This is a genomic window from Photobacterium sp. 53610, assembly GCF_036409375.1.
Classification (GTDB): domain Bacteria; phylum Pseudomonadota; class Gammaproteobacteria; order Enterobacterales; family Vibrionaceae; genus Photobacterium.
Map to the genome: position 1 here is coordinate 1,206,581 of NZ_JAXOFS010000001.1, position 57,671 is coordinate 1,264,251.

The window sequence follows — 57,671 nt, forward strand, 5'->3', positions numbered from 1 at the left end:
GAGCGTCTGTTTAAACTCAGCGCTCACGGCACCAGCGTGAGAAATGAGATCGTCGGTGGGATTACAACCTTTGCCACCATGGCTTACATCATTTTCGTTAACCCACAAATCATGTCGGCCTCAGGCATGGATGCTGAAGCTGTCTTCGTCGCCACCTGTATTGGTGCTGCCATCGGTACACTGCTGATGGGCCTGTTCGCCAACTGGCCTGTTGGTCTGGCACCGGGTATGGGTCTGAACGCTTTTTTCTCTTTCACCGTGGTGGGAGAAATGGGCTACAGCTGGCAGGTCGCCCTGGGGGCCGTGTTTATTTCCGGTGTACTCTTCGTCGCGATGAGTTTCTATAAAGTCCGCGAATGGATCATCGACAGTATTCCCGAAAGCCTTCGTTTCGCCATGACGGCCGGTGTCGGTCTGTTTCTGGGCCTGATTGGTCTGAAAACCGCAGGGATCATCGTCGACAATCCGGCCACACTGGTCAGCCTGGGAGACTTTACCCAGCCACAGGCATTACTGGCTGCGATCTGCTTTCTGATTATCGCGGTTCTGAGTGAACGCAATATCTTTGGTGCCGTGCTCATCGGGATGTTCAGTGTCACTCTGGTTGGTTTCATGCTGGGACTGGTTCAGTACAACGGTGTGATTGCTATGCCGCCAAGTCTTGCACCAACCCTGTTTGCAATGGACATCACCGGTGCCCTGAACATTTCAATGATCAGCGTGATCCTGGCCTTCCTGTTCGTCAACATGTTTGATACTGCGGGAACCCTGATGGGTGTGGCTGAACGCGCTCATCTGAGAAACAAGGAAACCGGCAGAATCGAAGGTCTGAGCAAGGCGCTGAAAGCTGACAGTATCGCCAGTGTGGCCGGTGCCTGTGTCGGTTGTCCGCCGGTCACCAGTTACGTCGAGAGTGCCGCAGGTGTTGCTGCTGGCGGCCGCACGGGCCTGTCCGCTATAGTGATCGGACTGCTGTTTGTTGCCGCAATTTTCTTCTCACCTCTGGCGGGTATGATCCCTTCTTATGCCACCGCCGGTGCGCTGATTTACGTGGCCTTTGTCATGATGGGAAGTATGCAGCATGTGAAATGGAATGACTTCACCGATGCAGCACCCGCAGCAATCACCGCACTGATGATGCCGCTGACATTTTCTATCGCAAATGGTATCGCGCTGGGCTTTATCACTTTCACTGTGCTGAAAGTTGCAACCGGCAGAACCAAAGATGTCTCCATCAGCATGTACATCCTGACTGCAATCTTTGTGGCCAAGCTGGTGTATCTCTGATTCTAAAAACATAAATAAACAATGATTTTGGTGCACACCACTTCTGTAACGCTACAGGAGCAGGTCCCTGCACCCTTTAAAAACCAAAAGACGTAAACACGACATTAACCCTACGCAGCCAATTCATCGGATGAATTGTGGAGAAATAACGATGAAACTTCTCTATACGCTCAACCAGAGACCACCACACAGCATTACCCTGCTCCTCGCGATTCAGCACATGCTTGCCTCCATCGGCGGGATTGTTGCTGTTCCCCTGATTGTCGGCAGTTCCATCGGCCTGCCCATTGATGAAATCGTTACCCTGATCAACGCAGCCTTGCTGGCATCCGGCGTTGTGACCATTGTGCAATGTCTCGGGGTCGGCCCGGTCGGCATCCGTCTCCCTGTCGTGATGGGCTCCAGCTTCGGTTTCCTGGGCGTCGCCATCAACATCGGGAATAACGGCGGCGTGGGCGCGATCATGGGTGCCGCACTGGTTGGCTCATTCGTCGTCGTCGCCGCCAGCTTCTTCATGGATAAAATTCGCAAGCTGTTCCCGAATGTGGTCAGTGGCGTCGTCGTGACCCTGATTGGCCTGACCATTCTGCCGGTTGCCATGAACTGGGTCGGTGATGCCCCAACCTCCAGCGAACAGTTCGCCACCATGCCAAAACTGTTTCTGGCCTTCATTTCATTAGCCATCGTTATTGTTGTCTCCATTTATTGCCGTGGCGCCGTCGCTGCTTCTGCCATTGTCATCGGTCTGGCAGGCGGTTATCTGGTTGCACTGTCAATGGGCATGGTTGATCTGAACCAGATTGCGCGCGCAGAGTGGATTGGCCGCCCGGCTATCATGGAATACGGCATGAGCTTCAGCCTGTCTGCGATTGTCAGTATGAGTCTGGTTTATATCGTGGTGATTGCAGAAGCGACCGGCGACTTCATGGCACTGGCGAACAACTGTAAAGTCAAACTGTCGGGTAACGACCTGAAACGCGGCCTGCTGGGCGATGGTCTGGGCAGTACACTGGCGTCATTCCTGACGGCCATGCCACTGGCATCTTTCAGCCAGAACGTCGGTATTGTCGGCATCACAGGGGTTGCCAGTCGTTATGTTGTCGCAGCGACAGGCGCTTTACTGATTCTCGGCGGTCTGTTCCCGAAACTGGCTGCTGTGGCGGTGACCATTCCTAAACCTGTCCTGGGCGGTGTTGGCTTCATCATGTTCGGCATGATTGCCTATGCCGGTATCCGTATGCTGATCAAAGCTGCAGATACCAAACGCAATGCCCTGGTGATTTGTGTCGGTCTGGCATCTGGCCTTGCTGTCACCATTGAGCCTCGTCTGATCCAGCATCTTCCGCATGATTTGCAGAGCCTGTTCCACTCCGGTATCACCACAGGCACCATCATTACCGTACTGCTGAACCAAATCCTGCCTGAATCTGCACTGAGCGATAAAATCGAGGAAGAGGCAGAAGAGGACGCCCTGGCCGATTCACATATTCAGCATGCAGAGTCCGCTGAAAAGAAGCAGGCCATAGAAACCGTCAAACAATCCTGAACAGAGAGTAAATCCCAATACTTTCATCAACCCCGGACCTGGCTGACACCAGGTCCACCCCATCAGACCTTCTCCTCGGAAACGGCAGAGAAGGCTAAGGAAATCAAAATGGAAACCATTTGGCTGAAAAACCCTTTAGCCATTTACACAGGCTCAGAGACTGAAACGGATGCCCGCGGTGGCGTGGTCATTCGGGGCAGTCAGGTTATTGAGCTGGTTCCCCTCGGTGCACAACCCAGCCAGACTCCGGATCAGGTCATTGATGCCAGCGAGCATGTGATCACACCGGGTCTGGTCAATGCGCACCATCATTTCTACCAGACCCTGACCCGGGCCTATCCGGATGCACTGAACAAAGAGCTGTTCCACTGGCTCAAAACCCTGTATCCGGTCTGGGCTGGATTAGATGAAGAAATGATGCAAGTTGCCACAGAGCTGGCACTGGTTGAGCTCATGATGTCCGGCTGCACCACTGCATCCGATCATCACTATCTGATCCCGCGCGGGCTCGAACACGCCATTGATATTCAGGTCGAAACGGCACGCACACTCGGCATCCGTTCGATTTTTACCCGCGGCTCCATGAGTCTGGGGGAAGACGAAGGCGGCCTGCCGCCGCGTCATACCATTCAGACCGAAGAGACCATTCTGGACGACAGTCTGCGTCTGATTCGTCAGTACCACCAGCGTGGTGACGGTGCCATGACGCAGATTGCGCTGGCCCCGTGTTCGCCTTTCTCGGTCACCACAGATCTGATGAAAGAGACGGCTAGGCTGGCTGAACGGGAAAATGTCATGGTGCACACCCATTTGTGTGAAACCATTGATGAAGAAAACTTCTGTCTGGAGCGTTTTGGCCTTCGCCCGGTCGATTATCTCGAAGAGACCGGCTGGCTGAATCACCGTACCTGGCTGGCGCACGGTATTCATTTCAATGAAGAAGAAATCCGTCGTCTGGGTCAGGCCAAAGTCGGGATCTGCCATTGCCCGTCGTCGAACATGATGCTGGCCTCCGGGATTTGCCGGAACAAAGAACTGGAAGCAGCCGGTGTGAAAGTCGGTCTGGGTGTCGACGGTTCAGCATCAAACGATGGCTCGAATCTGGTGAACGAAATCCGGATGGGACTTTACATTCAGCGGCTGCGCTACGGTTCAGCCGATGTCACCCATTTTGATGCGTTGCGCTGGGCAACCTCGGGCTCGGCTCGTGCGATGGGACGGGAGGATTTCGGAACTCTGGCTGTCGGCAAGCAGGCGGATATTGCGATGTTCCGTCTGGACGAGATTCGTTTCTCGGGTGCCCATGACCCGCTGGCCGCACTGATCTTATGTGGTGCGCATCAGGCCGACAGAGTCATGGTTGCAGGTCAATGGCGAGTCCATGACGGCATGGTTATTGGCCTCGATTTACCTGCACTGCTGAACCGGCATCAGGCAGCAGCCAAACGACTGGTGGCTCGATTCCAGCAACATCATTAATGAATTAATGAGCAACTGAAACACAACATTCTGTTCAGGATTGAAACCCAAGCGCTTTCGCTCTTACCTCGTTGGGCGGAAGCGCTTTTTTATTCAACCGGCTCAGCCTTCCTCAGGCGGATTTGATCTGACAGCCCTGAATCACCAACTGAGTCAGAAACGCTGCAGCGTCTGCAAAATCCTGATCGTCCAGCGCTTCCTTCTCAAGCACATTACAAATCTGCCAGCTGAAATCCGCATAGGTCTGCGTGGAAGCCCAGATGGTGAACATCAGGTGCTGTGGAGAAACCCGGGCCATCACACCCTTTTCAATCCAGCGTTCCAGTTTGGCAATAATCATTCTGGACTGTGCCAGCAGCTCATCACGGATATCCTCAGGCAAAAACGGCGCGCCCGACATCACTTCGTTGGCAAACACTTTCGATGCAAACGGATGGTCACGGGAAATCCGGAGTTTGGTATGAATGTAAGATGTCAGCGCCTGCGCCGGATCATCCAGGTCCTCGATCGGCTTCGAGGCTTCCAGTAAAGGTTGGGTCACACTTTCCAGGACCGCGCGATATAAGTTTTCTTTGGTCTTGAAGTAGTAATACACATTGGGCTTCGGTACTTCAGCCAGTTTGGCGATATCCGCAACCTTGGTTGCCGCAAAGCCCTGCTCAGCGAACAGGCGTCCGGCAAACTTGATAATAACTTCCTGATTTTTTTCTCGAATACGTGACATAACCTTGTTTCGTCCCTCCGACCGATGCACCGCCTCATACTAGTCGAACTGACCCGCGAATCAAAGTCTGCCTTTGGTATTTACCTGATTTCATCCATATTTCAGATGCAGAAAAAGACAGAATTTCCCACACCGATTAGTGACAGCGTCACAATGAGAGGTTGTCCTCAAACTGAATATTTACCTTGCATTGTTTTTCAACGAAAGCATCATCTCAACGGAAACATCATGACCCACTACCAGCCTGCAGCATCAGGGGTGAACCCGTAAGCCGGTGAGCAGCACATCCAGTGTCTCTGATGCCTCTGCCAGAGCACTGGCCGTATCTTTGCTTCTTGCGATCGATAAAGCTGCATCCGTCAGTGCGCCATTGAGCATCCGGGCAAGCATTACCGGTGAGGTTTCCGACACCATTTGTGCTTCCATCAGCTTTTTCAGTAAAGTCGCCAGTGCAGTCACACAGTTCAGCTGGACAGCCTGAATGACTTCGCTGTCGAGCACAGACGTCGCATCACGCAGGATGATCCGCTGAATGTCCGGTTCAGTGGCCATTTTCAGATAAGCCTGACAGCGACCTGTCAGTGCCGACCAGTCATCCGGCGCACTCAATGCAACGGCTCTCAGCCGCTCATCCATATCCCGATCAACCTGCTGATAGACAGCCAGAAACAGCCCTTTCTTGCTGCCAAAATGATGATAGAGCGCTCCCCGTGTCAGCCCGGCTTCCCCTGTCAGTTCATCCATCACCGTATCGGCAAATCCCGCACTGCCAAACTGCTTCCGGGCCACCTCAATCAGGCTGAGCCGGGTTTGTTCCATCATTTCGTTTCTCGATTGCCGTGCCATGGCTTACCTCAAATATCAAACTGATTGCATTTTATAATTGACATACATCATGTATGTCAATTAGATTCACATACGCCCTGTATGCGAGATGGCATATTCGTTTCAGCAATCGTAATTTCTTTCGATGGAGATCTTCATGGCGAACCCCTATCAATCATTATTCAGTACGCCCGGCACACTGGCGTTTACATTGCCCGGGCTGATCGCCCGGATGCCGACCTCTATGGCCGGGATTGGCATCATCACGATGCTGTCTCAACTTTCCGGTTCTTACTGGCTGGCGGGTGCGGTTGCTGCCACATTTACTCTCACAATGGCCATTGTCGCGCCTCAGATCTCCCGGGCCGTAGACCGATACGGACAACGTAAAATACTGCCCTATGCGGCAGGACTGAGTGTGATCGCCATGATCCTGCTGCTTGTCTGCATTCGGTATGAGGGACCAATCTGGAGCTATTTCCTGTTTTCGGCACTGGCGGGATTTATGCCCAGCATGCCTGCCATGATTCGTGCACGCTGGACGGCAATTTACAAAGGGGACGAAAGACTTCATACGGCGTACTCATTTGAATCTGTCATGGATGAAGTCTGTTTTATCATCGGCCCGCCTCTCGCCGTCGGACTGTGCGTTTCCGTGGCTCCCGAAGCCGGACCGTTCACTGCCGCAGTATTGTTGGGGATCGGAGTGACACTCTTCGTACGACAAACCCAGACAGAACCGCCCGTTCAGGTCATGACAGATGACCGCCGTGATTCCGCGCTGAAACCGCTCCCCATGAAAATGCTGATGCTGACACTGCTGGCCCTGGGAACCATTGTCGGTACGGTTGACGTCATCAGTGTGGCATTTGCCGAACAACAGGGTGAACCTGTCGCCGCCAGCTACGTCCTGTCAGCCTATGCTGCTGGTTCGTGCCTTTCCGGTCTGCTCTTTGGCACCCTGAAACTCCAGATCGAATTAAGGAAGCAACTGCTGCTTGCCGCTCTGGCCACTGCACTGACGACCCTTCCGCTGATGCTGGTGACCGGCACCACCACCCTAGCGATGTCTGTCTTTATTGCTGGTGTTTTCTTTGCGCCTACCATGATCATCACCATGGGGCTCGTGGAGAGAATTGTCCCTGAAAATCAGCTGACAGAAGGATTTACCTGGATGATTACCGGACTGGGAATTGGCATTGCTGCCGGCGCTGCCGTGGTTGGCTGGATGATCGATGCATACGGCATTCATGCCGGATTTGCAGTCACCATCAGTGCCGGACTGGCCGTCTTTCTGATTGCCCTGTTGTGTTCCCGCTTCCTTCGCCCTGAAGTCAAATCACAGTCCGTTACGGCATAATTTCCTGAGGCTCTCTGGCAGAGAGCCTCTGTCTGTTCATGCCCGGTCTATGTTCAGTCCATGCTCAGATAATTTCAAAGTACCGGCTCAGTTCCCAGTCGGTGACCTGCTTTCTGAACTCACGTTCTTCCCACTCACGGCTGGCAGCAAAGTGCTCCACAAAGGCATCCCCAAACAGCGTACGTGCGGCATCTGAAGCTTTGAATCGCTGCGCCGCTTCCCAAAGCGTCGCGGGTAATGCCAGTTCAGCAGGCTGAACTTGGTCGTAAGCATTCCCCGTGACCGCTTCGAGCGGTTCCCATTCATTGATAATGCCGCACAGACCGGAACCAATCGCGGCTGCCAGGGCCAGATAGGGATTGGCATCTGCTGCGCCCAAACGATACTCGATCCGTTGTGTCTTTTCCGATCCCGGAATCACCCGTAAAGCCGTGGTCCTGTTCTCAATTCCCCAGGTGGCATGGGTCGGCGCCCAGAAGCCGGGCACCATTCGGGTATAGCTGTTGATGGTTGGCGCAATCATGCAGAGAAATTCCGGCATCAACCGCTGCTGACCGGCCAGAAACTGGCGCTGGATTTTGCTCATCCCATGCCTGGCTTTGGTGTCGTAAAACGCTGAATTCCCGCCTTTATGATGAAGAGAAATATGCATGTGCCCGCTCTGACCGGGATAGTCCATCGACCATTTGGCCATAAAGGTCGCCAGCAGATCCCGCCGCTGAGCCAGTACCTTCATATAGGTTTTGAACAGTGCCGCTTTATCCGCCGCGGCTTCTGCCTGGTCCACAGCGATGGCGGCCTCAATCACACCGGGGCCGGTTTCGGAATGAATACCTTCGATGGGGAAATCCATGGTCTGTCCCATGCCCAGAATGTCGTGGTACAGCTCGCTGTAAACTGAATTGCGGATCATCGAGTACCCGAACCAGTCCGGTGTGACGGTTTGAAGATTGCGGAAGCCTTTTCCCCGGGCCGAATGGGGCGTTTCACGAAACAGAAAAAACTCATACTCCAGGGCAGCCTGCACATCATAACCAAGCGCATCGGCTTTGGTCAGCACTTTGCGTAACACCCCTCGCGGGCAGACGGCTTCTGCCTTGTCGGCAAACTCAGCAATAAATAACAGCATGCCGGCTTCATCCACCACATCGCGGCAGGTATGAGGCAAAATGCGGACCGGGGCATCCGGGTATCCTGTATGCCATCCGGTAAAACGGGTGTTGTCGTAAAGCTGATCTTTAACATCCCAGCCCAATACCACGTCGCAGAATGAAAACCCTTTTTCAAGGGACGAGAAAAATTTGGCTTTGGACATGTACTTGCCACGCATGATGCCATCGATATCAAACAGTCCGACTTTCACGTGACTCAAACCGCGCTCTTCGACAATCGCCATGGCATCTGCCACAGTCTTTACTGCTCGTGCTTCCATCATCAACCTCACTCACCGGGCCCATCCTGAGGGCAACAAAGGCTTTGAACCGCCCCAAACTCATCCCCTGCTTTTATTAAGCTTAGATGTCAATTTGCAACGTACTGAGATTGATGTGATTTTCAGCAGCCCTCTAAATCAGAAGTATATCGGGCGCTCAGGAATCCAAACCGCCCATGCAGAGATACTTTATATCCATATACTCCTCAATCCCCTGACGACCCCCTTCGCGGCCAAAACCTGACTGTTTCACACCGCCGAAAGGGGCCACTTCGGTGGAAATTATCCCTTCGTTGATCCCCACCATGCCATATTCCAATGCCTCGGCCACACGCCAGATCCGGCCGATGTCACGGCTGTAAAAATACGCCGCCAGCCCGAAAATCGTGTCATTGGCCTGAGTGAGCAAGGCTGCTTCATCATCAAAAGCAATCACGGGGGCTATCGGTCCAAATACCTCTTCCTGCGCAATCGCCATCTCCGGACGGACATCGGCCAGTACCGCAGGGGAAACAAACAATCCTTCTCTGTCCTCACCGCCGGTCACCAATCTCGCGCCATGACTGATTGCATCGTGCATCAGACGGTTGATTTTGGCTTTGGCGCTGTCGTCAATCACGGGGCCAATTGCAACGTCGTCGTCCAGCCCGTTTCCGACGTTCAGCTTTTGCACCGCTTTTGCCAGCTTGGTGACGAATTCCTCATAAATACCGCGCTGTGCAAAGAGCCGATTGGCACAGACACAGGTTTGTCCGGCATTGCGGTATTTTGATGCAACAGCCCCCTGAACCGCTTTATCGATATCTGCATCATCAAAAACTATGAAAGGCGCGTTGCCGCCAAGTTCGAGTGAAAGACGTTTGACCGAATCAGCGCATTGCGCCATCAGTTGGCGTCCCACCTGAGTCGAACCCGTGAATGAAATTTTGCGCACCAACGGGCTGGCACAGAATAAATCCCCTACCGTCCGTGCTGATGAATGCGTCACCAGTTGTAAGACGTCACGAGGGATCCCCGCTTCATAAGCCAGCTCCGCCACTGCGTAGGCACACAGAGGGGTCTGACTGGCAGGTTTGGCAACCACTGTGCATCCGGCTGCCAATGCCGGACCCGCTTTTCGGGTCAGCATGGCGATGGGGAAATTCCAGGGTGTGATCACACAGGCCACGCCGACGGGCTGACGAATCGTGAGAATGCGCCGGTCAGCAAAAGGAGACGGAACGGTTTCTCCATAAGTTCGTTTGGCTTCTTCCGCGAACCATTCGATGAAAGACGCACCATAAGCCACCTCCCCTGCGGCTTCTTTGCGGGGTTTCCCCTGTTCCAGAGTCATCAGTGTCGCCAGATCATCCTGGTTATCCATGATCAGCGTGAACCAGCGATGCAGCAGAACGGCCCGTTCTTTCGCCGTTTTCTGTCGCCATTGCTGTTGTGCGAGGTGACTCTTTGCAATCGCCTGTTGGATCTCAGCTTCACTTTGCGTGGGAATATGGCCCAGTAACTGTCCTGTCGCCGGATTATGAACCGCTAAAGTGCCTTCACCCGGTTCACAAAGCACAGTGATGAGCTGTTTGTTTTTGATCGATTCCATCATTGCCCCCGATAATCGCCTGTGATTGCTTTTCAGCTTAGACGATAGCGGCAATGTCGCAGCGTACGAGGACAACGGGTCACCCCGTTATCCCAGCCCCACCCCGCGCGCCATCAGCACAGCAAGGAACGGGATAATCAGCAGCAGAAGTATCTCCAGCCGAATCGCGATCAAAATGATGGGAGGCACAGGCACACTTTCGCGGGTGGTCCGGCGGTGTTTCAGAAAAAAGACGGTCGGGAAAACAGACAGCCCAGCCACAATCACAAACAACGTCAGCTTGGCATGAAAGACCGGATTGGCACTGTAGAACGATGCAGGCTTACCTACCAGAAACCACAGTCCCAGACCAGCCAGCAGCACCACCACGGCAGACACGCCATAAAGCGCATCCAATCTGGCGAGCCGATGCATCTCTTCGGCTGTCATCCGGCGTTTGATCAGCAGGTGCTCAGCCACCAGCACGGCAAACAACACAAAAATGCCAAGAAAATGGCAATAGCGGATTACAATTTCGAGCATAGTCTGTCCTTCATTCGCCTGAATTACTGATCGTCCCGGCTATTGAGGAAAGCTGCAATCTGACGATAGGTTGCAGCACATTGTTCAGGCACCATATTTTCCAGATTAAGATAAGCGTGAATCATGTCATCTAAATGAAAGTGTTGCGCCTCAACACCAGCGGATGACAGTTTTTGCACATAAGCAATGCCTTCATCACGCAACGGGCAATACTGCGCCGTAATGACCAGCGTCCGGGGCATGCCCGGGGTTACCGGCATCCATAACGGAGAAGCCGTCTGTCTGTTTTCCTGATGCTGGAAATAATGGTCAAAGTACCAGTGCATTTTCTCCTGCTGCAAAAACAGTCCCTGACCATTTTCAGCCACAGACGGCAGGCTCATGGTGTAATCCAGACTGGGATAAATCAGCACCTGATTCGTGACAACAATATCGCTGTTTTGAAAGTCGGCACTGAGCGTCGCGGCCATAGCGCCTCCGGCGGAATCCCCGACCAATGACAACATCGGGAAATATTGCTGATGATGTTTATCCAGCAATCGCCACACCTGAGTGAGCGCTTTCCGGGCATCAGTCAGTCCGGCTGGGTAAGGATGTTCGGGAGCCAGCCGGTAATCCACGGCAATCACAAGATGCTGCGTCACGGCTGCCAGTTTCCGGCATATCCGGTCATACACGGCGACACTGCCGGCCATATGGCCGCCGCCATGCAGAAAAAGAATCACCGGCAACGCTGATTGAGGGGCCGGATGATAAATTCTGACCGGAATATCCCCGGCCTCCCCATCAACACTTGTATTCAGCACCTCAGCAACATCTGGTGCTTGCGTGACAAACGTTGATGTCAGTGTCGCCAGCCCTTCTCTGACAGCCTCAGCAGAGGGTACAAAGCCCGATTCCGTCAACTGTGTCAACGCCTGGTGGTAGGTGTTTAGCCACAGCCGCAATGTCTGATTCAAATCCATCTTCACTTCTGCGTCCTGTTCCCTGACTCAAACTCATTCTGAGTCCCTTTCTCAACCTATTTTGAATTTCTTTCTGAAACTCATGTCAGCTGAGTGTGTCCTGATAAACCGGTTCATCCGAATAAAACTCATACCTGGCTCTTCCGTTTGCCTTGGCACGACACAGCGCCTGATCCGCCTGCGAAATCATCACATCGATAATTTGCTCCGGCTCAATAAACTCTGCCATATCGCCCATACCAAATGGACGGGTTTTCAGATGACAAACCCCGATACTGATTGAGATTTTTTCGTCGATCAGCTTTAACTGCGCCATCCCTGACATCAGCCGATCGCACACCACCCGGATCCCCTCCCGGTCCGTTTCGCCAAGCCAGATGATAAATTCATCGCCGCCATACCGGGCCACAGCATCATAACTCCTTAGCCCACGGCTCAACACTTCGGCAAATGCGGTCAGTACCTGATCCCCCAGCTGGTGACCATAACTGTCATTCAGGGAACGAAAATTATCGATATCAATCAGTAACATGGCCGATTCTGTTTCGGTCTGATACCGTCGTAACTGACTCATTGAGCGGGAAACCAGATCCATAAATACAGCGCGGTTCATAAGCTGCGTCTGAGGATCCACTGAAGCCATTTCTTTCAGCTTGAGATTGAGCTCCCGCAGCTGCTTTTCTTGCTTCAGGCGAACCAGCTCGACTTCTATCCAGCTTGCCATTAGCTGCAGCGCATCAATGTCTTTGTCCTGAAACTGCCGCGGGTAAGGTCCGGGACTGGAAAAATTCAGTGTTCCCCAGGTCATTTTTCCCATATGAATTGGAATCGCGATGTAGGATTCAAGACCAAACTGACGATATGCCGGGTGGCTGCCCAGAATGTCGCTCTGACCCACATGCTCGATGGCAACCACCCCTTCCGCTTCGCAGGTGACCGCACAGTAAGTCATTCCGAATTCAAAGGTGTCTCCCCGCTTGAGCGGCATATGATCAGGGCAGACACAGCTTTCGATGTAATACGTATCTCCTTCAATTCTTGCCAGGATGCCGATATCCAGGTTAAAACGCTCCAGACCCAGCCTGAGTAACATTTCAATCTGATAATCGAAGCCTTTGTCGTATGCCTGAGTGATTTCATGCAAGCGACGAATGACATTTTCACTTTCAGAATAATCAGTATGCATACATTCCCTTGTCTGTATTCCAGCGCAAATGGCTCATCGGCCCTGAAAAGGAATTGACTTAATTTCAGTGCAACTCCCGCTTGTCAATTTTAAAAGATAGCCTATGTAACCCCTTGCACAAAAAGAAATAACCTATGATTTCCCGGAATATCTAAAGCGATCACGCTCCTGAGGCCGGATATAAAAAACAGGCGTCCCGTCTGAGCGCTTCACGTTTTTGACGGCTTTACCTTTGACTCACGGACTGAACTTTGTCTCGAATGTCAGACCAGAACGCAGGATTGACCCTGCCGAATCAGCCTGCTGCCTATACTGAGGACAGCATGGAGCACATTGATTGAAAAGGACAAATCGATTCAACGCTTTTTGATATGGAGTACCCGACCATGTCTCAACTCTTATTTTGCAGGCGCCCGGGCTCGCTATCCGTACTAAGGCCTGCCGTCCTATGGCCTGTTTTGCTGCTCACCATTGCAGCAGACAGCCAGGCGAACAGCGTTCTCCCTGTGTCCAGCAGCAAACTGGCACTTCTGAGTACACAACAGCCCATTTACAATCCGCAGGTCCCCGTTGAGAAAAAGACCGGCCGCATTGACCGGGAAGAACTGCGCTCAGGAATCATGGACAGCCGTCGCACAATGAATGTGGATGCGTACCTTGCCCGTAAGAATCAGAAACAGATTGTGATTCCTGCCAATCGCTACCGGGTGGTCAGCAACATTCGGGTCACCCGCCCGTACGGCAACTGGTACCCGGGCTACGGTCAGTACAGAACCGACCAGGAAGCCACGAAATGGCTCGCCTTCACTGCCATTCATTTTGCGCTGCTGGATCAGCTCAGTGAAACGCAGCAGAGACGGCTCGAACAGGCACAGATTCAGGCCACGACCGTATCTGTTGGCAACTCAGTTCAGTGGCAGGATGGCAACGCTTCCGGCGCCGTGACGGTGACCCGGGAAGGCACCAGCACCAGCGGTCGTTATTGCCGGGAGTTTGTACAGGAAGTCACGGTAAGTCACGGGGCCGGACCTGCCGCCACCGGACAAGCCCGTACCATCTACAACACTCCCGCCCAGGTCAAAACGAAGCAGAATGAAACCATGCAGGCCATGGGGACGGCTTGCAGACTTCAAAATGGGAACTGGGAAATTGTCACCACAGGTTAAGAACCACAAGCAAATGGCTCCGGAGGTTTCCGGAGCCTGAATCATCATGGCAGGTTTACGCCTGTAATATCAGCAGCCCAAAATACACTACACAAGCCAGCACACTCATAGCTGCCCGCATGCCATGCAGTTTTCCCCAATGGTCCAGCAAGACGTAGGTTGACGCGGCGTCTTTGTTCAGCGCTGAAGAACGGAGTTGCCTGTTGATGGGCATCATCATCAGAAAGGTAAATGGAATGACCGCAAAAATGAATGCACCACCCAACAGCCACAACAATGAAGCCCCTGCTGCTGCGGCCGTGACGGCCGCCAGCGTTGAACACAATGCAAGACTGACCTGCATCTTCGCCGCACGCCGGTAACTGGACGGAAATTCGGTCGCGGCCAGTGCCGTACCGCATTCCATTCGGGCCAGATGTTCCACAAGGCTGATATAGCAAGCCGCGCCACAAAACAGACTGCCGCTGAACGCAGCTAAGGCGCCCGACAGTTCAGCCAATGTCATTCCCACTTCTGTCGACATCAGTGTTCAGTCCTTCAGCTGAAATGCCAGAACAAAATCGCCAAGCTTGGTGCCAATCGAACCATGGCCACCAGCGACAATCAGCACCATTTGTTCCCCCTGACTGTTCAGATAAGTCATTGGTGTCGCCTGTCCGCCGGCAGGAAGACGTGCTTTCCAGAGTTCCTCTCCGTCACTGAGGTCGTATGCCCGCAGGTAGTTATCGACCGCGGCCGCCATAAAGACAACCCCGCCTTTAGTAATCACCGGGCCGCCGATACCCGGTACCCCCATTTTCACAGGCAACGGCAAAGGGGTCAGATCCTGAATCGTTCCGTTCTTATGCTGATAAATCACTTTCCCCTGAGTTAAATCCGCACCGGCGACATAGCCCCAGGGCGGTTGCTGGCAGGGGACACCCAACGGCGACAGGAACGGCTTCAGTTCAACCGCATATTCCGCACCTTCATTCGCATTCACCCCATGTTCCCCGACATTCACTTCTCCCAGGTTCCCGGTACTTTTCGGAATGAGCGTCGAAGTAAATGCCAGATACAATGGCATACCGAACATCACCTGCCGTTCCGGATCCACGGCAATTCCCCCCCAGTTGAATACGCCAAAATTACCGGGAAAAACTATGGTGCCCTGTTCCGACGGCGGTGTATAACGGCCTTCATAGCGCAAGCTTCGGAACTGAATCCGGCAATACAGCTGATCGAGTACAGTCGCACCCCACATCTCTTTTTCTTCCAGCGGCGGCGGATTGAACGTCAGCGCTGATGCAGGCTGTGTCGGCGAGGCAAAGTCACCCGCAATGGTTCCCTGGGGCGCCGGGACTTCAGTGATTGGATAGATTGGCTCGCCCGTCGCCCGGTTCAGCACATAAACATCCCCTTGCTTTGTTGGGACAACCAGCCCCGGGAGCAATCCCTGACTGGTCTGAATATCCACCAGGCTGGGTTGTGCCGGTGTATCCATGTCCCACAAATCATGATGGACGAACTGCTGAACCCACACCGGCTTACCTGTCTCCAGGTTCAGCGCAACCACAGAAGTCGCGTATTTTTCTTCATCCGGAGTCCGGTACATCCCCAATTGATCCGGGGTACGGTTCCCCATCGGAAGGTAAATCAGCCCCAGGCTTTCATCAGCACTGGCAATCGACCAGCTGTTCGGAGAACTGGTGGCATACAGCTTGTCTTTGGCGATCGGTTTGGTGTCGGCCGGATTTGCCGCGTCCCAGTTCCACTTCAGCGCTCCGGATTTAACGTCATAGGCCCGGATCACCCCTGACGGTGAATTGATGTCATAGTTATCATTTACTGCACCTGCGACCACCACAACCCCTTTCGCAACCACCGGCGGAGACGTCGCGTAGTAATAGCCAGATTTCGGAAACGGCATATTGTGAAGGAGGTCAAGCACACCATCTTCCGCAAAACCTTTGCAGCGAGCGCCGGTTGCCGGATCCAGCGCAATTAATTTGGCATCGGATGTCGGCAGAAACAGCTGCGCATCACAATCCATACTGGCCAGCGTCTCTGCCTTTTTCGAGCCTGACGCCGTGATGATAGCCGGCTCTCCCTGTGCCGGCGGCAAATAGGAAACACCCCGGCAAGTCTGATGCTGTCTCTGGCTCTCGGTACCGACTTTAGCGTTATACACCCAGCGTCTTTCGCCGGTATCTGCATCCAGTGCCACCAGCCAGTTATGGGGCGTACAGAAATACAAGGCATTGCCAATCTTCAATGGTGTGGCTTCATAGGTGAACTCGCCGATATCGCCTTTCCCCTTGGTATCTCCGGTCTCATACTGCCAGGCCAGCTCCAGCCGGTTCACATTTTTCGGGGTGATCTGGTCCAGCGGTGAATAACGCTGACCAAAGTTACTGCGGCCATAACTGAACCAGTCCGCTTCAGGGGAAGTCCCGAGTGCCGGGTTTTGTACCAGCGGCGCCGTATTCAGCTTTCCTTCCAGCTGATGCGCATCATTGAAAAGACTGCCCAGGGTGACCAGTGCAACCAGCCACCAGTATCCGGTCAGCCGGCTGATCCGGGAGCGCCCCATCAGCCTGAAAGAAAACAGCAACGGGATCCCCAGAATCAGGAGCAGACCCAACCGGCTGGCAAGGGGCCACCAGTCGTACCCGGACTCCCATAACGCCCAGATGAGCGAGCCCAGCAAAAAGAGGCCATACAGTATCTGGGCATTTGCCCGTTTCGTTCTGATCTTTGCCGCCACAAGCAGCAGAACAACACCGGCGAGGGCAAAATACCAGCTGCCGCCCAGCGAGATTAACCATAATCCGCCTCCCAGCAGCACAAGCCCTATCAGTGAATAAAGGATTGCAACGAGCCCCATGCGCCAATTCCTTCTTCGGGTGATTCAGCAAAAACGGGGCGGATGCACTGAGCGCTCCGCGGCGTCAGCACAACGGCCCCTCTGGCTGCTTTGCTCTCAGATTCTGAGAGGACAACAACCTTTTAAAGCGTAGTCTATCCGCAAAGATGCACTGAAATTCAACCAGATGTGACGACAGAACGATACATCGTCTTACGGCTGTGACAAGGTGCCTGCCAGCGTATTAATCCAGCCCGCCCTGACCGGCTCATGAAAACAGAGCCAGATCCGCTGAAGACACTGATACGGACATCCTGTCGTCCTGATCGTCTGAAACCCGTTCTGCTCGGCAACGTAATCTGGCATGTAAGCCAGAAATGCCTGAGTCTTCATTAATGCCAGCAAGGCCGAAACGGAATCCACTCTGGCGCCGGTCCGCCGGGCAAAGGCTTCTTCGTGCCAGCCATCCGTACTCAGCTGACTGCCGGTTTCCCCATAAATTTTGCGCGTCGGAATCACAAAGGGATACGCAATCACTTCAGTGATAGGGATTGCCTGACCTGCTTTTTCGGCCAGCGGATGTGCTGTCCCCGCAGCAATCACAAACTGGCTGTCAGCCAGATGAATCGCCTGGATCCCCGCTACCATCGGCTGTTCATCCGACGTACTCACCAGCGCCACATCCACCTGATGACGGCGTAAACGCTCACAACCTTCATCCATGAACGCTTCGACCGTCACGTCTCCAAACCGGGAGAGCAAAGGCTGCGTGATCATGCCCAGAAAACGGGATTGCAACACTTCTGAGCCACTGCACCTCAGGTGCAGCCGCTGAGGTTGTCCCATTTCGGTTTCTATGGTGTCGTTGACAGCCAGCAGTTCCACCGCACGCTGGTGGAGCTGTCTGCCTGCCGACGTTAACCCCCACTGGCTGCCTGTCCGGTGGAACAGCTCCTGTTTGTAATAGCCTTCAATCCGCCGGATAACTTTAGACACTGTGCCCGGCTGCATCGACAGGACATGCGCCGCTTCCCGGAGGCTGGTCTGGCTGGCGACCGCCACAAATATTTTCAGATCGTCGATTTTCATGCTTGCTACCGTTTCCCAGACGGAAACACTTGTTGAAATCATGTTTCTTTATTCTACATGAGCATTCCATACACTGGACGCTGTTTCTTCAACACTTTGGCCGCGACAGGAGTTGCCATGGCATTCAAACGTTTTCAGCCGTTATCCGTTTCCCGGAACCTGACCCTCAAAAACAGACTGGTTTTACCGCCGATGGCTTCCCAGACAGCGAATACGGATGGCAAAGTCACCGAACAGACGCTGGCCCACTATGCACGTTTGTCCCGCTCTGGCGCCGGACTGCTGATGGTCGAATACAGCTTTGTTACTGAAGATGGCCGAAGTGAACCGCATCAGTTGGGTGCGCACGATGACAATTGTCTTCACGGCCTGACACAGCTCGCTTCCCTGCTGAAAGAAACCGGTGCTGTCGCCGGTTTACAACTCACACATTGCGGCGGTAAAACCACACCGGACGTCACCCCGGATATGATGGGTCCTTCCGGCATCACCGTTCCGGCTTACGACAGAGAGCTCACGGCACCGCGCGCCATGGAGAAAGCAGACATTGACCACTGGCAGCGCGCATTCATTGAAGCAGCCATACGCGCAGAAACCGCCGGTTTTGATCTGGTCGAGCTGCACTGCGCCCATGGTTATGGTCTGAATCAATGGTTATCACCGCTAACGAACCAGCGGCATGATGAATATGGCGGCTCACTGCGTAACCGTGCCCGGATGCTGCTCGAGATCGTTGCCAGTATCCGGCTGTTCAGCCCGGATCTGACCTTAATGGTCCGCGTCCCGGGACAGGACGGCTACCCGGATGGTCTGTCCCGGGAGGATATGGCTCAGGTGTGCGAATGGCTGGTTGAAGCCGGTGTCGCCTTGATCAATGTTTCTTCAGGCATCGGAGGCTGGAAACGCCCGAAAGACAAACGGGGCGAAGGGTATCTCGTTGATGATGCCGCGTACCTGAAACAGCAGTTAACCGTCCCTGTGATTGGTGTCGGCGGCATCGAAACGCCGGAGTATATTGAACAAGCACTGGCAAACCAGTGGCTCGATCTGGCAGCCGTCGGACGCTTTCTTCTGGCTGATCCGGATCATTTCCGGACCACGCTGCTGAGCGAACCAACAGTTCAGACCGCCTAAACGAAAAGCCCTCCTCGGAGGGCTTTCTTCGGTGAGAGAGATGGCATCCGGTTGATTGCTTCCTGATGACTGGCCTTACAGGGTTTTGACCAGCTCAGCCAGTTGCAGCGCACATTGCGACCAGCCTTCATGGAACCCCATTTCTTCGTGTTCTGCCCGGCTTTGTTCACTCCAGTGCTGAACCCTCGCGGTATAACGGGTTCCGCCCTCACAGGGTTCAAAGGTCAGCGTTACCGTCATAAAAGGCTTTTCAGAAACTTCCCAACCTGACACAAAGGCATCGGTAAAGACTAAACGTTTCCCCGGCACCACCTCCAGATAAACGCCTTGTGCCGGAAATTCCTGCCCGTCCGGACTGCGCATGACAATCAGGCTGAGTCCTCCGGGCCTGACATCCAGCGTTGCAGATGCCACCGACCAAGGCGCCGGGACGTACCAGACTTTCACCAGTTCCGGATCTGTCCAGGCCCGGAACACTTTCTCCGGTGTGGCCGGAATCACACAACTCAGTCCAAGTTCCTTTGCTGTACTAGTGGTCGAAATATCATCAAGCGTCATGGCAATATCCTTTTGATTGATTCAGCTGATGAACCATAGTCCAATTTTCGATGACCGGTGCCACAGATATTTCAGACACGCCTGACTTCATGACTGGGCTCACTGGCTTCTGACCAGCCATTCAGAGCGCGAAATCCGGTAAAGACAATGCTCCGCCAATTGATGATCGGCAGGCAACTTCGGGTGCAGAAAGTTCTGCAGGCAATCCGTCATCCCCAGTTTTTTCATGACACGCTGAGAAGGCAGATTCGAAAGCGCCGTAAACGCGTAGACATCCGGGGCATTTAAATCATCAAAGGCAAACTGCAGAGCCCGTTCCGCCGCTTCAGGGGCCAGGCCCTGGCCCCAGTATTCAGACGCAAGCCGCCAGCCAATCTCAACAAAAGGCGCATTGGGAATCTCCGAGTCCTGATAATGCAGTCCGACAAACCCAATAAAGGTCCCGGTTTCTTTCAGCTCGACAGCCCAGAACCCCCAGCCTTTTTCTTCAATCAGTGCTCGCGCACGATGAGCGGCCTGCTGACTTTCTTCCTCCGACAAAGTCGACGGGAAATAACGCATCACAGCCGGATCTGCCGACATCGCAGCAAAAGGAACCAGATCTTCATCTTTCCATGGCCGGATGATCAGCCGGGGTGTTTGTAACTCAATCATTCTTGACTCCATTGAATTCCCTGATTGTTATTGTTTCGTCCTGACAAAATTACCTTTACGCATTCAGGAGTTTGGCCATATAGATTTCATCGAAGAACGCACCTTCAACCCGCATCGAATCCCGCTTCACGCCTTCTTCCTGAAACCCTGCTGACACATACAGTTGCCGTGCCACTGTGTTATGTGCCATCACCGTCAGTTCGAGACGATGAAATGCATGGCTTTCAGCCCAGGTTTCCAGTGCACAGAGTAATTTTCGCCCGAGCCCCTTCCCTTGGTATGTCTGACGCACACCAATCACACAGTACATCGCATGCCGGTTCCGGTTTGCATGACCACCAATCCCCACCACAAACCCAGCTATCTGATTGTCCTCAGCTTCTGCCACAAACATCACCTGCTGGCGGCTTCCGGTAAACGCCTTGATGTGATCCGACTGCTGCGCGACAGTCAGCTGACGCTCACCCGGCTCGAATAACATAAAGGCTGTTTCTTCATCCAGTGTATAAAACAGCGCAACCAATGCCTCGGCATCTGACGTGGAAACCGGTCTGATATTCATACTTTCCCTGACTGCTGATAATTTTCATTTTCGGAACCAAACGGCCACAATATTAAACAGAAGGCATAAAAACAAGTGTAAAATCAGTCACTCGGGATGAAATTGCTTCAGCGCAGGTAATGGTGTGGAAGTCGGCGTGTATCATTTGTGGCTGAAAGATAAGCCAGAAAAAATAGGAATCAGCCCCGCAGCACTCACTGCAGGGCTGCAGGACTAGTCACTTTAAGTTAGTCACTTTGAATCAGTCACACTGAGAGACCATGACTTGCTCGGGCTGGCCCTGAGCATCAAACTGAAGGCTCCAGACATACCGGCCGGCTGCAGGCAACAGCGCAGAGGTATCTTTCCCGTAACTGCCTGTTGTCAGGACTGCTGCCTGCCCCGGCGTCAGTTCCAGTCCCTCTGCGGTATATTGCGGCGACCAGTCTTTGCTGGCGTACTGCATCCGGAAACTGCCCGCCTGTTCGCTGGTGATCACCTGATACAGATTCAGCCCTTTGTAGCTCAGCTGACGCCGGACCACATGTTTCCAGCCCGAATCCGTGAAATCCCCGACAACGAACAACGTTTCATTCACCGGCCCGGTTTCTGCTGCATCCGGCAGATCACACCGGGCCATGCGGCCGCTTCCTTTCAGCGCTGTTCCTGCTTCCACTTTTGCCAGAACAGGAGAAACCGGTAATTCTACGGCCAGGAAACGTGCCTCAAAACCGTTCAGCGGGATCTCATATTTTCCCGCTGACGGTGTAAAACGCTCGCCCGTCATCAGATCCGTTAATTCGCCTGCCGACCCCAATTCACCCGTTGTCAGTGTCCAGTGCGCTGTCTCTTCGGTCGTGCTGACCATATAAATCAGGGTATCGGTTCCCTTTTCTTTCCGGTCAACATAGACCTGCTCATTCGCCAGCACACTGATCCTGTCACCATCATACAGCGCCGGATGTGATGCCCGGAGTGCCATCAGACGGGCCACAAAGGCTTTCAGGTCAGACTGTCGGGCATTCAGCACAGCCGTCAGTCCCTCTATTTTCGCGCTGGAGCGGGCAACATGGTCATCACACAAGCCCATCACCGCACAGGTACTGTCCGGTGCTTTGTCGGCGAAATCCGGCACTTCATCTCCGATTTCATCCCCGTAATACAGCGTAATCGGGCCGCTGTACGCAGCGAGGAAAGACATCACGGCTTTGTGACGCTGCCAGTAGGCCTCATCTTCCGGCTCTGCAATTTTGCCGCGCTGTAACAAATCACCAAACCGTACCAGATCGTGATTGCCAAGCATCAGATTTGGCTGTGCATGGCTGGGATACAGACTGTGCAATGCCATGCCCTGCGCCAGCCAGTTGCCCCCTTTGCCACCCTGACTGTTTTCATTCACAGCAAAGGTTTCCACCAGCCGGTATCGCACCGGAAAATCGAATGCAGAACACAACGCAGGCATGCCTTCAGGGCCATAACCGGTCTGATTGATGTAGTTCTCGTTATTCCAGATTTCCGCGACAAGATAACCCAGCGGATGGACGGCTTCTCCTTCCGCATTGCGATAAGTCACCGACCGCGAAGTCTCATCAACGGTTTGTCTGATTTGCTGCCAGGCTTCAGGCGGGACCTGATAAGCCTGATCCAATCGCCAGCCGTCAATTTTCAAGGTTTTGATCCAGTACTCAGCCACCTCCTGATAAAACGGCAGACTTTCCGGATAACGCACCGGGTTACTGCCGCCCACGGGTTTCTTTCCTGTCGGAGAAGGCATGACATTGTCTTTGTGATGACCAAAAACACCGTCAAAGAACACATACATTCCCCGGGCATGCGCCTGATCGACCAGTTCCTTTGCCTGAGCCATCGAACCAAAACGCGGATCAATGGCGAAGTAATTTGTCGCATAATAGCCGGTTGCATCCAGCCGGTCGGCCCAATGGTCCTGTCCTTCGAGTGGCTTGGAATCAAACACAGGCGTCAGCCAAATGGCATTCATGCCCAGCGACTGAATATAATCCAGAGAATCAAGAATACCTTTCAGATCCCCCTGATGATGACTGGTACCGTACCCGGTCCCGTGACCAACGGCACTGTCACCATCGACAAAACTCTCGACCATAACCTGATAAATCCGCAATTGACTGGCTTCTGATGCCGTCCCGGATTGACAGGCATAAGGAATGCCCGGCAAAGCGCCCGCCCCTTCAACCGGTCCGGAACCGCCACAGCCGAGCAGCAATCCGGGTAACGCCACTGCCAGTGCACCCAGAATTAAATTTCTGCTTTTCACTTTTCTCTCCCTGTGAGGTGACTCTTATTCAACGTCATTATTGAGAAAACGGATGCGGAATAAATCAGCCCTGAATGATTTTTCAACGGCGTAGACGGGGGGATGGAGAAAAAATAGAGCACACCGGATGTTGACAGAGATCAATTAATTACCGGAATATCAATGAGAATATTTTTACCTAAATTTAACTTGGCAAAACATTTACATCAAGAATTATAAAGATAACAATCAATAATAAAACAAATCAAAACAACAGCCTCTATTTGTCTGAATCCTATGAACACAACATGTAAAGAAAATGATGAAAGTCCGCCGAAAACATCTGTAAAGTACTCGCTGATCGCTTCATTGCTCGCATGCTTCATTTTGGCTGTCAGTTTTAGCGGCATTTATTTGCATGCAAGAAACAGTCTGCAAAGCATCGTTGCGGAAAAAGAAGCCATTATCATGTCTCTGCTTCAGAACATCATTGATGAAGCCGTGAACACAACCTATCAGGCTTCGCTTTTACTCAAAGCACCTTGCAACAGCCAGACAACAGACCAGTTAAAACGCATTGCCACGCTCGCACCGAACATTCGCTCAGTGAATCTGATCCGGGATAATTACATTTACTGTTCATCTCTGTTCGACCGGGAATTGCAAAAAAGCGAAAAAACTTATTTTCAAGTTGAAGACAGAGTATTCCTCAAAACACACAATTATTTCAGTCCCAATGAAAAAATTCTCTTCATCAGCCATCAGCAAGACGAACGTTTTGCGATAGCCAGTATTGATATTCAAAATATTAAAAAGCTGCTCAACACCATCGGCAACCATATTCCTCTGACGATCACGCTGAATAATCATCAGAACGTCACCTACAGCACCGTTTTTTCCCCTGAGACCAGCGGCACACAGATAACGCTGAACTCCGACAACGGGCGACTCAGTATTAGTTCCGTCCTCACTGAAAACATGTATCTGAGCCATTTGGCAGATACATTTTCGCTGCCGTTAATACTTAGTCTGATTGTCGCAGCCTCCGCCGGAAGCTTCTTTTATCAGCACCTGAACCGCCCACTTTCTCTTCGGGAAGAATTACATCGGGCGGTCTCCAGTGATGATTTCAAGCCACTGCTGCAACCGATTGTTAACCCGCAGGGCGAAATCTGTGGTGCGGAAGTCCTGCTGCGCTGGTATCACCCGAATCAGGGTTTCATCATGCCAGACCAGTTTATTCCGCTGGCTGAAACGACCGGGTTGATTCATGAAATGACGTCACAGGCACTCAGCAAAATCCAGAATCACCTTGCTCAGAATCAACAGCTTCTGCCGGACGGGTTTCATCTGGCCATTAATATCAGCCCGGGACAATGCAAAGGCCTGGCGTTTTATGAGGACTGCCGGCACTTTCTATCCGCTTTCCCGAATGGCAAAGTCAGACTCATTATCGAACTGACCGAGCGCCAATGGGTTCAGGACATCCAGCAGGCCGCCCTGCTGTTCGAAAAATTGCATGCACTGGGCGCACAAATAGCGCTGGATGACTTTGGTACCGGCCACTCTTCACTCAGCTATATCAATCAGTTCGATATCGATATCATCAAGATTGATAAAAGCTTTATACGCCAGATTGGCTCGGTCGACGTGCCAAGCCATATCGTGGACAACGTGCTTGATCTGGCAGAACGGCTGAACATTGAAGTTGTGGCCGAAGGCGTTGAAAACCGGATTCAGGAAACGTATCTGAAAAAACGTCACATTCAGTATTTTCAGGGATATCTGTACGACAAACCCCTGGCACCGGAAATTTTCATCGAGAGATTACAGCGACAGTCCAAGCAGCAGCACTGCCTGGCTGAAGAATAAACAGACAGGGGAAAACCCCCTGTCTGCCGGAGAGTCACATCAAACTTTAAAGTAAGCCAGATGCTGGTTCAGAACTTCTGAGGCTTCTGCCATGGCCTGACTTTCCTGCGCCAGATTCATAGACGCTTCTTTCATGGCATTGGCAGACAGATGAATACTGCTGACGTTTTCATTCATCTCATTTGCGACAATGCCCTGCTGTTCTGCTGCCGCCGCAATCAGTACAACCCGGTCTGTCGTTTCGTTCAGATCGGCAACCATGGTGTCAAAAGTCGCCCGGGTTTCCAGCGCAACATCCACACAGGAAGCCGCCTGATGATGACTGGACTGCATGGTCTGGCTGGACTGCTCAGCAATCTGCGTCAGGCGGTCAATACTGGCTTTCACTTCTGAGGTAGACTGCTGGGTACGGCTGGCAAGATTTCGGACTTCATCTGCTACCACCGCAAAGCCTCGACCCATTTCACCCGCTCTTGCCGCTTCAATGGCCGCGTTCAGTGCGAGCAGATTGGTCTGTTCAGACACGTCCTGAATCACGTTCACAACCGCATGAATTTCTTTCACGCCATTCAGCAATTGATTCACCAGGCTGTCCGCTTCCGTAATGTTTTCAGCCACCGACTGAATGTTGTCACTGGTCGCTTTCATCTGAATGCTGCTGTCATGTGCCTGCGACGACACGCCTTTTGTCGCTTCCGAAGTACTTTCTGCGTTTTGTGCGACATCATTGATTGTCGCAGACATTTCATTCATTGCCGCAGACAACTGCTCCAGCTGAAGATGCTGGGATTCAACACTGGATGCCGTTTCCTCGCTGGCCCCGGCAATCCTGCTGGCCATATCACGGGAATGGGCCGCCGATTCACTGGCCACTTTGATCGCCGACTGCAATTTATCCAGCATGCGGTCGACTTCATTGCCCATCACACCCAGCTCATCTTTACGGTTTTTCCTGAGCCTGACTTTCAGATTGCCATCCGCAATATCGTGCACTTTATCCACCAGCGCATTCAGCGGGGCCACAATATCACGAGCCAGCACATATCCCACTAAACCCAGCATGAGAATCGCAATGACAGCAAAACCAGCCTCTTTCGCCAGACTGAGATAGAACGCATCCTGAATATCTGAAACCAGAATGCCGGAGCCCAGAATCCACTCCCACTCAGAGAAATACATGACATAAGAGATTTTATCGTGCAGGCGACCGTCCGGAGACCGCCAGGTATAATCCAGGAAGCCCTGTCCGTACGAGGCCGCAATCTGAGCCATTTCCTGCCAGTGGAATTTTCCTGAACCGTCACGAATGGTCGACGCATCAGCGCCGTTCAGCTCAGGTTTCAAAGGATGCAGGATCACTCTCTGACGAGGATTGGTGATCCAGAAGTAGTTGTCACCATCATAACGCAGCTGCTCAATGGCTTGCTTCGCCATCGTCTGTGCCTGTTCTTTCCCCAGCACACTCTCTTGTCCCGCAAAATACTGAACAATACTCTGCGCCGTTTCGACCTGAGCCCGCAATTTATCCTGCCGCTCCTGAAACGACGCTGAGCGTTGTAATGTCAGGTTGTAGATACAGACAGAGACGATAATGCCTGCTGCAATCGCCACAAGCAGCTGTAGCTTTATTTTTATTGAGATGTTCCCTAATTTCACGCTGTCACCTTGCCGTAATAAGCAACAAAGTGACTATTGTGACTCAGAAAATCGCCAGATTTGTTATCTGAAATCAAAGAAAAAAGAAAAGCATACCCTTAAGCAATCTCGCAAAATAAGTATATGCGAATACGGTCATATAATGTTGTAACTATGTAACTAATCTTCATCCTCAACGAGTGCTGCCCGCTGCACAATCTCAGTGGGGAAACCATCAATGCTCGACTGGTTTTTTTTACGCCAGTACCTTTTGATACCATCCGGACCATGCTTATCAGCCCAATCGTCCAGCTGGTGACGATCACTGACAAAATCATAATAAGGGACAGACATGCCACACGATGTCTGGACACGCTCGATATCCTGAATAAAGATCTGCCGGGCACCAACATACTCCGGAAACAGGGCAATATATTCTGGCCACTCTGCGTCTCCCGGGTGCAACATTCTGGCCTCACCATAGGTCCGCAAAATCAGCGGCGCACCTTCGAAGGCACAAAACATAATCGTCATTCGTCTGATCTTTAAGATATGCGCCGCAGATTCATTTCCGCTCCCGGTTAAATTCAACCAGGCAATTTGATTGGGGCCAAGCACACGAAGGCTGTCACACCCCTTCGGTGAAATATTGACACTCCCGGTCTCAGCCGCCGTGCCAACAAAGTAAATCTTCTGCTGCTCAATAAAATCGATGTGCTTATCAGTCAGCGCTTCAAAAAATTTACCCATTCCATTTTCCTTTTGTTTTCAATCACTACTGCACAGGCTTCAGCCATGAAAAAGAGCGCCGTAAAAAATCAGTCGCTTCACTGGTAATCATTTCACCATGTGACAACACAATCACTTCAGGTTCCCAACGCAGCATCTGCTCAAGATGTTGCCTGGCTTCAGCTTTACTGAACGCGAAACTCAAACGCCAATCCAGGGGTGTTTTGCCATGAGGTGCCATCACACCGGCTCCTTTTGCAATCAGTCGTTGCCAGGGCTTGAATGCATCTGAGGGGAAGTTTTCGATCAAGTCCGTCAGAATCAAGGTGCGGCTGGCCTGGTGAAAAAACACACATTCCTGCATCGCTTTCGAACCGGTAAACAACAAGTGCTGAATCTCAGGCTGCCAGGGATACATCTGCTCTGTTTTCAGCGAAGCATGAAACACCAGATCCTGACGTTTCTTTATCACCTCATCAGTGCCGTAAGTCAGTGCACCGGGAAAAGCCTGCTGCCATTGTTCAATGAACAAGTGATGCAGGTGATTCGGGGCAATCAGATATGCCACCTCACCCAATTCACTGACTCGCTGAATCAATTGTGGCGTCAGCTCAATCGGACTGTGTATCCAGAGCTTGCCGTCCGGCAGCACAACCACAGTCATTCGTGTCGTATAAGGCAACGTGAAAAAAGGAACAGCCTTACCATCAGCAATCCAGACTGACTCGTTGAGCGCGTACATGGTTTCACCTGAGCGATATTTTATATGAGCCAGTAATCATATCACTATCAGGATAAATATCGCCAGAAAATCTGAAAAGAGATTATAAAAACAGATAGTTAGCGTGGAGGCGACTGACTCATCGCCTCCATGGGGAGCAAAAATTAAACCGGTTCGAATCGCGTGGCTTCAAAACTGTTCAGGATGCGATGGACCAGATAGGTCACCAGTAAGGTTGCGACGATCGCGAAAAAGATACTGCTGACACGATAAAGGGCGCTGAATATTAAATCATTCCCGGGCGTCAGATACTGACCAAACAAAATACCCAGCGTTGTCAGTCCGCCGAAGCCTGCACCTGAGCCGCTGGACTCTTTGACGTGCATATAGCTGAAAATCATCGCCCCAATCCATAGCAGCGGAATAATCAGCACCAGCATATCTGCCCAGTCATAAAGAAACAGCTGACCGGCGACCCCAAAGCTGACCCCGAGCAAGGTGCCCATCGCCCGCTTTCTTGCATACCCCAGAGCCCCGTTCCAGTGCATCGGAAAAAGTAATAACAAAGTCGTTGCCTGGGCAGACATGGAATCATTGAGATCGAAAACCTGAAACACCAGAAACGATAATGTTGCGATACTGGCCCCCATCAGGGCTTCATGCCGCATCCGGTGAGACCCTTTGGGTTCTGCCGGACGTGGCGGCGGCTGACGAGGTTCAGCATCCGGAATCAGAAAGGTCACCAGATAAGCAATAATGACCGACAGGACGCTGGCCAGCAGGTTGCCGAAGATCAGTTCATTCAAATCTACGCCCGGATAACTGGCGAAATGCAGCATGATACTGAGGCTCAGAACACTGTTTGCTCCGAAAAGAAACAGCGGACCTTTCGACATACACGCAAATTTATAAAGAAAAAGCACAAAGGCGATCAGGGTCATCATGCCGGGATGGCCGCCAAAAAGGCCGCCCAGAATACCCACTTCCAGCCCGCAGACGATTGCTGCTGCAAACAACTGACGGGCAGCATGCGCACTCATCACCGGCACCATCCCCAGGAGCAGCATGGGTACGACGGTAAAAAACACGCCGTAATTCCAGCCAAATAACTTACTGATGGTGAAGCCAACCGTGGCGCCAGTTGCGATTCTCAGACATTGCCGGAAATCATTTTCCGACATGGGGTGATCCCATAACTTCATGGCGCCTCCGGTTAGTAAATGTAATGCAGCGTACTCAGAAACTTAATCTGCGCCCGGGCAAACCAGGCAAATATGCCGTTTTCAGGCACCAGCTGGACTGTCGCTCTTGCACCTGCAGGTAATTTCGCCGGGAAATCACCGTCTACACTGAGGTGAAGGCGCATGCGTTGTGCATCCCGTACCCACCGGTTGGACTGTGTTGGCGCGGCAAGACGGCCATTGGCATCAAACTGCCCCGAACTGACCCCTGCATCCAGGCTGCTGATACGGGCATCAAAAACCTGGCCGGGCTGGCTGTCAAACGCAATCAATGCCTGACTGTTGTGCGAGAAATGGCGGAGACTTTTCTCACGGAAATCCGCGATGATATCCACGTCATCAGAAACCAGCGCGACCAGCGGATTTCCGGATACCGCATAAGCACCTTTTTCCAGTTGCAGGTTGGTGATCACACCATCGTGTCTCGCCACAACCCGGGTGTAAGACAAGTTCAGTTCAGCCTGTTCAAGCTGGTTCTTCGCGACGCGTATGTTCAGGTTACCTGCCCCCGTATCGCCACGGCTGACTTTCAGCTCTTGCAAACGCGCTTCGGATGCAACCAAATTCGCTTTTGCTGCTAACGATGCACTTTGCGCATCATCGCGTAACTGACGTGACGTACCGTTGCGGAGAAAAAGAGTATTGAGGCGGTTTGCTTCGCGCTCTTTCTGCTGCAGCACAGCTTCGTTGGCTTTCACATTCGCCTGGGCAGCCTGAATCGAGGCATCCAGCTGAGCATTATTCTGAGTTACCTTTTCCAGTTTCAGCCGTGCCTGCTCAACAGCCAGTTTGTATGGTGCCGGATCAATATCAAAGAGGATGTCCCCTTTGTGTACAGCCTGATTATTGGTGACGTAAATATCGGTAATCTGACCGCTGACACGCGGAGCAACTTTCGTGACAACACGTGTTGCCATCGCCTGAGGGGTCAGCGGCATGGCCAGATCGGCCATCAGGAAATAGCCGAAGACAAATACAAACGCAAAACAGGCATATTTTATCCAGCGCGCAAATTTCTGATCAGGGGTCATAGGCTTTTACTTCTCCGGTGATGATTGGTCAGTATCCTGACTAAGAAAATCGAGCGCGTTATGGGCAATCTGCTCCAGAATCAGGCTCAGCATCTGAGACTCCTGATCATTGATATGGTTGAGCAACCTGCTCCGAACCTGCAAAATCCGGGTTTCCATCTGACTGATCAAAAGACGCCCTTCATCGGTCAGACTGACAATGCGGGCCCGTTTATCCGTCTCGCAGCAACGGCGGGTCACCAGTGATTGATCTTCAAGATGTTTCAGGGTGCGCATCAGTGAAGCCAGCTCAATTTCCAGTGCCTCTGCCAGCGTCTTCTGGCTCACGTTGTCTCCGAGCCGCTGCAGCTTCCATAACGCTGTCCAGCGAGGATACGTCAGTCCCAGAGGGGCCAGCTCACGATCCGCCACTGTTTTCCATAACCGGGATACCCGGCCTAACTGCTCTGCCACGGGCAAATCCCGAAGAATATTGACATCCTGAACCATCATTCACCGCCTTAATTACTTAGCATGCTAAGCAATATAATATAGTTAGCAGGCTAAGTAAATTATTTGTGCGTTCAATCACACATTTCTTGTACAAGTATTCTGACGCAACCGCCGTCTTCATGGTGGCGCAAAGGACATTGCTGCGATGAGAAATTCAGAAGCAAATCCGGTTTTCTCAAAGCATCACATCTTTGAAATCAATGCATTGGCGATAAACTGAACTCTTGCTATTCTGCATGTTTCATGTGGCAAGCAGTGGATGAAAGTGTGATTAAGAACAATGAACTGGCCATCGGCATTGATTTAGGCACAACAAACAGTGCCATTGCTGTCTGGCGTCACGGAAAGCCTGAGCTCATTCCCAATGCACTGGGAAGTTATCTAACCCCATCTGTAGTCAGTATTGATGAAAAAGGGCAAGTCCTCATTGGTGATGCGGCACGCTCCCGCCTGATCACACGTCCGCAGGAAACTGCCTCAGCCTTTAAACGCTTCCTGGGCACAGAGAAAACCTATCAGCTCGGCAAAGCACGTTACACTCCGACTGAACTGTGTTCATTAATTCTGCGATCCCTGAAAGATGATGCTGAAACCTTCCTCGGTGAAAGTGTCAGAGAAGTGGTGATTTCTGTTCCGGCTTACTTCAGTGACCAGCAACGGAAGCAGGTACATCAAGCCGCTGAGCTGGCCGGATTGATCGCCGTCAGACTCATCAATGAACCCACAGCCGCCTGTCTTGCATACAGCCTGCACGAAACCCATGAGCGTCGTTTTCTGGTGTTCGATCTTGGTGGCGGGACCTTTGATGTGACGGTTGTGGAACATCAGGATGGTTTTGTCGATGTGCGTGCCTCCGCTGGTGATAACCAACTCGGCGGAGAAGATTTTACCCGTCAGCTCGCTGAATATGTGATCGATCAGCTAAAAGCAAACGCGCGAGATCTCAGTCTGTACGACATGGCTAAAATCGTCAGTGCGTGTGAAGCAGCGAAAAAGCAAAACGATCCGGACTTCATCATTCGTCTTGCGGAGCCATTTAACCGGGACTTTTCCCTCACACCCTTTCAACTGGAAGAGATTTGGAAAAGCACCCTGTTGAGATTATCTCAGCCATTGCGTCGCGCAATGAGTGATGCCCGTATCAGTACAGAAGACATTGATGAGCTGATTTTCGTTGGCGGAGCAACCCGGCTTCGTCAGGTACAACAACTGGCGACACGTCTGATTGGGCGCTTCGGGCAGAATACGCTCGATCCCGATCTGGTTGTCGCCATGGGTGCGGCTACCCAGGCAGCCTGTCGTTTGCGTGACGCGGCAGTTGAAGAAATCGTCCTGACCGATGTCTGCCCTTTCAGTCTGGGGATTGCTGCCAACCGGGATGGCCAGACGGATGTGTTCAGCCCTATCATTGAACGGAATACAGTCATCCCGACATCCCGGGTAGAACGCTTCAGTACAGCCTACGATCAGCAAACCAAAGTTCGCATTGCCCTGTATCAGGGCGAACGTTTCTGGGCGCGTGAAAACATCTTCATCAGTGATTTTGAGATTGAAGTACCGGCCAACCGGGCCGGAGCCGAATCTATTGATGTGCGCTTCAGTTACGACATCAATGGCTTGCTGGAAGTCGACGTCACCATTTTGTCCACCGACACCACGATCCAGAAAGTGATTGATCGGACACCTGTCGGCATGAGCGATGCCGACAAACGCGCCAGCCATGAGCGGCTTGCCAAACTCAAATCACATCCGCGGGATAAACTGCCGAATATTGCCCTGACAGAAAGGCTCAACAGGCTGTATGAAGAAAAACTGGCCCATGAAAGACAAATGGTCGAACAGCTTATTCTGCACTTCACACAGGCTCTGGAAAGCCAGCATGAGTCAACCATCAACGATGTGAGAAAAAACATCGAGCAACAATTGAAGATGTGGGGATTTCACTAACACACTGAAAACGTGCCAACAAAAAAGGGGAATATGATGGCATATTCCCCTTTTTTTCAGCATTGCGTTGTAAAGTTTTGAAGTGTCGTTTCTGGCTTAGGATACGCGATGTACCACGAGCGAATATCCTTGATGATTTGATATCCGCATTTCTCCTCAATAACTGCGCCCCGAATGGCTTCTACCCCAGCATCATTTTCTATCAGGAAGGTCTGCTGCTTCGATTTCGCTGAAGTATACTTTCCACTGAGCTCATTTTTAATGATGTATATTGTCCCCTTTAGCATAGAAGATAATAATTGTGCTAACTGTTTACGATCGCCATTTAAAATAGCATTTCGTTGCGATTCATCTAAATGAGGTCCATAGACCTGAATCAGATTCTTGTACGTGACATCAGTATTATCTTCATTTGGCAACCATACAATCGACTTCAAAGACAGCTTATTCATGTCAGTATTACTGAAAAATATAGGCTTGACTCTGAACGTCTGAGTCATTTCCGGTGCGACTTGAAATAAAGACGTCCCATACTCCCCAACCAGTTCTGCTAAAGGAATATCTTTGGTTACATCAATGAGCGGTAAGATTTTCTGGTTGGCTTTTTCCTGTTCCTGAGCCAGTTTTTCAGTTCTTTGGGACTGAATGATAGCGGAATGAGTACCGACTTGTGCCAGCAACCCGACAACTCCAGCACCTCCCTGGTACATCATCGGCGTCGAATCCACTGAATCATCAGGCAGGTATACGCCCCGCATATCAACGAATGTGGCATCCTCAAAACTGAACTGAAATTCAGACTCTGAAATGGTACTATTCGACAGCTGATTGGTATATCTCGCATAGTCATCCCGGTAAGGGGTACTGCCGCACCCCACCAGTGAAACCGCGGTTAACGTCAAGAGGAATTGATATAATCTCATTTGTTAACCTTGCTTGCTTAAATCGCTTGTTGAATATTATGTTTCACATTTTCAACAGCCTGATAATAGGACATTGTTACACTTGGAAAACTCATCGGTTCATCCCAATTACCCTTCGGCTGTACTTTTTCATTAATCTCTAAATACTGAACATAAGCATTTGTGTTCAGATCAACGGCATATAATAAACCGCGTACATAGCCTTGAGGGTCAGTATTCGGGAAATAATTGCTAAAGCTACGATATGCGCCATGCTGAGAAATCTGCAATACAACCAGTACATCCAGGTTCATCGTTTGTTTAAGATTCGTAAAGTCTTTCTGTGCATAACCCAGCCCCTTATCTGAATCTTTCAGATCCTCAATATTCATACCCAAGTCAACCAGTTTTACCTGATTGGAATTTGATGCATACTCAGACAGGACCAGATCTTTGATTTTATCCAGTTCTTCATTCGTTAATGTGCTTTCCAGATGCGTATCGAGATCACTTGTTAATGCCGAAGCAACACCGTAGCAAAGCAAACAACTTGCTCCAAAAATATGTGTTGTCGGCTTGTCCGCTGGCTGAATATAAACAACACCAATTTTCATATCTTTTGAAAGCAGATTTTTATCCAATTGGACAGCTGGCTGAGGCGTAACCGCACACGCAGACAGAAAAAGAGCAAAACAAAAAATGACAATCCCTTTCAAATATTTCACTGTTGTTTTCATTATTTCCCCACTATTTGATCAATAATGTACATTAATTATGCACATCTTTTATTTTCACCACATGCACCATTTATCAGGTTGAAAAATTGAACTCACCACTGATAAAAAACACCTTACCCAGCAGTGGAACATTAGAAACACCCGTCAAAATTCTGACAGAATTTACTTGATTAGCTCAGTCTAATCAATTGAATTATCTGGATAATTATTTATCAAGACAGTTTTTGATGAAAATCTATGCAATCTTTTCAAACGCATGTTCTATGCAACATTTATTTTACAATTTGCCGCCGCCAAATAAAAAAGAGGCCATTTGGCCTCTTTCCTGTGGTTTATCTCTTTTTCTCTTTTAACCCAAGCACCTTACGTAAGTTTACTATCCGGGATTTCACAACTCTTTTCTCCCACCCCCCATTTGCCAGCAGATCGGTTAATCCATAGGTGGTTGAAAAAAGCGTCACTATCGTCACAATCGCGCAAAACAAAGATTGAGAGCTCTGAGCAACCCACAGCACGGCTCCGGAATAAAGGACAAACTTATATTTATTCCGTTTTTCAATCATTGCAGATGATATCTGCCATAACAGATAAACAAAAAGCGGGGTAAAAAAGAGTTTCGCAAAGGAGCGGCCTGAATGGCTGAGGTGAAAAATGTCTTGCTTCCCTAGCTCACCAAATGTGGAAGGAAATGAGAACAGCCAGGCGGTACAAAAGACGACCAGCAAACACAGCAAGTTTATTTTGCTGAATGCCACAGCTTTTTTACCTTTCACCTGAATATCCTGTTCAAGCCGACGCTGATACATCGCTTCTAAATGCGCAATGGCGACATCCGTAGTCTCGCGTTGCAGATCCGTTTGTAACTCACGCCGATGCGAGAACATCTTCAACGATGAAAGATCGTACCCTTTTTCGCCTAGTCCCAGATGAAGCTGAGTCAGCAAATGATACATCGGATAATGAAAATTCTTTGCCTCATCAACCGGAGAGTAATCCGCCATCTCTGCAGGAGGGATAAACCACGCTTTATCTTTCGTCAACAGAGCATGCATAAAGCCTGGTTCAGTAACCAGATAGCTTTCTTGTTCCAGCCCTTTCTCAGCTCTCAGCCGCAGCAACGACTGCTGCTGCCAGGCAACCGCATCCTCAAAATGCGGGTGTCGGTCCAGCGCCGCAGCGGTAAGATTCCAGTAAACAATCGCCTCATCGAAATGCTCACGCTCCAGTAGACGAGACAGGGCGCAACATGCTGCGACCTCTCCGGCTTTGGCCAGTTCAGTTAATTGTGGCTGATCACAGGTCCGCGTCAGCAAAGTGATTTGAGCATCAAGAATGGAGCGGAACACAAACTGTTCCGGATGTTCATCCAGTGCCCGGAGCGCATCAGGCAGATAGGTCTGCGGTTGTGCGGCAAACGGAAGTAATTTGGCAAAGGGTCCGTCCCGTTGTGACTCAGGCAATGATGGTAATGCATCAATAATTGCCTGTCTGGCCAGACCCACAGGTGACATGTGTGTGAAACAGAACAGTGTCCAGTCAAACATGCCTTCAAAAGGTCTATCCTGCCAGCAACTGGACAAACGGAAGTCCGGATTTGCACATCTGAAAAAGCTGAGTGAGTCCGCATACATGGGATAAGACGACACTTCCCAGAGCTCTTCCCGGACCAGAATTTCCTCATCCATTAACCGGTAAAACCAACTGTCCGGAATAACAGGATGACGGATGACACATTCCAGCCATTCTGCCTTTGTCTGGGAGTTGACTTCATCACCCGTCAGAGGCTCCACATCAAAGAATGCATCTGTTTCGTAAGACGAAAGTTTCTGCCGCAGCGACAGGCAGCCCGTTTGCAAGGCCAGTTTTTGTTCAATCCAGTGCAGTGTCAGCGTTACCAACCGCGTTGAATCTGCGTCAGTTTCCGCTGTGGAGAGCTGCTTCCTGAGACTTTCGATCCAGGCCCAACTGCCTGATCGGCCCGCCCAGAAGGCTTTCACCATCAGTGCAGGCAAGCCGTCCAGCCCGGCAAAATCAAGCCGGTGATTAAACGCCGGATGATCATATTCAGTCAGTTGCCCGAACAACCAGTCAAAAAGCCGGCGATCAACATCTGACTCAGGCGCCGGAAATAACCTGCGTTCCGCACGCCAGTAAACCGGCGGTAGCGGCTGCCACTGTTGCCGCAGGAAGGCATAACATAAGGCCAGCATGTTCTGATTACCCAATGTGCGCTGATACTGTATTTCTGCCACTTCTGCAAAGGCATTCAGGGTCAGTAAGCGGTCAGTCACCTGATCAACTGCTTCTGTATGGCCCAGCCGGACACTAATTTCCCCAATGACTTCCCATTGCTCGATTGCCAGACTCTCAGCAGGTGATGCAATCAAGCGCTCAATCATCTGGCCTGTGATTGTTTCAGGGTAAGTATTTGTGGCCAGGAAAGCTTGCAGTAAACTGACCTGATACTGAACTGAGGGCAGCACCAAAGCCGGCATCGGCTGATGCACCACTTGCCGCAGAGCTTCCGTATCCCCGTACCCCAATGCAATATGGAAAGGACGCAGAAAACTCAGCGCTGCACGCTGTTCAGCGCCGGACAAAACACTCAGATGTGACAGGTCAACGGACATTTCCTGTTTTCGCCAGCTGTTCAGAAATTCTCCGACTTCGCTTTGCTGCTGCGTGCCGGTAAGCAGCAACTGCCAGCTTAGTCCTTGCCACAACCACTCAATGACTTCGCCGGGCAACCAGCGGTTTGCCAGAACAATGTCGACAGCTGCATCTGAGATATGCTGTTGCTGAGAAATCGACAACATCTGAATCTGTTCAATCCAGCTCAGCCACTGTTCAGGCTGAAAACGACGTTCCGGATCTGCCAGAAGCCTGTTGAGCGCTTCCTCAAACGGGTGATGCGGATCCGGTTGTCTCTCAGACACACCGACTTCCTGTACCGCCTGACTGTCAGCGGCATCTTCAATCGACAGTTCCAATACTGTCTCCGGGACCGTTTCCTGAACGTTTTCTCTGGCCTGATTTAAAGACACCAGCGCTTTCTCATACGCTTCACGGACCCGCTGAAATCCTTCCGGATCCTCTTCAGGATGGTGCTGTCGCAGCTTTACTCGATAGGCTTTTTTAATTGCCTGCGCATCGTTCGTTTCTTCTATCTCGAGGATGTCCCACACACTCACGCTCAGTCCTCTTTTTCTTCGTTCAATAATGCCGCCAATGATTCAGGCACCCGAATTTCCGGTAAGGCCGTATGCCATGCTAATGCCGGAATGGGAATATCCGGGTCCGATTCAATCGTCTCAAAGAAATTACTGACCCCAATATTGAAACCGTTATTCAGCAGGTAAGGAATATTGACCAGATCATCATCATTATCATTCATATATTCCCAGTAATTTCGCCCGAAAATAAAACTTTGAAGGTACTGTTCCCAGCTGGAAAAATGATGTTGGATCTGACGACACAAATAATTCAGCAGAAAAGCAAACTCTTCCTGAGTCACCTGCCCGACGGCATAACCGGCCCGGGTCAGAAAAGATCCCCGGCAATAATCCCACGCCCTGAAGCCCGCTTCGCCTACATGACGATAGACAACATCCACATAACGCATTTCTGCCTTCGCAACCTCGCTCTCCACCCCGTCAATCCGGCGCAGCCATTGTGCATTCGTCATACATGCGCGTCGGCTGAATTCATGACTCCAGATACTGCCATGAACATCAGCCATGGCCAGTTGATGAATCATTTGATGCCATTCGCGACGACTTTCAATATTCCAGGAGTTCGAAAAACTTTGAGCCCATTCTTCAAGACCATCCTGAGTCTTCTTCATTCCGGGAATATCGTAATCGTACATTTCCCGGTTATAACTGATTTGTGGCGAAGTAATTGCTAACCACCACTGACAATGTGGCAAATTGGCATCAAAAGTATACTGGGGTGAAGGCATTCCCGTTCCCTGACAATATTCAATGAGAACAGTAGAATAGCTTGATTCGTATTCAGCGCCAATGAAGGTTTCAGGTCAGGTCTAATTAAAGTGAGGCTGGTTAGAAAAAGAAGGATTCAGTTTAAGGTTCTGTCCTCCGTGTCCCTGAAATTTCATCATGCTCAACCGAAAACCAATCTGTCGTTCCGAACTCAAAGACAGGCAGCGAGCTATTCGCGACGTCGGTTACCCAGAAAGATCATGTGATTCAGAAATAAAAAAGGCCGCATCATCGATGCAGCCAAATCAAAAAATACTTCAATTAATCATCTTTGTCGTATTCAGGAACGGACATCCTCATCTTTGATAAAAATCATTTTGAAATTCATTCTTTGTGACCCGTAAATCCTGAATGATACGTTCATTAAACATGACAGAGTATTTTACCTCACGCCAAAGAACATACGCCGTCATTCAGTGTGAATTCAATTTCTGTTTACGACCGGGTTAACCACATTTTCTTTTTCCCCATCAGTTCATCCAGATAACCCAGAACATTGGGAAACCACACAATCAGCTCCAGCAACATGGTTGCAAAAGCGATAGACAGCAATCCCCGATGGGTCTGAGTGACCTGATTTCGGTAATGCCGTGCATAACATTGATAAAGCAGCAAATAAATGAGCAAAGTAAAGCAGCCCAGGACCAGTGGTAACAGAATATTCAGATAAATCAGTACAGGAATTAACAGTAAACCCGGCGGAAAAATATACTGAAGTGTGGTGATTAAAAACCAGGGGGTCGAGGCAACACCAGACCACGGGGATACATGCCAGGCTGCTGAAAATGCTTCCACTCGACCCCGGGCCCAGCGTCTGCGCTGATTAAATAATCCTGAGTGCGTCACTGGACACTGCGTTTTCGCCACGGCCCGTGGCGCATAACCGGTTCGGTATTGATGTGCGATGGCCCGCCAGCACCAGGCAATGTCTTCAACAAGCCATTCACTCCAGCCACCGATTTTTTTGACGACTTCAGCACGGTGCGCGACAAAGGCTCCCGCCAGTACCGGCACCATGCCAAGCTTATCCTGTGCACAGCGAATCGCGCCGTAATAACCAATATGTTCATAATGCTGTAATTTCGCGAGCAGCGAACTTTGGTGATTTTCCGGTGCAATGTAGCCGCAAACAGCAGCATAGCGTTCATCACTCCAGATCTTTCGGGCTAACTCCAGAATACCGTCAGGCTCAATGTAAGTGTCACTGTCGACCACCACATAGATCTCCCCTTCGGCTAACCCCGATTCAAGGGCATAATCCAGCGCATATCCCTTGCGCCCTCCGTTTTTCTCCCGCCGCAAATACGCGTAGCGATGCTTCCGGGTTGTTTTTAACCAGGACAGCACCGCCGCAGAGGCATCATTCGTTGAACCATCATCAATCAGCAACACCTGAATTCGACTCGGGTAATCCTGCTGTTCCAGCTTGTCTAATGTTTTAATCAGCACAGACTGCTCCTCATTAAAAAAAGGAACAAACACAGTCACAGCAGGCAAGCATTCAGATGGCAGTTCCTCCGGTTTCCGGATGAGATAAGTCAACAGCAGGATGATTGCCATCAGGCAGGTGATCGCTGATGAGGTGATGATAAGAATTTCGATAAAGTCGCGCATATTTCACTCGGTAAGCCAGCCAGCATCTATTGTTGATTGTCATCAGGCGGGATGCTGACAAATCAAATCATGACATCCAGATAGGCCAGTGCTTCATCCAGCACTTCACGGTAACCGTCCAGATTGATATCACCACTGACGTTTCGGAGGTTACGAAGTTTCAACTCCAGTGTGGGCACATTGGTCAGCGGCAAACGGGAAGCACAGATTTTTTGACACCGCCGAATGTGTTCATCCGTGAAACCGAAATCAAAGGCTTTGAACGCCTGATTCAGCGGCTCAAATGAAGTAGGGATACCCTCCTTCAGTAACCGAGGAAACTCGTCCTCAAAATTCAGCCCCACCCATTTGGGCGCGCGCCAGTCCGCTATATCACCATCATATAAATCGTATTCCAGCGTATCTTTCTGAAGATAAGCAAGAATCGCGTTCTGAAGCGGCATTGCAGACGCCTCATCGAACTGGTCAATCTCTTCCAGCGTTAAACCAAATATCAGTAACGAAGCACGTTTCAAAGAAGATTCCCAGATCCAGTCGAGCTTATCGTAAGTTTCATCAATCATCTCGACCGCTTCATCAATATGATTAATATCAAAAATGCCCAGAAAATCGACAATATACGCAACCAGCTCATTCAGGATGAACCGGTTTTCTTCCCAGACCGGAATTTTCCCGCTTGCAATCCAGCAGTTTCGGAAATCACGTAAAAATGAACTTGAAGCGACGTCAAAAGGCACACCATGAATACTGAAATTACTGATGGCCGTTGTCCCGACAGAAAAACGATTCATAAATAAAATCGCCAGATTATCTGAAACCTTCCGGATAAATTTCTGAATGATGAAGCACGGTTTGGCATCTGCAATCTCAGGATTATGCGCGACCAAAAAGCTCAGTATCTCTTCACGCGTTAAATTCATCGGATAAAGATGGGCAACCCGAACAGGGATTTCTCTGGCAAGCAGACAACCGTGATCAATTTTCCTTTCCAGCGGCACCTCATCTAAATCGTACCCGGCTTCCAGTGCGGACTCGAGATTGATTTCTTCCATCTGATCGGTAAATGAAACGGATAAGGGTTTAATGGCATCTGGAATCAATCGCGAAATGGCTTCAAGGTAAATCACTTCGATCACGGCATCTGTAATGATCAATCCACCAGTCGAATAGAAATGCCGTTCCTGATTGACCAAAGGGGTCGGTCCGACGCCTTTCACCAGCCCGCCATTCACAATCGCACAGCGACCAGACCCCAGCATGCCGTAGCGATCCGCTCTCCCTTCCAGAAACTCACCCTCTCCGCTGACATGATAATGAAATGCTTCAGCATCAACCGATGGTGCTGACCATAAATGAATACATGATTTTTTTCTGAGCTGAACCGATACTGTTTCCATCCAATTACCCTCTCACGCCTGGTTTAGTCATCTTTATAAATCGATAAGAGTGCATTGACATCTTTCAGTGAAGTGGCAGGAACGTCTTTTGAATGTTCCTGATGGCTGAGAGGTGACGCGGCTTCATTCTGTGCGGATGTCTGATCGGCTCGTCGGGAAGTCCTTTCCGCAGAAGCCGACTGCTCAGCTTGCGCATCTGAAATCATTTTCTGGAATTGTTCCGCTAAATTAAAAGCATCCGTGTTTAAATCTGGATACGTTGTATTTTCTGCCATAAAGGCCTGAAGGAATCGAACCGCTTCGGTATAGTTTTTCCGCTTCGCTTCCAGCAAGGCAGCCGTAAAATTCACAAAATAAGGCAAGTCGCCCCAGAGACTTTCAGCCTCAGAGAAGTCTCCTCGCCAAAAGTAAGCAATTCCTAATTGAAATTTTGCCAGCTGATTTTCTGGTTCATTGAAGATCACAGTTTGATAAATATCGACAGACGCTGAAAACATGCCAATTTGATTCAGAATGGCGGCATGAATTAAATTCAGGGCCTGATCGGGCATATTGTCTTTATCAACTCGTTTACAAAGCTCAAGTGCAGTCACGAAATCTTGATTGTGTACTGCATGCACGGCTAACCCTAATATTTCTTGATAATTTAATTGATTATCCATCGTTGATCCTATGAATTTAACTTTTTGCTGAGTTCTTTCAGTGCACTCTGATGAATTTGAGAGATTCTTGAAGGCGTGCGTCTCATCCGGGCCGCTAATTCTTTCAGTGAAACTGCGTTAAAATAATGTTCTAAGATAACTATCTGCTTATCATGGCTGAGTTCTGAGAAGTATCTGTCAATATAAATTAATGCTGCCGCCTCATCATGTTCCCCCTCATCTCTGTTACCATTCAACCTGGCAGACAAAGTATAAAAACCAGGAGATTCCTCAATCATATCTGTGCCGGAAACATCTTCAGCATGAATACTAACTTTCTTAAAGAGATAACTGTTTGACTTCATCAGACACCGGTTGATTTCATGATACATATACGTAAAACAGTAGGATTTCAACGAACCTTTTCTGGCATCAAAATGGCTCAAGGCATCATAAAGTGCGATGACGGCGATATTCCTGTAATCATCAAAATCAATCTCGTGATTATATTTATGTTTCATCACAAATTGCTTCGCGATAATGTCACACCAGGGCAGTAAAGACGTGACATTTTCCCAGCTGACAAGCTTATCTTTCGTCTTCTCATCATCAGATTCGGGTGCCGTATTGAGCTCAATGACTTCATTCATGAAAAATCAAAAGCCTCTGATCAGGCTTCCAACCAGTAAAGTCCAACCATCAATCAGAACGAAAATGAGCAACTTAATCGGAAGTGATATGGAAATGGGCGGCAACATGATCATACCCAAGGCCATCAGGACACTTGCAACGATGAGGTCGATCAGGAGAAAAGGTAAGAAAATCACAAATGCAAATTGAAACGCGGCCTTCAGCTCACTCAGCATAAAAGCTGGAATCAGAGTGGTCAGTTCCAGTAATGTCTCATTCTCTGCCTGCTGACTGTTCAGACTTTTTACAAAGTAGTAATCCTTCTCTGAAGTCTTTGAAATCAAAAACTCAGAAAATGTGTCAATCCCTTTTTCAATCGCTTCCTGCTGAGTGATATCACCAGACAGATACTTATCGTAAGAGACGGATTTTACATCCTGATACACTGGCGCCATGGTAAAAATGCTCATGAACAGCGCAATTGAAATCACAACAATATTGGGTGGTGTTTGTTGTAGTCCCAAAGCTGTTCGTAACAGAGAAATAACGATGACATATCTGGTAAAACAGGTTGCGGATACCAAGAGCACAGGTATAAAAGCCGAAGCAGTTAATAAGAAAAATGACTGAACAATTGGATGCGTAAGATCGATATCCATCTAAATGATGTTCCCGTTGAACATAAAAATTAACTTTCTATTTTTTGAGATACTGAAACAGATGTTGAGTTTGAAACAATAAAATGTTTACTTCCTTCATACTCAATCACAAATATTTTAGTCTTATTATCTAAAAAAGCCTTTTCCAACACCCTGATTTTACTATTTAATTTCCCCTCATTATGAGTATTCTTCCTTTTATACCAGGTCACAAGAATCAGAGTCAGAATCAGGAAAATAATCAGCAGGAAATATCCGGGGGTGAGCACTGAGTCCACCTCTTTGAAAATCATCCGCTGACACTCACAATTTGTAATGCAAAGTAGCCGTCTTCTTCCACCAGAATCCCTTCAGCGATTTTATTTCCGTTCAGGTTCAGATCGATCTTGTTTGAGATTTTCACATCCGATTTCAGAATATCTCCGGCAGAAAGATTCATCAGAGAGCCGATATCAGTTTTAATTTCACCGATTAAAACATCAAGGCTGACCTCTATATTGGAAAAGGTATCTAAAGACACTTTCTCAGAAAATGATTCAATATTTTTCTTCAGTTCAACGCTCATCTGCAACACTCCCAACAATTAAGCTTGCTTCACCATTTTCGAAAGAAACAAAAACATGATTTGATATGACCTGATGATCCAACTTCAGAATCAGACCATCATTAATTTTTCGATTCGTTTTTAGAACATCTCCCTGCTTTAACAGGCGAACCTTTTCAACCGTTGCCGTAATTTGCGGTAATTCAATGGATAATTTCACAGGAGAATCAGCAAGAGCCGACAAAACCTGGCGCTGATCCGGCCGTTTCTTTAAATCCAGTGACAGCTTCTGTGTCAGAATCCGCTTCTGAACAGACTGAGATAAACTCAACAGGATTTCAGCTTCGCCAGCACAAAACCGAAAACAGGCCGATTGATCATCTTGCTCTGAAGCATCCCACAGCAGTTCCTCTTTTTTAAACCAGTCGAGGAGCCAGTGTTGAATCACATGTCGTGCAAACGGGTCTTCATGAGCTGAGGGATTCACCTTGTCGCCAAATCTTCTGCGCATCAGCAAAGACGCAAAATCAGCGTTATAGAACAGCTCCACACCCGGAAGATCATGAAATCCCGACGTGTACATATCCGCCGTCTTCACTTGAGCGGGATTTCTTCTTTCTACGGATAAACAGGCATGACTGCCTAACGCTTGAAATGCCCGTTGAAACGAAGCAAGCAGATAATCTGAAATGACATCATGATTGAGCTGAATTTGCGGACTGTTCATTAACTTCCCGTACTGTTATAAAGTTGTTCAATCAGTTGATTCGACACACTCATAACGCGAGAGCTGGCCTGGTAGGATCGCTGAATCACCATCATATCGCCAAACTCCTGCGCCAAATCTACGTTCGATAATTCGATGGCCCCGGCAATCAGATTGGCATCCAGTCCGCGGCCAATCTGCAAGATTTCCGGTTTTTCCTGCGTTTCCAGAAGATGGCCCTCTTTCACACGAAAATGGCTATAGTTTTCCACTTTCGCGACACCAATGGTGCCAATCTCTCTTTGTTCGCCGTTGCCGTATTGCAGAACCACCCGGCCTTCATTGGTCAGACTGATGTCTGAAAAAGGTGACTCGCCAGAACCATCCACCGCATCAAGGCTGAGACTGGACTCTTCATTTTCATTTCGGAGCGTCACGCCGGCTAATGATCCCGCTTCCCCAAATTTAATCTTGAGCGCCTGCCCATCCTCGAGCGTCGCAGACACTTCATTTTTTCCGACCTTCAGTGTCCCGCCAAGGTCGAACTCCAGGCTGCCTGTCCCCACTTCATTACCGTCTGAATCTTTCACACTGACCGCCCAGCTCTCTGAAGCTTCATCATATTCAAGAGACACGCTGAGCTGCTGATGGCTGCCATCACTGGCGACGTAGTGGATCTTTTCTAACTCGACGCTGGTATCTTTGGTCGAAATCTCGCCTTTAATCGAGACCGACGTACTGGGAACCGCAGGAATCACATCATTTGAACCGACCTGAATCGGACTCAGGCGTCCGGCATCATCAATGCCGACAACTTCAAATCCGGAGAGCCGGTCAACCAGAACACCCTGGTCATTGAGCGTGAACATTCCCGCCCGGGTGTAGTAATAGTTACCGCCATCTTTGAGCGCAAATAATGCCCGGCCATCAAGAAACACATCCGTATTATTTCCGGTTTGTGCGACTTCGCCATTGGTGTATCGGTGACCGGATTCCGCAACCTGAGAACCTAATCCTTTACCGCCACCATGCACGCTCGTCATAAATACATCTTTGGCTTTAAAACCCGGCGTCTGCATATTCGCGACGTTATCACTGACAATATCCAGCGCCTTTGAGCTTGTCTGCATTCCGGACAAGCCATTATAAAAAGACTGAAACATTCTCTATCCTTTGAGGTTATTCGCCAGAATAAATCCGGCTTAATTTCGTAACAGGCAGGTCATTGACATAATAATCCTGACCATTTTCATCTTTAATTTTCAGGCTGACGACAGTGCCATTTTGTGTAAATCCGACGGAAACAACTTCACCTAAAATACTGCCGTTGGCTGATTGTGTTTCAGCAAACTTTCCCATCAGACCGACGCCTTGCGTCGATTCAACCAGTTGCCGGATTTGGCTTAATTCTTCATTGGCCATCCGGCTGGATTCAAGCAATGAAAACTGGGCCATCTGTGCCAGAAAGTCCTGATTATTGACCGGCTCCAACGGATCCTGTGCCTTCAACTGAGACATGAACAATTTAATAAAATCGTCTTGTCCAAGCGCAGCATTCAGCTGTGTCGCAGATTGGGATTGCGTTACGCTACCCACGGGTGGTATCGCCATAATGCACCTCAGTTACGCCGTTATAGGTGAGGAAGACTGGCCCATCCGACTGCACATGCAATGCCTGGATGAGCTTCATCAACGCTTCTTTATGGGTCTGCCCCGCGTAATCCCGAAAACAGACTCTGATTTTGTCCGGCTCAATAAATGTTTTTAACAGGGTTTTGGTAAAGTCTTCTGAGAAAGCGGGTTTCCGGGCCTGATACGCATCCATCACCGATTCATTCTGAACAGCGGGTCTCGCCGAATGCTGGATTTTTCCGCGCCAGAAAACCCTTTCAGCGGAAGCAGTCGTTTCTCCGGATAACCGCTCAAAATAGCCGCCAGTCGCGTGAGACTGAAACCCGGTGCTGAGCCCAGACACCCGATGGTCTGAACGATTCAGGTCTGTTTCACCATTCATCGATGGAAACAGAGAATCGCTGTTTTTTTCACTGACCTGAATTGTGTCAAATTGTCCGGTTGCAACGAGTTGATGAATGAAGTTCCCGGTATTCATTTCTTCGTCGCCACGATGAAATAAAGTACTCAGAACATCGATATCCCGGCCAATTGAATGCGCATTGAAATCTTCAGACGCCAGAGCTTCTTCAATCTCGCTTTCTGTCTGCTCGGTCTGATAAAGATTTTCAACCCGCGTGCTCTGCCCTTTTCCCTGCAATGCGGTTTCACGAAGGTGGTTCAGCGCCACATGCGCTGCAGCCGACTCACTTTCATGAAAGGGCAGACCCCCGACCTGTTGTTTCAACGATACATCTGCTGCCCGCTGCGAGTTGTTCTGAGCTTCTTCCTTTTGCGTGCCTGGCTCAGCCTGACGGTTCAAACACTCACCAAAAGATCGGGACTGATGCCCTGGCTTCTGCTGACTGAGTGTTGGTGATTGCCGGAAAGGCTGCTGGCTGAAGCATTTCTCACTGTGAATCTGCGTCATGCTTCTTCCTGTCCGTCGCTTCCATGAGTTCAGATTCAAGCTGTGCTCTGTTTTTCCTGGCTACCTGTTGCGTGCGCGTTTCCTTATCCAGCTCTTCAAATATTTCTACACGCGCGTTTGCCAGCGTCACTTCTTTCGTCACATGCTGATGCTTTTCTGACAGGTGAGAAAATTCATCTTGCAGGTTTTTTCGCATGGCTGAGAGATAAGAGGCATGATGAATGGCAAGATTGTTTAATTCAGCATTTGTACAAGCATCAAAGTGATGATTCAGATCGTTATATTCCGAATCAATTTCATGCATCATTCTTTTCAGTGTGTCTTGCCGTTTTTCAATTTTTGAAATCTTTTTCCAGCCTTTCATGACCTCTATTTTTTGCTCGATGCTTTTTAATTTAATCACACTATTCATATCTGAGGACATCGTGCTTTACCTCCTCATCAATCCGATGTTTCCAGCAATAGAGTTCCCGATCTAATTGCCGTTTCATCGCGATGACTTTATCGATTTCATCATTTGTTCCGGCCTGATAAAGCCCGGTCCGGACCACATCATCCACCTCTGAATAATCGCTGTAGATCGATCTGACTTTCTTTTCAAACGTCAGCTCATCCGGTGAAAACAGGTTCTCCATCACCCGTGAACGACTTTTTAAGATATTGATTGATGGGTATAAACCATGGTTTGACAGTTTGCGGTCAAGGATAAAGTGCCCGTCAAGGACCCCGCGCATGAAGTCTGACACTGGCTCATTTTCATCATCACCATCAACGAGTACGGACATAATGCTCGTAATACTGCCCTGATTTTTAAAGTTTCCGCATAATTCGACAATTTTAGGCAATTCAGCAAAAACAGAGGGCGGATAGCCCCTCGCCACGGGCAGCTCTCCTCTGGATATCCCTATTTCACGAAGTGCGTGAGCAAGTCTGGTGATGGAATCCAGCACAAAGAGGACGTTTTTTCCCTGCGCGCAAAAATGTCTGGCGTACGCAAGCGAAACATACACGGCGCGCCTTTTCAGACTCGGAGAATCTTCCGATGTCGAAGCAATTAAGATGGTATCGTCACAGTGACCGGCAGACATCTGGTCCTGATAAAAATCAACCACTTCCCGGCTTCGCTCACCAACCATCGCAATAATCTTAACGTCAGCCTGCATTCCCTGATAAAGCTTGTTGAGCAGGGTTGATTTCCCCACACCGGAACCGGCAAAGATCCCGACTTTCTGCCCCATCCCGAGCGGAAAGATATCGTCAATAATTCTTGCGCCGGTTTCCATTTTCGCGGTCACCGCCTCCTTTGCGCTCACGGGTGCCGGTTCGGTGGAAAGCGTCAGCTGATTTGAAGCCGTCGTCTCCCTGACCGTTTCCTGTTCCTGCGCTGAGATTACCTGACCAAAGCCATTCAAGACTTTACCGAACGGGTTGTTCATCAGCTCAACCGACGGCAGCTGCTTCTTGTATTCAACATCATTGCCGACCCCAATTCCCTCCAGACTGGTTAAAGGGGCAAGCAGGCATCGATTTCCCTGAATCGAAACGACTTCCGCTTCGACAACACGGGACCGGGCGTAGATGGTGACTTCCTCACCCACCACACAGCCCTGATGCGACGCTTCGATAAAGCAGCCCGATACGGATTCAACACGACCATATTCGGTTGCCACCGAAGCTTCTGTGGTCCCATCCAGCAAAGTCAGCAGCCACTTATTCGATTTCATCAATCAGGTCCATCAAATTACTTTTGAACACTTGCCGGATTCGGTTGGGAGACACTTTGACTGACATTGCTTCGGTCACAATTCTTGCCTCAAAAGCCGACAGCGCGGGATCCACAATCCACTGACACCCTCCAGAAATGTCCGTCTCCTGTTTCCGGACCAAGGCATCGGTCTCAGTTGAAATTTCAAGATGCACCACAGGTTTCGGCAGCTTAGCCATTTCAGCCGAGATTAATTCCATGAGTAAGTGCTGCATCTGCTCAGTGTGATAAACCTTTTGAAAGACGCTGGAGAGGACATAAATGATATCCGCCCTGTTGTCCTCACGCTGACGCTGAAACTCGGCTTCCAGACTGCGCATCATTTCAGTCAGGTGACTGGCGTTCCGGCCCAGAATGGCCTCTTTTTTTGATAGCGCCTGCTCTCTCAGCGCAAACTGCTCCATTTGCTGACGGAGTTCGGCTTCCTTTTCCGTGATTTCACGTTCCCGGTCTGCAAGACGCCGTTGCCCCTCATGAATCCCTTCCTGATAGCCGCGTTGCTTTTCCGCAAGAAAGGCCTGCTCAAGTTCAGACTGAAAGTTCTTTTCGATAAAGCCTTTCATTGAACGATCACTCAAAGGCAGGGATGACAGATTCAAATCACTCATCGCAACACTCTTTTGAATTTGCAGAATCAAGATAGGATTGCAGCAGCTGAATCGCAGTGTCATCGAGACACTCAAGATAGGCTGATGCTTCTTGTCGGGTCTGAATCTCAAATACTTCCGAGCTGATCATCAAGTCGATCATTCGCGCATCAGCATCATCCTGAAGGCCATCTTGACTGATCAACCCTGCAGCTGGCTGAAGCTGCATGACTGAAGATTGCGTCGCCATCTTTTCACACAGCTGGTCTTTCATCTGGCGAAGCTTCTCCAGTCCGACCAAAGGCACGCTTTGCAGTTTTTCTTTCAAAAGAAGCTGCTGTCCTGAATCCAGCCGGGACAAAATTTTCGCCTGCAATCCGGGAGATGATTTTAAAAGTAACAGACTATAGTTGAGTGTTTTGCTCAAGTTCACGCCCCTCCAGCCATAGTGAAACATCTTTCAAAATCATCGCTTCTTCATCCCGCTTTAACGACAACTTACGCCGATACAGTCCATGCTGGAATGCAATCAGCAGCAGTACGAAAGCACCGACAGAACCCCAGAGCCAGGGTTGTTCCGTATCCGGTAAAGCACCCAGCTGGGATTGAGATTGAGTTTGGCTATGTGCATCCGTTTCAGCATTCAGCGGAGACGATGCCTCAAGCGCAGGACGAATCTCCTGCACTGCGGCTTCCGGCTGAAGCGCCTCAACCGGGATCAATGCCACCGACAATTGATCGCCACGAGTTTCATTGATGCCAATCGCGGTACGAAGCAGGTTCTGCAACACGTCTTTCGTGAAATATTCAGACTCCGGAATCATCACGCTGACCGTCAGACGCTCAAGTTTTCCGCGCTGATAATCAATATCCCGCTTCACAGATTTATAACTGAATTCCTCATTCAGCACGGTCGACTTCGGCTTATTTTTGCTGCCCTGAGTTGTTTCAGTGACCCGTTTGGTCACCACCGGTGCTTCAGCAGATTCAAGCCCCTCAGACGACTCTTTGATTTTGTCATTGTTCACCGTTGCCCACGCAGACACGCCGATCTGCGAAGCCTCAAAATAAGCAGAGAGCAACTGGATCACTTTTGCTTCAATGTCCTGTTCAATCTCTTTCTTGATGCCAAAGCTAGCGTTTTCATCCAGTGACGGCACACCGCCAGACAGAATCAGACCATTGCTGTTCAGTACCGAGACATTTTCCGGTTCCAGATTAATCACAGAATTCGACACCAGCTGTTTCACTGTCGCAACCAGCGCTCTTTGATTCACTGGTTCAGACGCTGAAAGCGTTAATGTAACTGCAGCTTTCACCGGGGTTTTATTTTGTGAAAAAGTTCGCTCTCGCGGAATCGCCAGGTGGACCCGAGCCGAAGAAACGCCCTGAATCGTCAGCAGTGACTTTTCCAGTTCCCCCTGAATGGCGCGCTGATAATTAATTTTCTGGTAAAAGTCAGACATGGCATGCTGCGCTTCACCAAAAATTTCCAGCCCGGTAATATCACTCTGAAACACCTGGTCTTTCGAGAGTTGTACTCTTGCTTCGGCAAGTTTACTCTTCTCGATCAAAATGCCCTGTCCCGATTCCGGATACTGAAATTTCATTCCGGCATTCTCAAGACTTGTCGCAACTTTGGCCAGCTGTTCAGGAGGCTGTTCGGCAAAAACAAGTTCATAGTCTTTATTCAAAACCAGAAAATAAACAAATATTGCAGCCAGAGAAATCACTGCCACGCCTACAGCCAGTAGGACTTTTCCTCTTTGATTAAATTCCATTTTCTACACTTGCATTCTGGTGACTTCTTTATATGCATCGATCAGTTTATCTCTCAATGCAACTGAATATTCCAATCTGAGCTTTGCGCGCTCGATATCAATCATCAACTCATGCAACTCAATTTTTTCACCTTTTGAGACAGCAAGAATACGCTCATCAATACTGGCAAGCTGGTCGGTAAAATTTGCCTGATTCACCTGAATATTCTGCTGAGTGCCGGATAAGGCTTCACTCTGGAGCGATTTCAGTAAATCCCCCGAAATTGCTTCAACTTTCATTATCGCTTACTCCCAATCTGAAGGATTTTCGATGACATCTCTTTATTCATATTGAACAGCCTGAGACTCGCCTCATAGGCCCGTGTGGCGTCGTTCAGATGAATCATTTGCGCTTCAATTTTGATGTCTGACCGATACTGAATGACAGGCTTTCCGCCTTCATAAGACACAACCCGACCCACGACGTTACCGTCATCCTGACTGTTCACCTGAACTTCTTTCGAGCGTACGCCTGAGATCACTTCATCAATAGAAGGTAAATTTGCGACATCCACTTTCTGGGCACGCTGCACAGAAAGTCGGTCGCCAAAAGATTGATTGATAATGGAAAGATTATAAGTTGCCGTCTCCATTTTCTGCTTTTCAATTTGCATCGATAGAGACATCAAATCAATCGCACTCAGTTTTTCCATCAACGGCCACCTTTGATGATCATGCGTTCCAGATCCAGCCGGGCATTCATCAGAGTCACCAGCCGGTTATTCTGACTGGATAACTCAATGGCTTTCAGCAATATGTCATCAATCGATTGTTCCTGCGGTTCAACCTGAATTTCTGTATTTTGACCATGAAAATTAGAAACACGATGCGATGTTGTTTCCGAATTCAAAGTTTCAGAAAAAGTGACTTTATATTGTTGCTCACCTAGACGTGCAGCAACCAGGTTATAATTATTCACTCTGGATTCGACTGATAATCGACTCAGCGAGGAAGATATTTCCTCAAGCAGAATATCCAAGTTCATTGAAACATCCTTTTATCATGCCCATCGGAATTTAACCTAGGGCCTGTTTTCTTTATGACATTCGTAAAATATCAACTGATATTTATTGAAGAATTAATTTGCCATTAATCGCACCCGCTTTATCGGCTGCCTGCAAAATCACAATGATGTCCCGCGTCGATAAACCCAGTCTTCTCAGTTCACTGACCAGGGTAAATATGGTGGTTGTCTGGCTGAAGTGAGCAACTTTGGCGTTATCATCCTTCACACTGATATTGGTATCCGGTACGACAACCGTCTTGCTGTTATTTCCTTCAATATGGCGCCCGATAATGACATCCTGCGGCTGGCTGACACTGTATTGCGTACGAATACTCAGCTCCAGATTGCCGTGCGCTATCGTCAGTGAATTCACCTGCACATCACCACCGGAAACGATGGTACCGGTTCGTTCATTCACGATAATCAGAGCTTTCTGGGACGCCAGCACATTCAGCGACTCCATGCTGGCGATGGCACGAACAACCGCGTTACGGTTCGTCGCAGGTAAACTCACCTCTACTTTGCCGGAATGGACGGCTTCCGCCTGATATCCGAGCGTTGAGATCGCATCAGCGATGTTAATTGCAGTGCCAAAGTCGGCTTCACGCAACACAATGCCCACTTTGCCGTTTTTGTTCACCAGATAACCCGTATTCTCTCGCTCTATCGTCCCGCCTTTAGGGACGATCCCCACGGTCGGATGGTTCTTTTGCTCCGTATTCCCGAACTGTTCAAACTTATAGCCCCCGACAGAAATCTGCCCCTGAGCAACGGCATAGGTTTTCCCGTCAATGGCTTCTAAAGGGGTGAGTAAGAGTGTGCCGCCGATCAGACTTCTCGCATCCCCGATCGCAGACACCGCAACATCAATCCTGTCCCCGCGTTCTGAAAAACTCCCGACCTCACTGGTTACCATCACCGCAGCAACGTTTCTGCTGTTGATGTCATCATCTGCTACGATCAGACCAAACTCGCGCAGCGTGTTTGAAATACTGCGGATAGTCGACTTACTCCGCCTTGAATCGCCGCTGCCGGCCAGACCAACAACCAGGCCGTAGCCAATCAGAGCGTTGTCCCGATCACCTTCAATGCGGGCAATGTCTTTCAGACGAACATAGGTTTCTGCCGCAAAGGCATTCACTGTAAAAAAGCAGGTTGCGGCGATAAGCGCGGCTTTCATCAAAACGTTCATCGTTAAAAACCCAGCCATCTGAACAAAGAACGGAATATGCTTGGTTTCCGGTTATCATTGACTTCACCAATACCGCTCAATTCGATTTGGGCCGATTCAATCCGGGAAGAAATGATTGCATTCTGTGGGCTGAGATCATCCGGACGAATAAAACCACTGAGTGTGATTTGTTGCTCTTCTCCGTTAACCGTCACATACTGAGAACCCTGAACTTTGAGCAAGCCATAGGGATCAATTCCTATGATTCTGGCCGTGATCGTGGCGCTGATACTCCCCCGCCGTGAAGTGCTGGCGTCATTTGCCATTTCACTCCGCAGCCCGGCATCTAAATTGAATTGCTCACCTCTGAAGTCATTACTGACCCCAATCTTATGCCTGTTATCCGCATCAATGCCGGCAGACGATGACGCTTTCGCATTTTCCGCAATTAAAATAGTGACAATATCCCCGACTTTATAAGCGCGTTGATCCGCCCAGCTCGCCCTGTAATGATCAATGTCGAATTCAATGGCCCGGGCCGGGAAGGCACTCACCATACTGAGCACGACTACCAGCATCCGGATGTCTCGATTTTTTGTCACCTGACTAACTCCACTTTTCCTGAAGAGACCACCGCTGCATCCAGCATCGTTCCCGAACCGGGAATTCTGACTTTCACCGTATCCCCTCTGTTTCCCTTGGATAATGCCTTGACTTTCAACGTGATCTCGAATGAATCTGAACGGCTGACCAGAGTGATAAAATCACCTTTCTGAACATCCATTCCTTTTTCCAGGTCATATTCACATAAGGCCTGACCCGATTTTATTTTTCTCACCGCAACGGGTTTCCGGGTCATATCATCTGTTTTGGCTAATTGATTCTTACAGGAAAATGCATCTGTCATACGCCAGATGAAATCATCATCGCTGATGGCCTCTCCCTGCCTGATATTGCGTTTTGCTTCCCAGCCTAACTGCTGACTGCTGACGATGTACCACAGTGACTGTGTTTTCACGTGCCCCTCAGCCGATGGTTGTTCAACAACGACCCGGCAGCGATGAATTTCAAAACGACATTCAATCTTCTGAAACTGATATCCATCATCAATGTCCGGATGCGCGCCCGCTTTATTGATGACGAAATTATCGTAGCCTTGCGTAAATAAATAATCAGAAAGATAATTCAACGGTTCTTTCAAACCGGCAAATGCACCGGGAGAAAATAAAATGAAAACCAGACTCACAGAAAATATTTGTTGAATCATAACCGGAACAATTAACGGGTTAAGTTATTAATCGTTTCTAAGATTTGATCACTGGCCTGAATAACTCTTGAATTTAACTGGTACGCTCTCTGGGCTGCCATCAAAGACACCATTTCATCGATCATATTGACGTTCGACATTTCGGTATATCCCTGCAAAATTGTGCCCGCGCCATCTTCTCCCGGGACTAAATACTGTCTTTTCCCGGCTGCTTCCGTCTGATACCACACACCGCCGGAGCCCGGTTTTAATGCTTCAAATGAATCGAAAACAGTGAGTTCAAGCTGGCCCAGTTCCAGCATGTCACTTTCCCCCTGGATCTTTCCGAACACCGTGCCATCGCCGGAAACTTTCAGTTCTTCAACATCAGGCGGAACAATGATATTGGCTGCCAGACGGTGCCCTTGTACGGTTGCCAGTGCGCCATCTTCCAGCTTGCGTAAGGACAGAACACGCGTGTAGGCGGTTTCACCATTATCCAGTTCGACCTCAAGCAAGCCATTCCCCTGAATCGCCAGATCAAGCGGCGACGCCGTGTACTTATACTCGCCATCAACAAATCGAAAGATCGCATCTTTTATTTCAACACCGCCACCAACCGAAAGATTACGCTCAGCACCTTCAACAGATGTAGTGCTGGACAGCAGACTATTGAAAACCGGCGTACTCGCTTTATATCCTGGCGTATTAATGTTGGAAACGTTGTTGGAAATCATGTCGATATATTTTTGCTGAGTTCTGAGTGCCATTTCTGCATTGGACAGCGCTTCAATCATCTTATTTTCCTAATTCGCTGATGGTTTTCTTTAATACCTGATCGTATGCCGCTAATGTTTTTTGCATGGTTTGAATGTGGCGTTTTGCCGTCATCAACTCGACTACTTCTGAAGCGGAATCAACGTTGGATTGCTCCAGATATCCCTGTAAAACCTGACTTTGACTGTCAATATCAAGCCTTGGCATTTTCTCGTAAATAATATGTCCCTGATGATATTGTTCCGGATTTATTTCGCCGACCTGTACCAGAATTAATTCTTCAGTATTCCCGCTGGGATCCGAAATTTTCCCTTCAGAATTCACATGAATACTGGTGCTGTCGAACTGAATATCACCATTCTGACTTTGTAACCGAAACCCACGGCTATCCACGACATAACCCGCACCGTCGAGCTGAAACTGGCCATTGCGGGTCAACGCCACGGTTTTGCCTGACTTCAGGACAAACCATCCCGTCCCCTGAATGGCAAAATCCAGATTACGCCCCGTCTGTTTCAGCTCTCCCTGCGACAGGTTCATAATCTGCCCCGCTGTTTTCGTCTGGTTCTTCCCCGCGTCATCAGAGGCCAGTAATGCTTTAAACCCGGTAGTCGTCACATGTTGGGTATTGGTACTGATCTGATTGACCGTGTTCATATCGCGGCTGAGGGAATGCATCACGATACCTGAAATTTTGTCCATTTAACGGCTTTCCCCATGCGTGAGCTGACCAACGGTCCGGATCAGCTTGATGCCCTTCACTTCCTGCGCAGATATCACCGCCAGCCTTGGCACCACTCGCTCGGTGATTTTCCGAAGCGGCGCTCGCAGGGTACCGGAGCACAGCAACACAGGTTCCAGACCTTTTTCCATCACGTTTTCACACTGACGGACCAGTTGCTGAAGCACAGACTCAACTTCGCCCGGAGCAATCTGACCATCATGGCTGTCGCCGCCGATTGCACGCTTGAGCATGGACTCCAGTTGCGGCGTCATGGTGATTACGTTCAAATGCTCTTCGGGGTCCAGATAACGGTCACAGAGCCGAAGTGCTAATCGTTCCCGGACTTTCTCAACCAGTTTTTCAATATTTTTATCTTCAGCACTCGCATGCTCAGACGCCGCTTCGAGAATCAGTTCAATATGACGGATGCTGACCTTCTCGCTCAGTAAGAGTCTGAGCAGACGGTGCAGGTCAGAAATGCTCAGGAGCTGAGGCACAATTTCTTCGACCAGAGACGCATTGTCCTGCTTTAAACGGTTTAACACTTGTTCGACGTCTTTTCGGGAAAGCACATCCTGCAGATTATTTTTAATCGCTTCTGAAATATGCGTGAAAATAATCATCTCGGGCTCAACGACTGTACAGGAGCGGCTCTTCGCAAATGACCGCATGGTGTCGTCAATCCAGAGCGCGGGTAAACCATAAGCCGGCTCTTTGGTGGCTTCCCCGGTCATTTCCGCCAGGATCTCAGGGGCGCTGATCACCATAATTCGATTGCTTTGAATCTGACCTTTTCCGGTGCGGGAGCCGTGAATATGGATTTCATAGCGATCCGCATCCAGCTCACTGTCCGCCTTAAACTGAATATCCGGCAGAATATAGCCGAAGTCTTTCGCCACCAGCTTCTTGAGGGCTTCCAGGCGCTTATCCAGTGCCCAGTTGCCGGATTCAATATTCTTTTTCAGTTCCTTCCCGAGACGCACTTCAATGGGATGAATCTTGATGTAATCCACGAGATCATCTTTGCTTTCCGATTCCGCATCGTGGACCTCAATCACGTGATTGGACTTGATTGCCCACCAGACACAACCGCCAAACAACCCGATCGCAAGCAAAATCGGCAACGTCGGTAAGCCATCAAGAAACAGTGCCAGCACCAGCGCCAGCGTCACCAGAATGAGTGTTCGGGGGTGTGATGAAACCTGTCGGCCAATCTCGCGGCTGAGTTCATAGTCTGTGGCTGCCCGGGTAATAATGATGCCGGTGGCCACCGCAATTATCAGAGAAGGGATTTGCGTGACAATCCCGTCACCGACCGTCAGGAGAGAATATTTCGTCAGGGCTTCTCCCCACTTCAT

The 57,671-nt window shown here is 49.8% G+C and carries 56 protein-coding genes (2 of these 56 running past the window's edge); 8 read left to right on the forward strand and 48 right to left on the reverse strand.

Annotation, left to right across the window (positions count from 1 at the left end):
- From SPK40_RS05525 to SPK40_RS05535, 3 genes are all read left to right on the forward strand, one after another.
- On the forward strand, positions 1-1,287 hold the 3' portion of the coding sequence (locus SPK40_RS05525; RefSeq protein ID WP_248139756.1) for an NCS2 family permease. It extends 60 nt beyond the left edge of the window; only the last 1,287 of its 1,347 coding nucleotides appear in the window; the start codon falls outside the window, past its left edge; it ends in the stop codon at positions 1,285-1,287.
- A 151-nt stretch (positions 1,288-1,438) separates the two neighbouring features.
- Positions 1,439-2,833 carry a nucleobase:cation symporter-2 family protein gene (locus SPK40_RS05530; RefSeq protein WP_330959690.1) on the forward strand — a complete coding sequence of 465 codons (1,395 nt, stop codon included), beginning with the start codon at positions 1,439-1,441 and terminating at the stop codon, positions 2,831-2,833.
- Positions 2,834-2,941: 108 nt separating this feature from the next.
- Positions 2,942-4,312, forward strand: coding sequence for an 8-oxoguanine deaminase (locus tag SPK40_RS05535; RefSeq protein WP_330959691.1), 1,371 nt, complete (start codon positions 2,942-2,944; stop codon positions 4,310-4,312).
- A 112-nt stretch (positions 4,313-4,424) separates the two neighbouring features.
- Here SPK40_RS05535 and SPK40_RS05540 read toward each other — a convergent pair whose 3' ends face one another.
- Positions 4,425-5,036 carry a TetR/AcrR family transcriptional regulator gene (locus SPK40_RS05540; protein ID WP_248139749.1) on the reverse strand — a complete coding sequence of 204 codons (612 nt, stop codon included), beginning with the start codon at positions 5,034-5,036 and terminating at the stop codon, positions 4,425-4,427.
- A 252-nt stretch (positions 5,037-5,288) separates the two neighbouring features.
- Positions 5,289-5,882: a TetR/AcrR family transcriptional regulator gene (locus tag SPK40_RS05545; RefSeq protein WP_330959692.1), complete on the reverse strand. Its 594-nt coding sequence runs from the start codon at positions 5,880-5,882 to the stop codon at positions 5,289-5,291.
- A 136-nt stretch (positions 5,883-6,018) separates the two neighbouring features.
- On the opposite strand from SPK40_RS05545, the gene SPK40_RS05550 reads away from it, so the two are divergent.
- On the forward strand, positions 6,019-7,221 hold the full coding sequence (locus SPK40_RS05550) for an MFS transporter (RefSeq protein WP_330959693.1): 1,203 nt from the start codon (positions 6,019-6,021) through the stop codon (positions 7,219-7,221).
- Positions 7,222-7,285: 64 nt separating this feature from the next.
- On the opposite strand, the gene SPK40_RS05555 is transcribed toward SPK40_RS05550, so the two are convergent.
- The 5 genes from SPK40_RS05555 to SPK40_RS05575 form a co-directional block, all read right to left on the reverse strand.
- Positions 7,286-8,656 carry a glutamine synthetase family protein gene (locus SPK40_RS05555; protein WP_330959694.1) on the reverse strand — a complete coding sequence of 457 codons (1,371 nt, stop codon included), beginning with the start codon at positions 8,654-8,656 and terminating at the stop codon, positions 7,286-7,288.
- A 154-nt stretch (positions 8,657-8,810) separates the two neighbouring features.
- Positions 8,811-10,244 carry an NAD-dependent succinate-semialdehyde dehydrogenase gene (locus SPK40_RS05560; RefSeq protein ID WP_330959695.1) on the reverse strand — a complete coding sequence of 478 codons (1,434 nt, stop codon included), beginning with the start codon at positions 10,242-10,244 and terminating at the stop codon, positions 8,811-8,813.
- An 87-nt stretch (positions 10,245-10,331) separates the two neighbouring features.
- Positions 10,332-10,766: a DUF2214 family protein gene (locus SPK40_RS05565; protein ID WP_330959696.1), complete on the reverse strand. Its 435-nt coding sequence runs from the start codon at positions 10,764-10,766 to the stop codon at positions 10,332-10,334.
- A 23-nt stretch (positions 10,767-10,789) separates the two neighbouring features.
- A complete protein-coding gene (locus SPK40_RS05570) occupies positions 10,790-11,731 on the reverse strand; it encodes an alpha/beta hydrolase (protein ID WP_330959697.1) in 942 nt (313 codons plus the stop codon).
- Positions 11,732-11,816: 85 nt separating this feature from the next.
- Positions 11,817-12,917, reverse strand: coding sequence for a sensor domain-containing diguanylate cyclase (locus SPK40_RS05575; protein ID WP_330959698.1), 1,101 nt, complete (start codon positions 12,915-12,917; stop codon positions 11,817-11,819).
- 386 nt (positions 12,918-13,303) lie between these two features.
- Here SPK40_RS05575 and SPK40_RS05580 point away from each other — a divergent pair, with 386 nt between their 5' ends.
- The gene (locus SPK40_RS05580) at positions 13,304-14,083 is read left to right on the forward strand and encodes a hypothetical protein (RefSeq protein WP_330959699.1); all 780 of its coding nucleotides are present in this window, start codon (positions 13,304-13,306) and stop codon (positions 14,081-14,083) included.
- 55 nt (positions 14,084-14,138) lie between these two features.
- Here SPK40_RS05580 and SPK40_RS05585 read toward each other — a convergent pair whose 3' ends face one another.
- The 3 genes from SPK40_RS05585 to SPK40_RS05595 form a co-directional block, all read right to left on the reverse strand.
- Complete coding sequence (locus SPK40_RS05585) at positions 14,139-14,606, reverse strand: DUF1772 domain-containing protein (protein WP_330959700.1); 468 nt, start codon at positions 14,604-14,606, stop codon at positions 14,139-14,141.
- Positions 14,607-14,612: 6 nt separating this feature from the next.
- Complete coding sequence (locus SPK40_RS05590) at positions 14,613-16,949, reverse strand: membrane-bound PQQ-dependent dehydrogenase, glucose/quinate/shikimate family (protein ID WP_330959701.1); 2,337 nt, start codon at positions 16,947-16,949, stop codon at positions 14,613-14,615.
- A gap of 192 nt (positions 16,950-17,141) precedes the next feature.
- Positions 17,142-18,017 (reverse strand): LysR family transcriptional regulator, encoded by an 876-nt coding sequence (locus tag SPK40_RS05595; protein WP_248139728.1) that lies wholly within the window; start codon positions 18,015-18,017, stop codon positions 17,142-17,144.
- A 117-nt stretch (positions 18,018-18,134) separates the two neighbouring features.
- Here SPK40_RS05595 and SPK40_RS05600 point away from each other — a divergent pair, with 117 nt between their 5' ends.
- A complete protein-coding gene (locus SPK40_RS05600; RefSeq protein WP_330959702.1) occupies positions 18,135-19,151 on the forward strand; it encodes an NADH:flavin oxidoreductase in 1,017 nt (338 codons plus the stop codon).
- Positions 19,152-19,226: 75 nt separating this feature from the next.
- Here the strand turns inward: SPK40_RS05600 and SPK40_RS05605 are convergent, their stop codons facing one another.
- The 4 genes from SPK40_RS05605 to SPK40_RS05620 form a co-directional block, all read right to left on the reverse strand.
- Positions 19,227-19,709, reverse strand: coding sequence for an SRPBCC family protein (locus SPK40_RS05605; protein WP_330959703.1), 483 nt, complete (start codon positions 19,707-19,709; stop codon positions 19,227-19,229).
- Between the two features lie 99 nt (positions 19,710-19,808).
- The gene (locus SPK40_RS05610; RefSeq protein ID WP_371929382.1) at positions 19,809-20,363 is read right to left on the reverse strand and encodes a GNAT family N-acetyltransferase; all 555 of its coding nucleotides are present in this window, start codon (positions 20,361-20,363) and stop codon (positions 19,809-19,811) included.
- A gap of 55 nt (positions 20,364-20,418) precedes the next feature.
- Positions 20,419-20,925, reverse strand: coding sequence for a GNAT family N-acetyltransferase (locus SPK40_RS05615; protein ID WP_330959704.1), 507 nt, complete (start codon positions 20,923-20,925; stop codon positions 20,419-20,421).
- Between the two features lie 241 nt (positions 20,926-21,166).
- The gene (locus tag SPK40_RS05620) at positions 21,167-23,197 is read right to left on the reverse strand and encodes an alpha-amylase family glycosyl hydrolase (RefSeq protein ID WP_330959705.1); all 2,031 of its coding nucleotides are present in this window, start codon (positions 23,195-23,197) and stop codon (positions 21,167-21,169) included.
- Positions 23,198-23,644: 447 nt separating this feature from the next.
- On the opposite strand from SPK40_RS05620, the gene SPK40_RS05625 reads away from it, so the two are divergent.
- On the forward strand, positions 23,645-25,048 hold the full coding sequence (locus SPK40_RS05625; RefSeq protein WP_248139721.1) for an EAL domain-containing protein: 1,404 nt from the start codon (positions 23,645-23,647) through the stop codon (positions 25,046-25,048).
- Between the two features lie 39 nt (positions 25,049-25,087).
- Here SPK40_RS05625 and SPK40_RS05630 read toward each other — a convergent pair whose 3' ends face one another.
- From SPK40_RS05630 to SPK40_RS05655, 6 genes are all read right to left on the reverse strand, one after another.
- Positions 25,088-26,704, reverse strand: a complete 1,617-nt coding sequence (locus SPK40_RS05630) for a methyl-accepting chemotaxis protein (protein WP_330959706.1) — start codon at positions 26,702-26,704, stop codon at positions 25,088-25,090.
- A 159-nt stretch (positions 26,705-26,863) separates the two neighbouring features.
- Positions 26,864-27,433, reverse strand: a complete 570-nt coding sequence (locus tag SPK40_RS05635; RefSeq protein WP_248139717.1) for a pyridoxamine 5'-phosphate oxidase family protein — start codon at positions 27,431-27,433, stop codon at positions 26,864-26,866.
- 25 nt (positions 27,434-27,458) lie between these two features.
- A complete protein-coding gene (locus SPK40_RS05640; RefSeq protein WP_248139715.1) occupies positions 27,459-28,154 on the reverse strand; it encodes a DUF4336 domain-containing protein in 696 nt (231 codons plus the stop codon).
- Between the two features lie 143 nt (positions 28,155-28,297).
- Positions 28,298-29,335, reverse strand: coding sequence for a DUF2955 domain-containing protein (locus SPK40_RS05645; protein ID WP_330959707.1), 1,038 nt, complete (start codon positions 29,333-29,335; stop codon positions 28,298-28,300).
- 11 nt (positions 29,336-29,346) lie between these two features.
- Positions 29,347-30,405 carry an HlyD family secretion protein gene (locus tag SPK40_RS05650; protein ID WP_330959708.1) on the reverse strand — a complete coding sequence of 353 codons (1,059 nt, stop codon included), beginning with the start codon at positions 30,403-30,405 and terminating at the stop codon, positions 29,347-29,349.
- Positions 30,406-30,411: 6 nt separating this feature from the next.
- Entirely contained in the window at positions 30,412-30,894 is a 483-nt protein-coding gene (locus SPK40_RS05655; protein WP_248141603.1) for a MarR family transcriptional regulator, read from the reverse strand.
- Between the two features lie 246 nt (positions 30,895-31,140).
- On the opposite strand from SPK40_RS05655, the gene SPK40_RS05660 reads away from it, so the two are divergent.
- Complete coding sequence (locus SPK40_RS05660) at positions 31,141-32,844, forward strand: Hsp70 family protein (protein ID WP_330959709.1); 1,704 nt, start codon at positions 31,141-31,143, stop codon at positions 32,842-32,844.
- A 56-nt stretch (positions 32,845-32,900) separates the two neighbouring features.
- On the opposite strand, the gene SPK40_RS05665 is transcribed toward SPK40_RS05660, so the two are convergent.
- The 28 genes from SPK40_RS05665 to SPK40_RS05800 form a co-directional block, all read right to left on the reverse strand.
- A complete protein-coding gene (locus tag SPK40_RS05665; RefSeq protein WP_330959710.1) occupies positions 32,901-33,767 on the reverse strand; it encodes a hypothetical protein in 867 nt (288 codons plus the stop codon).
- A 17-nt stretch (positions 33,768-33,784) separates the two neighbouring features.
- On the reverse strand, positions 33,785-34,483 hold the full coding sequence (locus SPK40_RS05670; RefSeq protein ID WP_248139707.1) for a hypothetical protein: 699 nt from the start codon (positions 34,481-34,483) through the stop codon (positions 33,785-33,787).
- 332 nt (positions 34,484-34,815) lie between these two features.
- Positions 34,816-37,674, reverse strand: a complete 2,859-nt coding sequence (locus tag SPK40_RS05675; protein ID WP_330959711.1) for a J domain-containing protein — start codon at positions 37,672-37,674, stop codon at positions 34,816-34,818.
- Between the two features lie 2 nt (positions 37,675-37,676).
- Complete coding sequence (locus tag SPK40_RS05680; RefSeq protein ID WP_330959712.1) at positions 37,677-38,444, reverse strand: DUF1266 domain-containing protein; 768 nt, start codon at positions 38,442-38,444, stop codon at positions 37,677-37,679.
- A gap of 475 nt (positions 38,445-38,919) precedes the next feature.
- Entirely contained in the window at positions 38,920-40,098 is a 1,179-nt protein-coding gene (locus SPK40_RS05685) for a glycosyltransferase family 2 protein (protein WP_248139702.1), read from the reverse strand.
- A gap of 62 nt (positions 40,099-40,160) precedes the next feature.
- A complete protein-coding gene (locus SPK40_RS05690; protein ID WP_330959713.1) occupies positions 40,161-41,495 on the reverse strand; it encodes a hypothetical protein in 1,335 nt (444 codons plus the stop codon).
- Positions 41,496-41,518: 23 nt separating this feature from the next.
- Positions 41,519-42,157 carry a hypothetical protein gene (locus tag SPK40_RS05695; RefSeq protein WP_330959714.1) on the reverse strand — a complete coding sequence of 213 codons (639 nt, stop codon included), beginning with the start codon at positions 42,155-42,157 and terminating at the stop codon, positions 41,519-41,521.
- A gap of 8 nt (positions 42,158-42,165) precedes the next feature.
- Positions 42,166-42,786, reverse strand: a complete 621-nt coding sequence (locus tag SPK40_RS05700; protein WP_330959715.1) for a sigma-70 family RNA polymerase sigma factor — start codon at positions 42,784-42,786, stop codon at positions 42,166-42,168.
- A gap of 6 nt (positions 42,787-42,792) precedes the next feature.
- On the reverse strand, positions 42,793-43,425 hold the full coding sequence (fliP, locus tag SPK40_RS05705) for a flagellar type III secretion system pore protein FliP (RefSeq protein WP_330959716.1): 633 nt from the start codon (positions 43,423-43,425) through the stop codon (positions 42,793-42,795).
- 289 nt (positions 43,426-43,714) lie between these two features.
- Entirely contained in the window at positions 43,715-43,990 is a 276-nt protein-coding gene (locus tag SPK40_RS05710) for a FliM/FliN family flagellar motor switch protein (protein WP_248139693.1), read from the reverse strand.
- On the reverse strand, positions 43,980-44,519 hold the full coding sequence (locus SPK40_RS05715; protein ID WP_330959717.1) for a FliM/FliN family flagellar motor switch protein: 540 nt from the start codon (positions 44,517-44,519) through the stop codon (positions 43,980-43,982). The genes SPK40_RS05710 and SPK40_RS05715 overlap by 11 nt, the downstream gene beginning before the upstream one ends.
- Positions 44,520-44,695: 176 nt before the next feature.
- Complete coding sequence (locus tag SPK40_RS05720) at positions 44,696-45,838, reverse strand: flagellar hook-basal body complex protein (RefSeq protein ID WP_330959718.1); 1,143 nt, start codon at positions 45,836-45,838, stop codon at positions 44,696-44,698.
- 16 nt (positions 45,839-45,854) lie between these two features.
- Positions 45,855-46,286, reverse strand: coding sequence for a flagellar hook assembly protein FlgD (locus tag SPK40_RS05725; protein ID WP_248139687.1), 432 nt, complete (start codon positions 46,284-46,286; stop codon positions 45,855-45,857).
- Positions 46,264-47,217, reverse strand: a complete 954-nt coding sequence (locus tag SPK40_RS05730) for a hypothetical protein (protein WP_330959719.1) — start codon at positions 47,215-47,217, stop codon at positions 46,264-46,266. The genes SPK40_RS05725 and SPK40_RS05730 overlap by 23 nt, the downstream gene beginning before the upstream one ends.
- Positions 47,198-47,620: a hypothetical protein gene (locus SPK40_RS05735; RefSeq protein WP_330959720.1), complete on the reverse strand. Its 423-nt coding sequence runs from the start codon at positions 47,618-47,620 to the stop codon at positions 47,198-47,200. The genes SPK40_RS05730 and SPK40_RS05735 overlap by 20 nt, the downstream gene beginning before the upstream one ends.
- A gap of 1 nt (position 47,621) precedes the next feature.
- Positions 47,622-48,941, reverse strand: a complete 1,320-nt coding sequence (locus tag SPK40_RS05740; RefSeq protein ID WP_330959721.1) for a FliI/YscN family ATPase — start codon at positions 48,939-48,941, stop codon at positions 47,622-47,624.
- Complete coding sequence (locus SPK40_RS05745) at positions 48,928-49,590, reverse strand: hypothetical protein (protein WP_330959722.1); 663 nt, start codon at positions 49,588-49,590, stop codon at positions 48,928-48,930. Before SPK40_RS05745 ends, SPK40_RS05740 begins: the two co-directional genes overlap by 14 nt.
- The gene (locus tag SPK40_RS05750) at positions 49,583-49,996 is read right to left on the reverse strand and encodes a hypothetical protein (protein ID WP_330959723.1); all 414 of its coding nucleotides are present in this window, start codon (positions 49,994-49,996) and stop codon (positions 49,583-49,585) included. The genes SPK40_RS05745 and SPK40_RS05750 overlap by 8 nt, the downstream gene beginning before the upstream one ends.
- The gene (locus SPK40_RS05755; RefSeq protein ID WP_330959724.1) at positions 49,974-51,350 is read right to left on the reverse strand and encodes a flagellar M-ring protein FliF C-terminal domain-containing protein; all 1,377 of its coding nucleotides are present in this window, start codon (positions 51,348-51,350) and stop codon (positions 49,974-49,976) included. Before SPK40_RS05755 ends, SPK40_RS05750 begins: the two co-directional genes overlap by 23 nt.
- Positions 51,351-51,353: 3 nt before the next feature.
- Complete coding sequence (locus SPK40_RS05760; RefSeq protein ID WP_330959725.1) at positions 51,354-51,629, reverse strand: flagellar hook-basal body complex protein FliE; 276 nt, start codon at positions 51,627-51,629, stop codon at positions 51,354-51,356.
- The gene (locus SPK40_RS05765) at positions 51,629-52,042 is read right to left on the reverse strand and encodes a hypothetical protein (RefSeq protein ID WP_330959726.1); all 414 of its coding nucleotides are present in this window, start codon (positions 52,040-52,042) and stop codon (positions 51,629-51,631) included. The genes SPK40_RS05760 and SPK40_RS05765 overlap by 1 nt, the downstream gene beginning before the upstream one ends.
- Positions 52,042-52,374 (reverse strand): hypothetical protein, encoded by a 333-nt coding sequence (locus SPK40_RS05770; protein ID WP_248139671.1) that lies wholly within the window; start codon positions 52,372-52,374, stop codon positions 52,042-52,044. Before SPK40_RS05770 ends, SPK40_RS05765 begins: the two co-directional genes overlap by 1 nt.
- A gap of 82 nt (positions 52,375-52,456) precedes the next feature.
- A complete protein-coding gene (gene flgI, locus SPK40_RS05775) occupies positions 52,457-53,575 on the reverse strand; it encodes a flagellar basal body P-ring protein FlgI (protein ID WP_330959727.1) in 1,119 nt (372 codons plus the stop codon).
- 14 nt (positions 53,576-53,589) lie between these two features.
- Positions 53,590-54,168, reverse strand: a complete 579-nt coding sequence (locus SPK40_RS05780) for a flagellar basal body L-ring protein FlgH (protein ID WP_330959728.1) — start codon at positions 54,166-54,168, stop codon at positions 53,590-53,592.
- The gene (gene flgA, locus SPK40_RS05785; protein WP_330959729.1) at positions 54,165-54,833 is read right to left on the reverse strand and encodes a flagellar basal body P-ring formation chaperone FlgA; all 669 of its coding nucleotides are present in this window, start codon (positions 54,831-54,833) and stop codon (positions 54,165-54,167) included. The genes SPK40_RS05780 and flgA overlap by 4 nt, the downstream gene beginning before the upstream one ends.
- Positions 54,834-54,844: 11 nt before the next feature.
- Positions 54,845-55,609, reverse strand: a complete 765-nt coding sequence (locus SPK40_RS05790) for a flagellar hook-basal body protein (RefSeq protein ID WP_248139663.1) — start codon at positions 55,607-55,609, stop codon at positions 54,845-54,847.
- Position 55,610: 1 nt separating this feature from the next.
- Complete coding sequence (locus tag SPK40_RS05795; protein ID WP_330959730.1) at positions 55,611-56,291, reverse strand: flagellar hook-basal body protein; 681 nt, start codon at positions 56,289-56,291, stop codon at positions 55,611-55,613.
- A protein-coding gene (locus SPK40_RS05800) for a flagellar biosynthesis protein FlhA (protein ID WP_330959731.1) crosses the window boundary here: on the reverse strand, positions 56,292-57,671 show its 3' portion. Its footprint extends 654 nt past the window's final position; 1,380 of the gene's 2,034 nt are visible here — the last part of the coding sequence; the start codon falls outside the window, past its right edge; it ends in the stop codon at positions 56,292-56,294. It lies immediately after the preceding gene.

Excerpts from the sequence above, each read along its gene's own strand:
- SPK40_RS05700 (WP_330959715.1), bottom strand. The coding sequence starts at position 42,786 with ATGAATGAAGTCATTGAGCTCAATACGGCACCCGAATCTGATGATGAG.
- SPK40_RS05755 (WP_330959724.1), bottom strand. The coding sequence starts at position 51,350 with ATGGAATTTAATCAAAGAGGAAAAGTCCTACTGGCTGTAGGCGTGGCA.
- SPK40_RS05650 (WP_330959708.1), bottom strand. The coding sequence starts at position 30,405 with ATGACCCCTGATCAGAAATTTGCGCGCTGGATAAAATATGCCTGTTTT.
- SPK40_RS05610 (WP_371929382.1), bottom strand. The coding sequence starts at position 20,363 with ATGATTGAGTTACAAACACCCCGGCTGATCATCCGGCCATGGAAAGAT.
- flgI (WP_330959727.1), bottom strand. The coding sequence starts at position 53,575 with ATGAAAGCCGCGCTTATCGCCGCAACCTGCTTTTTTACAGTGAATGCC.
- fliP (WP_330959716.1), bottom strand. The coding sequence starts at position 43,425 with ATGGATATCGATCTTACGCATCCAATTGTTCAGTCATTTTTCTTATTA.
- SPK40_RS05730 (WP_330959719.1), bottom strand. The coding sequence starts at position 47,217 with ATGACGCAGATTCACAGTGAGAAATGCTTCAGCCAGCAGCCTTTCCGG.
- SPK40_RS05600 (WP_330959702.1), top strand. The coding sequence starts at position 18,135 with ATGGCATTCAAACGTTTTCAGCCGTTATCCGTTTCCCGGAACCTGACC.
- SPK40_RS05640 (WP_248139715.1), bottom strand. The coding sequence starts at position 28,154 with ATGTACGCGCTCAACGAGTCAGTCTGGATTGCTGATGGTAAGGCTGTT.
- SPK40_RS05575 (WP_330959698.1), bottom strand. The coding sequence starts at position 12,917 with ATGCATACTGATTATTCTGAAAGTGAAAATGTCATTCGTCGCTTGCAT.
- SPK40_RS05550 (WP_330959693.1), top strand. The coding sequence starts at position 6,019 with ATGGCGAACCCCTATCAATCATTATTCAGTACGCCCGGCACACTGGCG.
- SPK40_RS05585 (WP_330959700.1), bottom strand. The coding sequence starts at position 14,606 with ATGTCGACAGAAGTGGGAATGACATTGGCTGAACTGTCGGGCGCCTTA.
- SPK40_RS05540 (WP_248139749.1), bottom strand. The coding sequence starts at position 5,036 with ATGTCACGTATTCGAGAAAAAAATCAGGAAGTTATTATCAAGTTTGCC.
- SPK40_RS05725 (WP_248139687.1), bottom strand. The coding sequence starts at position 46,286 with ATGGCGATACCACCCGTGGGTAGCGTAACGCAATCCCAATCTGCGACA.
- SPK40_RS05670 (WP_248139707.1), bottom strand. The coding sequence starts at position 34,483 with ATGAAAACAACAGTGAAATATTTGAAAGGGATTGTCATTTTTTGTTTT.
- SPK40_RS05595 (WP_248139728.1), bottom strand. The coding sequence starts at position 18,017 with ATGAAAATCGACGATCTGAAAATATTTGTGGCGGTCGCCAGCCAGACC.
- SPK40_RS05530 (WP_330959690.1), top strand. The coding sequence starts at position 1,439 with ATGAAACTTCTCTATACGCTCAACCAGAGACCACCACACAGCATTACC.
- SPK40_RS05635 (WP_248139717.1), bottom strand. The coding sequence starts at position 27,433 with ATGGGTAAATTTTTTGAAGCGCTGACTGATAAGCACATCGATTTTATT.
- SPK40_RS05695 (WP_330959714.1), bottom strand. The coding sequence starts at position 42,157 with ATGGATAATCAATTAAATTATCAAGAAATATTAGGGTTAGCCGTGCAT.
- SPK40_RS05790 (WP_248139663.1), bottom strand. The coding sequence starts at position 55,609 with ATGATTGAAGCGCTGTCCAATGCAGAAATGGCACTCAGAACTCAGCAA.
- SPK40_RS05685 (WP_248139702.1), bottom strand. The coding sequence starts at position 40,098 with ATGCGCGACTTTATCGAAATTCTTATCATCACCTCATCAGCGATCACC.
- SPK40_RS05580 (WP_330959699.1), top strand. The coding sequence starts at position 13,304 with ATGTCTCAACTCTTATTTTGCAGGCGCCCGGGCTCGCTATCCGTACTA.
- SPK40_RS05765 (WP_330959726.1), bottom strand. The coding sequence starts at position 52,042 with ATGGAAAAACTGAGTGCGATTGATTTGATGTCTCTATCGATGCAAATT.
- SPK40_RS05590 (WP_330959701.1), bottom strand. The coding sequence starts at position 16,949 with ATGGGGCTCGTTGCAATCCTTTATTCACTGATAGGGCTTGTGCTGCTG.
- flgA (WP_330959729.1), bottom strand. The coding sequence starts at position 54,833 with ATGATTCAACAAATATTTTCTGTGAGTCTGGTTTTCATTTTATTTTCT.
- SPK40_RS05770 (WP_248139671.1), bottom strand. The coding sequence starts at position 52,374 with ATGAACTTGGATATTCTGCTTGAGGAAATATCTTCCTCGCTGAGTCGA.
- SPK40_RS05570 (WP_330959697.1), bottom strand. The coding sequence starts at position 11,731 with ATGGATTTGAATCAGACATTGCGGCTGTGGCTAAACACCTACCACCAG.
- SPK40_RS05740 (WP_330959721.1), bottom strand. The coding sequence starts at position 48,941 with ATGAAATCGAATAAGTGGCTGCTGACTTTGCTGGATGGGACCACAGAA.
- SPK40_RS05625 (WP_248139721.1), top strand. The coding sequence starts at position 23,645 with ATGTCTCTGCTTCAGAACATCATTGATGAAGCCGTGAACACAACCTAT.
- SPK40_RS05605 (WP_330959703.1), bottom strand. The coding sequence starts at position 19,709 with ATGACGCTTGATGATATTTCGACCACTAGTACAGCAAAGGAACTTGGA.
- SPK40_RS05680 (WP_330959712.1), bottom strand. The coding sequence starts at position 38,444 with ATGCCTTCACCCCAGTATACTTTTGATGCCAATTTGCCACATTGTCAG.
- SPK40_RS05720 (WP_330959718.1), bottom strand. The coding sequence starts at position 45,838 with ATGTTTCAGTCTTTTTATAATGGCTTGTCCGGAATGCAGACAAGCTCA.
- SPK40_RS05535 (WP_330959691.1), top strand. The coding sequence starts at position 2,942 with ATGGAAACCATTTGGCTGAAAAACCCTTTAGCCATTTACACAGGCTCA.
- SPK40_RS05615 (WP_330959704.1), bottom strand. The coding sequence starts at position 20,925 with ATGAATATCAGACCGGTTTCCACGTCAGATGCCGAGGCATTGGTTGCG.
- SPK40_RS05555 (WP_330959694.1), bottom strand. The coding sequence starts at position 8,656 with ATGATGGAAGCACGAGCAGTAAAGACTGTGGCAGATGCCATGGCGATT.
- SPK40_RS05745 (WP_330959722.1), bottom strand. The coding sequence starts at position 49,590 with ATGAGTGATTTGAATCTGTCATCCCTGCCTTTGAGTGATCGTTCAATG.
- SPK40_RS05560 (WP_330959695.1), bottom strand. The coding sequence starts at position 10,244 with ATGGAATCGATCAAAAACAAACAGCTCATCACTGTGCTTTGTGAACCG.
- SPK40_RS05665 (WP_330959710.1), bottom strand. The coding sequence starts at position 33,767 with ATGAGATTATATCAATTCCTCTTGACGTTAACCGCGGTTTCACTGGTG.
- SPK40_RS05645 (WP_330959707.1), bottom strand. The coding sequence starts at position 29,335 with ATGAAGTTATGGGATCACCCCATGTCGGAAAATGATTTCCGGCAATGT.
- SPK40_RS05655 (WP_248141603.1), bottom strand. The coding sequence starts at position 30,894 with ATGGTTCAGGATGTCAATATTCTTCGGGATTTGCCCGTGGCAGAGCAG.
- SPK40_RS05760 (WP_330959725.1), bottom strand. The coding sequence starts at position 51,629 with ATGAAAGTTGAAGCAATTTCGGGGGATTTACTGAAATCGCTCCAGAGT.
- SPK40_RS05660 (WP_330959709.1), top strand. The coding sequence starts at position 31,141 with ATGTGGCAAGCAGTGGATGAAAGTGTGATTAAGAACAATGAACTGGCC.
- SPK40_RS05795 (WP_330959730.1), bottom strand. The coding sequence starts at position 56,291 with ATGGACAAAATTTCAGGTATCGTGATGCATTCCCTCAGCCGCGATATG.
- SPK40_RS05690 (WP_330959713.1), bottom strand. The coding sequence starts at position 41,495 with ATGGAAACAGTATCGGTTCAGCTCAGAAAAAAATCATGTATTCATTTA.
- SPK40_RS05545 (WP_330959692.1), bottom strand. The coding sequence starts at position 5,882 with ATGGCACGGCAATCGAGAAACGAAATGATGGAACAAACCCGGCTCAGC.
- SPK40_RS05710 (WP_248139693.1), bottom strand. The coding sequence starts at position 43,990 with ATGAGCGTTGAACTGAAGAAAAATATTGAATCATTTTCTGAGAAAGTG.
- SPK40_RS05565 (WP_330959696.1), bottom strand. The coding sequence starts at position 10,766 with ATGCTCGAAATTGTAATCCGCTATTGCCATTTTCTTGGCATTTTTGTG.